Raw genomic sequence first — 56,409 nt, 5'->3', positions numbered from 1 at the left:
CCGAGCGCGAAGTACTCCTCCACCGCCAGCAGGTCGAGGTCGCGCCGCATGCCACCGTGCGCGAGCAGCGACTTCAGCTCGGAGCCGAACAGCAGCATGCCATCGTCGAGCAGCGCGTAGTGCATGGGCTTGACCGCGAGGCGGTCGCGCGCGAGGAAGAGCGTCTCGCGATTGCGGTCCGAGATCGCGAACGCGAACATGCCGCGCAGGCGCTTGACGCAGTCCTCGCCCCAGGCTTCCCAGGCGTGGACGATGACCTCGGTGTCGCTCTTGGTGCGGAACGTGTAGCCGAGGGCGATCAGCTCCGCCATCAACGCCTGGTAGTTGTAGATCTCGCCGTTGAAGACGATGGCGATGCTGCCGTCGCCGTTGAAGAGCGGCTGCTGACCGGTCGACAGGTCGATGATCGAGAGCCGCCGATGGCCGAGCCCGAGGCCGGGCTCGAGGTGCAGGCTCCCCTCGTCGGGGCCGCGATGGTGCTGCGACTCGTTCATGCGGTGCAGCACCGCACGGTCGATGGTGCGCTTGGCGCGAGTATCGAAGACGCCGGTGATGCCGCACATGGTCAGCTCCCCGCCGTGCGGACTGCGCGGCCGCGCGCGGCGAGCATGCGATCGTAGAGCGTGCGGTACGACGCCGTCATCGCCTCGAGCGCGAAGCGCGCTTCGGCGGCGGCACGCGCGGCACGCCCGAGAGTGGCCGTGCGCGCCGGGTCCACGGCGAGCGCGGTGATCGCGGCGGCGAGGGCGCCGGGGTCGGCCGCCGGCACGACGACACCCGTCACGCCGTCCTCGACCAGTTCGGGGTTCGCACCGACCGCGGTCGCGACGACCGGGATGCCGGTCGCGAGCGCTTCGAGAATGGTGTTCGAGATGCCCTCGGCGAGCGACGGCAGCGCGAACGCATGAAAGCCCCGCATCAGCGCGGCGACGTCGCTGCGCTCGCCCGGCAGCCAGGCGAGGTCTGACGCGTCGGCAGCGGCCAGCAGCGCCTCGACGTCGGCGCGCAGCGGACCGTCGCCGACCATCACGAGGCGCAGCCGCTCGCGCAGCTCCGGTGCGCGCTCGAGCGCGCGCACGAACGCCTTGGCGAGGTTGAGCGGATCCTTCACGGCCTGCATGCGGCCGACGCTGCCGACGATCCAGTGGCGCGCCGGGTCGAACGGGCAGCCGCCGATCGGGTCGGGGGTCGAGCCCGCCGGAGGATGGAAGCGCCCGGTGTCGACGCCGTTGCAGATGGCGGTGACGTGCCGCGGCGCCACGCCGATGCGCGCCAGCAGGTAGTCGCGCAGCTCGCTGCCGAGCGCGACGTAGTGGTGAACGAACGGCCGGTAGAGGCGGCGCACCCACTGGTACTTGCGGTTGTCGCCGCGCAGGTCGCCGACGTCGCGGCCGTGCTCGCCGTGGATGCGCACCGGAACGCCCGCGGCCCACGCCGGCACCACCGCCTCGAGCGCCGCGAGGTTGCGGGTGTGGACGACGGCGGGGCGCAGCGCGCGGAACAGTCGGAACAGCGCCGGGTACATCCAGAAGCCATGACCCGGCGGCTGGTGCAGCGCGATCACCGGCACGTCGGCGCGCGCGATGCGCGTCTTGAAGTCGGTCGCCTCGGTGAGCGCGAGCACCGCGTGACGGTACGCGCCCGCCGGCATGGTGTTGATCAGGTTCACGACGCCATTCTCGAGGCCGCCGACATCGAAGCGGTAGACCACGTGCAGGACGAGCGGGCGCGGGTCGGCGAGCCAGCCGCTGCGGTCGATCGGCACGGCGAGCGCACGATCGAGCGCCGCGACGACGTCGGGTCGCGGCGTGACCGGGGTCGCGCCGATGCGCTGGCTGTTCGACGTCGACGTCACAAGCGCCACAAGCGGTAGCCGGCGGCCTGCAGTGCGGCGCCGTCGAACGCCGACTTCACATCGATGAAGGCGCCGCCCGGCGCGAGCACCGGCGCGAAGTCGCTCGCCGCGAGGCCCGCGTACTCGACGTGTGCCACCGCCGCCACGATGGCATCGGCCTTCGGCAGCTCGTGCCACGCCTTGAGTTCGACGCCGTACTCGTGCTTGGCCTCGGCGGGGTCGGCCTGCGGGTCGCTCACGCAGACGTCGACGCCGTAGCTCTTGAGCTCGGCGATGATGTCGATCACCTTCGAGTTGCGCAGGTCGCCGCAGTTCTCCTTGAAGGTGAGGCCGAGCACGTTCACCTTGGCGCCCTTGATGGTGCTGCCGGCCGCGATCATCTGCTTGATCGTCTGCTCGGCGATGAACTTGCCCATGCTGTCGTTGATGTGGCGGCCCGCGAGGATGACCTGCGGGTGATAGCCGAGCATCTGCGCCTTGTGCGTCAGGTAGTACGGGTCGACGCCGATGCAGTGACCGCCCACCAGGCCCGGCTTGAACTTGAGAAAGTTCCACTTCGTCCCGGCCGCCGCGAGCACCTCGCTGGTGTCGATGTTCATGCGGTCGAAGATGATGGCGAGCTCGTTCATCAGCGCGACGTTGAGGTCGCGCTGCGTGTTCTCGATGACCTTGGCCGCTTCGGCGGTCTTGATCGACGAGGCGCGGTGCACGCCGGGGATCACGATCGACTCGTAGAGCTGGGCCACGCGTTCCAGCGTCTCGGGCGTGTCGCCGGAGACGATCTTGAGGATCTTGGTGAGCGTGTGCTCCTTGTCGCCCGGGTTGATGCGCTCGGGCGAGTAGCCGACGAAGAAGTCGGTCTTCCAGGTCATGCCCGACTCGCGCTCGAGCACCGGAATGCACACCTCTTCGGTCGCGCCCGGGTAGACGGTCGATTCGTAGACCACCGTGACGCCGCGCTTCATGTGACGTCCGGCGCTGATGCTGGCACCGATCAGCGGGCGGAAGTCGGGGATGTGCGCCTCGTCGACGGGCGTCGGGACCGCCACGACGATCATGTCGGCCTCGCCGAGCAGCTTGGGGTCGGCGGTGTACTCGGCCTGGGTCGCGGCGCGCACCTCGGCATCGTCGAGCTCGCGCGAGGGATCGACGCCACGCCGGCACGACTCGACCTTGGCGACGTCGATGTCGAAACCGATGGTGCGCGTCTTCTTGCCGAAAGCGACGACCAGCGGCAGGCCGACGTACCCGAGTCCGATGACTGCAACGGTGTTCATTCTTGGTCTTTGGTGCTGACGTTCAGGGACGGGTCGCCGCCAGGGCGGCGCCGTTGGGGTGACGGGTCTCGTGCAAGCGGGCGACGATCGCGGCGAGGTTCGCGCGGGTGAACGCGTCGAGCGTCGCGCGGCCGCTGCCGGGCCGGTCTTCAGGGCTGTGCAGCACGATCACCGCGGCGTCGTCGCCGCGGCCGCGCAGGCGGTCGAATGCCGCGTAGACCTTGGCCCACGAATCATGCGGCGTCAGGTGCTCGGCGACCCAATAGACCTGCCATACCCGAAGGCTTTCGTCGGGCGCGCCGAGGCCGCCCTTGCGGCGCAGGAGCGCGCTGCGGAATTCGACCGTGTTGCCGGCCGACTGGCTCCGCTCGATGATCCACGGGCCGACGCGTGCCCAGTTGGGGTCGTCGCTGTGCACGAGGGCGTTGCCCGAGGTCACGAGCTTGCGGTCGTAGGTCTGCTGGCGGTAGTAGCCGACGTAGACGCCGACTGCGCCGCCCGCGCCACGGTAGGCGCTCGTCGCCTCGGCGGCCGTGTTCTGGAACGACGGCTTCCATTCGCCGCTGCCCACGGCCGGCCAGCGCGGCGCGAGGTCCGGCAGCGCCGCCAGCTGGGGCGGCGTGGCGACGATGCCGTCGTCGATGACGGCGAGCGCGATGTGCGGGATGGCGGCGACCAGCAGCGCGGCGGCGGCCACCGGCCCCAGCGTGGCGAAGCGGCGCGCCCGCGGTGCGACGTCGGCGAGCGGCTTCGCGGCGGCAGCGCCCGCGGGCTCCTGCCACCACGCGCCGAACGCGAACATCAGGCCCATGACGATGCCGAAGAAGACCCAGCCGTAGATCAGGTGGTCGACGCCGACCGCGAGCTTGTTGTTCGACAGGTGCCCGATCATCACGATCATGTAGGCGCGCAGCCAGTTGGCGACGATCGGCACCAGGATCGAGATCGCGATGAAGCCGACGCGGCGCCGGTACGAGCGGTACTGCAGATACGCGAAAAGCGTGCCGACCATCATCGAGGCGATGAGGTAGCGCACCCCGCTGCACGCCTCGACCACCGACCAGGCGCCCGACGGGATGATGAACAGCATGCCTTCCCGGTAGACCGGAATGCCGCTGGCGCGCAGCGCGACCACCGTGAAATCGGCGGTCCACGTCATCAGCTGCGGCAGCAGGAAGTCGCCGATCGGCACCGCGAAGAAAAGGAAGAGCAGCGGGAAGAGGATGGTGTGGGCGACGCGCAGGCCGAGCACCGCCGGCACGGCGAGCACGAGGAGCCCCACGAGCGCGAGCTGGGTCACCGCGTTGGTGGTCGCCAGGTCGCCGAACAGCCAGGCCACGGCAATCACGAAGATCGGCACCAGCATCCACGGGTTCGGCGACGGGGTGAGGCGAAGCATCGCCTCGCGCTGGCGCCAGATCAGCCATAGCGAGATCGGCGGCACCAGGAAGGCATGCGCGAAGGTCGACGAGCGCGCCCAGATCGAGACCATCGACTCGGCGGTCTCGCGGTAGACGGCAAGGATGCCGATGACGACGAGCAGCAGCGCCGCGAGCGCGCGCCGCCAGTTCGGCGAAACGTTCGACCAGGATGGCGGGGTCATGCGGCCAGACCTTGTTGAAGGGCGTCGAGGCAGCGGTCGACGCCGGCGAGATTGGCGTCCCAGCTGTAGCGGCGAAGCACGAACTCGCGGCCGGCACGCCCGACGGCTGCGGCGTGACGCGGGTCGGCGAGCAGTGCCTGAATCTCGAGCACGAAGTCGTCGGGGCTGGTCGCGGCGAGCAGTTCGCGGCCGAGCGTCGCCCCGATGGGCGCCGCACAGGCATCGGACGCGACCACCGGACGCGCCATCGCCATCGCCTCGAGCACCTTGTTCTGGATGCCGCGCGCAATGCGCAGCGGCGCCACGACCACCGCAGCGTGCTGCAGGTAGGGCCGGATGTCGGGCACCGCTCCCGTCACGCGGACGCAGTCGGAAGCGAGCGCCTTCACCGTCGCCGTCGGATTGCGGCCGACGATGTGGAACTCGGCGCGAGGCTCATGGGCGCGCAGCGCCGCAAGCACGTCGCGCGCGAACCAGCTCACCGCGTCGACATTCGGCCAGTAATCCATCGCGCCGGTGAAGACGATCGGAAGCGCACTGTCGGAGGCATACGGCGACGCGCGCTCCGGATCGACCGAGAAGTAGTCGCTGTCGACGCCGTTGCAGAGCGCCTCGACCGTCGCCGCCGACTCCGGAGCGAGGCTGCGGAACAGGGCCGCCTCGTTCTCCGTGACGAAGAACGAGTGCTCGGCGCGCGCCGCGGCGGCACGCTCGTGCGCGAGCAGCAGACGCCCCTCGCGCGCGTAGAGCCAGCTCAGGGGCCAGCGGTGCTCGGCTGCGTACTGCGTCCACTTCGCCGAGTCGACGTCGACGAAATCGACCACCACCGGCATGCCGCCGTGGCCGTCGACGTACTGCAGCATCGCCGACGAGAACACGATGGTCGCGTCGATGCGCTCGCGTGCGCAGGTCTCGTCGACCCAGCGCTGCAGGCGCGGGTTGCGGTAGTAGCGCAGCGTCAGCGCCTCGTCGCGCAGCAGCGCCGGCAGGCTCGCCACCCTGGTAGCGCGCGGCTCGATGCGCTCGACGTGCAGACCGCTGCAGAGCGCACGCACGGTGTCGAGGTGCTGCTCGTCGTCGGCGTCGTCGATGAAGGTGCCGACGAACACCCGATGGCGCGCCACCAGGTGCTTGAGCAGGTGGTACGAGCGCACCTTGTCGCCCTTGTTGGGCGGGTACGGCAGCCGGTGCACCAGGTAGAGGAGGTTGGCCATCGTCAGCCGAGGTTGCGCACCACCAAGGGCCCGATCCGGTTCACCAGCGCGAGCGGCAGGCGCCGCCACGTCTCGATCAGCAACCGGTACTTCGGGTTGGACGGATTGTTCTGCGGCACGCTGTCGCGCTTGTAAAGGCAGTACTCGTAGTGGAGGGGCCGCGGCTCGAAGCCCCAGTTCTTCTTGAACGAGAACGAGCCGGTTCCCTGCTTGCTGCGGCCGAAGTCGAAGACGCGCACGCCGCGCGCCGCGGCGCGTCGCATCAGCTCCCAGTATTTGAAGTCGTTGGCGGCGAGCTCGCGCGCCGCCGGCGCATCGCCGGCGTAGTAGGGCAGCACTTCGTCACGGAAGTAGAAGCTGAGCACGCTGCTGACCGGCTCGCCGGTCGGGCTGGTGACCGTCTGGATCTCGAAGTCGGCGCCGAAGGTCTGCTGCAGCGCCGCGAAGTAGCCCCGCGGCAACGCCGGCGTGCCGTGCCGGTGCACGTTGCTCGCGTAGAGCGCGAAGAAGCGGTCGATGTCGACGTCGACGGTGCTCTGCAGGCCGTTGGCGATGCCCTTCCGCACCATCGCGCGCTGCTTGCGCGGGATCGCCTGCAGGTTGCTCGCGTCGTCGGCGGCGATCGTCTTGCGAAAGGTGGCGTAAAGGTCCTGACGCGGCCAGTCGGCGTGGCGCTGGTCGAGGTTGCGGAACTCGAGGTGCTCGACCTTCAGTCGCTGCGCGAGTGCCTGTGCGGCATCCTCGAGCGCGCGCGCTGCCGCCTCGCTGCTGGCGGCGATGCCGCCGTATACCGCGAACGGCAGGCTGACGAGCGAATTGCCGAACAGCAGGCTCTTGACCTGCGCGAGCGGCAGCACGCCTTCGATCCGGCCGTCGACCTCAGCGTAGAGGAAGTGCGTCGGGTGCCGGAAGACGCCGTGCAGCACCGACTGCCAGCCGGCGCGGTGAAAGAACGTCGCTTGAGGGCAGGCGAGCACGAAGGCGTCCCAGCGCGCTGCCGCGACAGGATCCGCTTCCGGCAGTCTGTGAACGGCCGGGATCACTGCGGTGCGGTCCATCGCTCAATGCCCGAGCGGGCCGGCCGCGGGTACGCGGTCGAGGAAGATGCGGTCCATGCGATCCCAGCGGAAGTCGCCGAGCAGCCGCTCGAGGCGTGCCTCCATGCGGCCGATGTTCAGGTAGTGGCGAAAGCGCGTCTTCGCCCCGATGCCCGGAATGCGCGGCTGGCCAACGTCGATCTCCCACGGGTGAAAGTAGAAGACGGCGGCCTCGCCGTCCTGCTCGTTCACGCGCTGCAGCATCCAGCGCGAGAGCGCGTACGGCAGCAGGCGGAAGTAGCCGCCGCCGCTCGACGGCAGGTTGCGGTTGAGCACCCGCAGCGTGGTGATCGGCACCTCGATCAGGTCGCCGTTCGTGCGATGCGCGAAGCGAGGCGCATCGGGCATGCCGTAGTGATCGTGACGGATCGGATAGATGCTCGAGCTGTAGCGGTAGCCGGCTTCGGCGATGCAGTCGAGCGCCCACAGGTTGCCGGTGCCGATCGAGAAGCTCGGCGCACGATAGCCGAGCACGGCCTGCCCCGACACGTCCTCGAGGATCGCCTTGGCACGCGCGATGTCGGCGCGGAACTCGGCCGCGCTGAGCTCGCTCGCGCGCTGGTGGCCGTAGCCGTGGCTCGCGAGCTCGTGGCCGGCAGCGACGATGTCGCGCACCAGCTGCGGGTAGCGCTCGGCAATCCAGCCGAGCGTGAAGAAGGTCGCCCGCGTGTCGTGGCGTTCCAGCATCGCCAGGATGCGCGCGACGTTGCGCTCGACGCGGCACTCGCGCGCGTCCCATTCGCTGCGCGCGATGTGCGGCGCGAACGCCGAGACCTGGAAGTAGTCCTCGACGTCGATCGTGAGCGCATTGGCGATCGGCATGGTGGCGTCAGGCGGCGGCTGCGAGCGCCGCGGGTTGCAGCCACTGCCAGAGGTCGTGCGCGATGCGCTCGGCCGCGCGGCCGTCCCAGAGCTCGGGTGCGCGGCCGGTCTTGCCGCGGCCGGCGAGGATCTCGTCGACACCGGCCAGCAGCGCCGCACCGTCGCGCCCGACCAGCGTGTTGGTGCCTTGCTCGACCGTGATCGGCCGCTCGGTGTTCTCGCGCAGGGTCAGGCAGGGTACGCCGAGCGCCGTGGTCTCCTCCTGCAGCCCGCCCGAGTCGGTGAGGACCGCGGTCGCGCCGGCCATCAGGCCGAGCATCTCGAGGTAGCCTTGCGGCGGCAGGATGCCGATGCGTCGAGGGTCGATCAGCCCGCCGAGCCCGAAGCGCTCGACGTTGGCACGCGTGCGCGGGTGCATCGCGAACACCAGCGGGAGGCGCGTCGCGACCTCGGCGAGCGCGCGCAAGATCGAGCGCAGCGTCGACGGCTCGTCGACGTTCGACGGGCGGTGCAGCGTGACGACGCCGTAGCCGCGCGGGTCGCCGACCAGCGCGGCATCGAGGCCGTGCGCGGCGAGGGTCGCCGCCGGTGCGCGCGCATGCGGGCGGCTCGCCAGCAGCGAGTCGATCATCACGTTGCCGACGAAGACGATGCGTTCCCGGTCGACGCCTTCGCGGGCGAGGTTGTCGGCCGCGCTGCGCTCGGTGGTGTAGAGCCGGTCGGCGACCTGGTCGGTCAGCACGCGGTTGATCTCTTCCGGCATGCGGCGGTCGAAGCTGCGCAGGCCCGCCTCGACGTGCACCACCGGAACGCCTCGCTTCACCGCGACGAGGGTGCACGCGAGGGTCGAATTGACGTCGCCGACGACCACCACGCACGCCGGCTGGTGGGCGTCGAGCGCGGGCTCGAAGCGCTTCATCACGTCGGCGGTCTGCACCGCGTGACTGCCCGATCCGACCTCGAGGTTGAGATCCGGCTCCGGCAACCCGAGGTCGGCGAACAGCTGGTCGCTCATGCTCGCGTCGTAGTGCTGACCGGTGTGCACCAGCAGCATCGGCAGCGACGGGCGGTGCGCCGCGAGGGCGCGCAGGATCGGCGCCATCTTCATGAAGTTGGGCCGAGCGCCGACCACGCAGAGGATGGGGCGCATCGGCGCCGCCGCGTGCGTGTCCGATGAATGTGCGGCGGCGCCGCTCAAGAGGCTGCCCGGCGCGCTCATCGTGTGGTCGCCTTGGCGTCGGCGATCGCCTGCACCAACTCCTGCAGCGTTGCGAGGGTGTGCAGGTTGACGCTTTCGAGGCGCAGCATGCACTGCTCGATGCGGTGCAGGCGGGCGTCGCGCTGGGCGTCGTCGTCCGGGTCGGTCGGGAGCTCGCCGAAGTCGCTGCCGCGGCCGTTCGTCGCGGTGCTGGAATGCCAGCTGTCGGTGCGCGTGACGTCCAGGTCGACCCGGGTGCCGTTGCGCGGGCGGGCCCGCACCGTCGTTTCCGGCAACTTCGCCTCGGCGGCGAAATCGCGCACCACCTCGGCGACGTCCTCGGCGGTCAGGTGCTTGCGGTCTTCCATGAAGCCGAGCAGCAGGACGCGGTCGCAGATCGAATTGATGCGACGCGGGATGCCGCCGCTGGCGGCGTGGAGCGCCTCGAACACCCCCGGGCCGAACGTCGGCTCGGTGGTCGAGCCGGCGCAGTGCAGGCGGTGCGTGACGTAGGCCTCCGTCTCGGCGACGTCGAGCGGCCCGATGTGGCAGGTGGCGGCGACGCGCTGACGGAGCTGCTCCATCTCGGGCCGCTGCAGGATTTCGCGAAATTCGGGCTGGCCGACCAGGAAGGTCTGCAGCAGCGACTGGTTGCCGAGCTGGAAGTTCGACAGCATGCGCAGCTCCTCGACCGCACGCGGCGTGAGGTTCTGCGCCTCGTCGACGATCAGCAGGCAGCGCTTGCCATGCGCCGTCTGCGCGACCAGAAAACCCTCGAGCCGCGACAGCAGGTCGGACTTGGACAGGCCCTGCACGGGCACCCCGAACGCGGTGCCGACCATGCGCAGCGTGTCCTCGGCGTCGAGCTGGGTGGTGACCACCTGGCCCACGACGATGTTGGTACCCGCGAGGCTCTCGAGCAGGCGACGCAGCATCGTCGTCTTGCCGGCGCCGATCTCGCCGGTGATGACGATGAAGCCGTCATTGCGCGAGACGCCATATTCCAGGTAGGCCTTGGCGCGACTGTGCTGCTTGCTCCCGAAATAGAAATGCGGATCGGGATTGAGCTGGAACGGCCGGCTGCTGAGCCCGTAGAAGGCTTCGTACATGTGTCAGAAGGACCGGGTCAGCGTTCCGTAGATGGCGGATTCGCGGTAGCCGGAGTTGTCGCCGTCGTACCAGACATGGCGTGCGCCAAGCGAGTAGGACGTCCGCCCGCCAAGCTGGCCGCTCCACGTGAGGCTGAGGGCGCGCAGGTCCGTCGAGCGCGACTGGCCGCCCGACTCCCGGCTCTGATCGATCGAGGCCCGGAAGTCGAGATTCGATTGCGGCGTGAGGCGGTGCGAGACGTTGGCGCTCAGCCCGCGCAGCCGGACCGGATTCGAGAAATCGGTGATCGGGTTGACCTGCGCGTTCCGATCGAGCTGCTGCACCTTGCTCTGCGAAGCGGTCAGCGTGTAGGTCTGGCGGACGGCCTGATAGGAGACGGCGAGTTCCTGCCGGCGCTGCAGCGTGAGGAACCCCGCCGGCACCCCGAGCTGCAGCAGATACTGCCGCACCAGAATGTCGCGGCGCACGGGATCGGGCTCGATGGCCGCGAACTGCTGGAACAGCACCTCGTAGGTCGCACCCGGCTGACCGGAACCTACGGGAGCCTGGTTGAATCCCGTGCTGACGTCCTTGGTGTCGCTGAAGCGCCACGTCGTGCGAGCTGTGCGGTACTGGAATACCAGCGAATGGGAGTCGCCGAAGACGCGCTTCTCGCGTTGCCCCGACAGGTTCGTGCGCTCGTTCGGCCGCCAGTCGAACCCGTAGCCGTAAGTGGTGGCCGCGTCGCGCGGCTGGTTCGGGTAGTCGATCGCCTCACGACCGCCGATCAGCGACAAGCGCAGCTGGTCGGTGGCATTGATGAACAGCGTGCCGCGCGCGCGGTCGTTGACGGTGCGGCCGCCCACCTCGTACTTGTACGCCTGCCGCGACGCGTCCGCCGACCAGTTGAAGAGGCCCGGCCCGCGGTCGCCGACGACGCTGAGCGAACCACTCGTCGTGCTGACATCGGCGTTCTTGGTCGACGTGTCGGTGAGGCTGTAGCCGAGCCGCGCCTCGTAGTTGGCGAGGTTCGCAAGCCGGCCGCGGACATAGGGCGACAGGTTGTAGTTGCGCACCTCGGTCTGGTCGCCGCCGTCGAGCGCGGGATCGACCGTGCGCGTGCCGAACGCCGAGCGCGACTGCTGGCTGATGTTCGCGCTCGCGTCGACGAACGCGAAGTTGTCGATCACCTCGGCGTTGCCGGCGGCGCTCAGCGATTGCTGGACGTTGTTGCTCGAGCCGTCGCGCGCGTAGAAGATGCCGCTCAGCCGGTAGTCGAGGTTGCCGCGGATCCGGCCGATGCCGCTCGAGACCGTGATGCCCGGTGAGATCTGCGTGATCGCGTCGGCGCGCCGGTTGCGCTCGGTCAGACGCACGTTGTCGGTCAGCGTCTCGGTGACGCTGATGCTGGGCGTGATCGTGAGCGCGCGCACGTTCGGCGTGGTGCCGCTCGACGCTGGGGCACTGACGCCGGCCACCGGCAGCGCGCTGGCCGGCGGCGCGCCCAGCGGCCCCGTCGGTGTCGCGACCGCCGACCCGCCGGACGGCGCCTGGTCCTGTGCGTGAGCGGCGAAGGCGGCGAAGCCGAAGACGCAGACGCCGCAGAAGCGTCGGTAGCGGGGCGCGGCCCGTCGATACGAAGCGAAGCGCACGGGGTCGCTCAGGCCCCGCTGCCTTCGACGCGGTACGAGTCGGCATACCCGTAGCCGTACCCGTAGCCGTACCCGTAGCCGACGCCGTAGCCGCCTTCGGACGCATCGGCGCGATGCTGATTGAGCAGCATCATCTTCACCGGGCACTGCTCGATGGTCGAGATCGCGCTCGACACGTCCGACTGCAGGGTGGTGCCGGCGCGAACGACGATGACGATCTGGCCCATGACCATCGCGAGCGCGCGCGCTTCGGTGGTCAGCAGCAGGGGCGGCGAGTCGAAGATGATGATGCGGTCGGGGTAGCGACGTGCCATGTCGTCGAGCAGCTGGCGCATCGCGTCGCTGGCGAGCATTTCGGTTGCGCGCCGGTGCGGCGTGCCGCTGCGCAGCAGGGTCAGCTTCTCGACGTTGGTGCGCAGCAGCACCTCGGACATCTCGACGGTGCCCTCGAGCACGTCGAGCAGGCCCGGGCCGTCGGGCACGCCGAGCATGCGGGGCAGCGACGGGCGCGCCAGGTCGGCGTCGACCAGCATCACGGTGTTGTCGAGTTCGGCCGCGATGCTCATCGCGAGGTTGACCGCCGAAAAGCTCTTGCCCTCGTTGGCGATCGCGCTCGTCACCATGATCAGGTTGGCGTGCGACGCCACCGGAACGCCGCGACCCGTCGCGTTGTTGATCAGCGGACGCTTGATCACGCGGTACTGGTCGGCGATTTGCGAGCGGCTGGCGAGCGGCGTGATCAGGTTCGCCTTCGAGAGCGCCTCGAAATCGAACTCGACGCGCGGCGAGCGGCGCGGCGTGCCGTCGAGCCCCATCATTCCGCTGTCGGGCGCGACCCGCGGCACTGCGTTGTCGGCCCGCACCGGGCGAGCCGGCGTGTCGACCGCGGCCGCCGGAGCGGTCGCGAAGTCGGCCCGCAGGGCGGCTCCGTTCGTGCCGGCCGCGACGCCGCTCGGCTCGTCGGGCCCGACCACGCCGGCTTCGCGCAACTGGCGCAGCCGCTCGGCCGCTTGTTCGATCAGACTGCTCATCAGGGACTTTCGAGCTACGACTTCGGCACGATGGTCGTCGCGACCAGTACCACCAGGAAGGCGCCGACCAGTGCGCCGGAGGCGACGCCGAAGCGCAGCTTGTCGGCGCGCTCGCGGCGCCGGTCGGCATCGCTGAGGATCATCGAGACGACACCGAGGATCGGCAGGTTGATCTTCTCGCGCAGCTCGCTCGCCTTGTGGAACGCCGGGCGCAGCTGGCTGGCGGCGAACGCGACGAAGAGGCCGGCGCCGAGCGCGGCCGCGAGCGCCATTCCGAGCAGGGCGCCCCGGTTCGGGTAGACCGGCTTGGGCGTGACGCGTGGCGGGTCGATCAGGCGGAAGTCCGCGAGGCCCGCAGCCGCGTCGAGGTCGCCCGACATCGTCGCCGACTGCCGGCGCGACACCAGATCTTCGTAGTTGCGCTTGTTGATCGCGTAGTCGCGGTTGAGCTGCGCGGCCTCGGCCTCGAGCTGCGGCGCCGTCTTCATCGACTCCTTGGCGCGCGCATACCGGGCCTGGTATTCGCCGACGCGCGCGCGCAGCGCCGCGACCTGCACCTCGGCGGCGGCCATCATGCGGGTCAGTTCCTGGGCCGCCGCACTGCCGCTGCCCTGGCCGCCGGTACCTGTGGCCGCGGCCTGCTTGCGCAGCTCGGCGACTTCCTTCTTCTTCTGCTCCTCGAGGTCGCGGATCAGCCGGCGCGTATTGATGACGTCCGGGTGCTGATCCGTGAAGCGTTGCAGCAGGGTGTCGAGCTGGCGACGCTGTCCGTCGATGCGGGCGTCGATCTCGGGGGTGGAGACGGTGAGCGCCGACTCCTGCAGCAGGCTCTGCATCGCCGTGCTAGCCGTTCCCTGGCGCTCGGCGGCGAGCTGCTGGCGCGCCGCGTCGCGCGCTTGCTCCGCCTCGCGCAGCTCGAGCTGCGCCTGTGCGAGCTGGGCGCCGATGTCGCCGATGCGCGCTGCCGAGTCCTGGCCCTCGGCGGTGAAGAGGTCGATGTTGCGCAGGCGGAACTCCTTCAGGCGCGCCTCGGCCGCCTCGAGCTTGGCCTCGTAGGCCTTGATCTGCTCGTTCAGGAACACCTTGGCCTGGTCCGCGTCGTTGCGGCTCGCGCTCAGGCGCGAGTCGATGAAGATCGACACCAGCGACTGCACGACTCGCTTGGCGCGCTCGGGCTCCTGGTCGCGGAACGCGAGCGTGTAGAGGTTGTCGCGGCCGTTGCCCCAGATCTGCAGGGTGCGCATCAGGCTCTCGACCTGCGCATCCTGGTCGGCCTTCGAGGTGCTTCTGAGGTCGAGGTCCGCCATGCGGACGAGCTTTTCGACGTTCGGACGGCTGATCAGCGTGCGGCTCAGCATCGCGATCTGCTGGTCGATGTTGGGCTGGATGGCGAGGCCTGACATCAGCGGCTTCAGGATCGACTGGGTGTCGACGTAGATTCGCGCGCTGGCCTCGAACTGGTTGGGCACGCGGAGCGCCATCGCCACGCCGACGATGCCGGCGATCCAGGCCGCGATCAGCCCGATCCAGCGGAACCTCCACATCCCCTTGAGGACGGTGGTCGCCTGGACGACGATCTCGCCCATCGCGTTCGGTGCGTTCGGTGTAGTCGCCATGTCTGTGTCCGGAAGAAGAGCGCTGCGCCGCTAGGCGCCTGCGCGCCTAGAAGAAGCTCTGCGGGATGATCAGGATGTCGCCGGGACGCATGTCGACGTTGGCCGACACGTCGCCGCGCTTGATGAGGTCGCGCAGGCGTACCGAGTACCGCCCGGCGCCGGGGCCCACGCGCAGGATGGTGGCGCTGTTCCCGGCCGCGAAATCCGTGAGGCCGCCGACCTGGATCATCACGTCCAGCAGCGTCATCTTCTGCTTGTAGGCCAGAAACTGCGGTCGGGCGGCTTCGCCGACCACGCGAATCTGCTCGCTGTACGGGCCGACGAAGCTCGTCACGATGACGGTGACCACGGGGTCGCGCACGTACTTGGAGAGCTGCTTCTCGATCTCGCGGGCGAGCTCGACCGAGTTCTTGCCCTGTGCGACGAGCTCGTCGATCAGCGGCGTGGTGACCTTGCCGTCGGGGCGCACGGGAACCGACATCGACAGCTCCGGGTTGCGCCAGACGATGATGTTCAGGCTGTCGCCGGCACCGACGATGTAGTTGTAGTCGTCCGTCGCGGCCGACACCGGCGCGGGCGGATACGAGGTGCTGGCGCATGCGGCCAGGAAGACGGCGACGAGGGCGAGTGCGGCCACACGCAGCGTGCGCCAGGCCGAGTAGCAGGAGGTGTTCACAGCGCGTCTTCTCCCTAACCGATCGAGAAATTTGTTGATGAATTTGGATCCGGCTCGACGTCCGCGCCGATTTCGGCGCTGCGCCGCAGCGAGCCGTCGAGCCTATGACGCCCGGTGACGGGTGTCGAGAGAGCGTTCCCTGCCGAGGTGCGCATTTTCCATGCGGCGTTGCCCGCGCGGCCGTTCAAGAATGCCCACTACTACCGCGTCCGTCGCCCGGCTCCGTCAGCACCCGCCACTCGGCGGAACGCCGCCAGCCGCTCGCCCGCGCTCTAACGGCGAGTCGTGGCCGATCGCTCCACTGCCAGCGATGGTGCCGGTCGGGAACCCGGAATCCTACCCGGCTTTTTGTGCCTTTCGACCGCTATGCCGACCGGCGGAGAGGGGTGCCCGGTGTCGCTCGTCGGCAAGGCGACGCCGGCCGTTCCTGCGCTCGGGCGTTCGCCGCCGCTAGCCGTGCGCGGCCGCGCCGCGCAGCTGCGGCCGGATGAAGCGCAGCAGCAGCTGCTGCAGGGGGTTCGCGTTGCCGAACGGGCGCCACGTGAACGAGAGCTGCTGGCGATAGGCGTCGAACTGCATCGCCCACGGCGCCGGCTTCAGCTTGCCCCGACCCAGCAGCACCTTCAGGACGGCGGTTCCCATCACGCCGGCGCAGAGCTCGCACGCCATCGCGGTCGAGGGGCCGCGCCGCGCGACGAAGTCGACCCTCTCTGGCACCGCCAGATAGTGCCGCTGCAGCATCGCCGGTGAGAGGCCGGCGATCAGTCGCGCGAACTGCTCGGTTTCCTCGTGCCCCTCGAGCTTGAAGTAGTCCTCGAAGCTCATCCCCGCCGGCGCGAAGTACAGCAGCGACACGCCCATGCCCAGCGGCGCCGCGGTGAGGGCCGGAATGCCGCGCTCACGGCACGCCGCGAAGAGCATGCGGCGCGCGGGCATGGCGAAGAAGTCGATGCCGTCGACGTAGACGTCGACGTCGCGCAGGAAGGCGTCGACGTTGGCAGGCGTCACGCCGTCAGGAAAGACGCGCACGTCCATGTCGGGGTTGATGTCGCGCGCCATCCCGGCGACGACGTCCGATTTCGGCTTGCCGAGGGTCGACGCGAAGGCTCCCGCCTGCCGGTTCATGTTGTGGATCTCGAACCGATCGAAGTCCGCGAGGTTCATGGCGCCCACGCCGAGCCGCGCGAGCGTGAGGACGTGCGAGCCGCCGACGCCGCCCAGCCCGGCAACGGCGATCCGCGCACCGCGCAGCCGCGCCTGCTCGGCCGGCGTCACCCATCCGATGTTGCGGGAAACGCTGGCCTCATAGTCGAACGGTTCGCTCATGGACCTATTGTCCATGCTCGTGAGCGGCGCCCACCGCGTCGGGCGCGGGCACCAGAGCGCAAGCGTGCGGTCGGTCGGCGTCTACGTGGAACCCCTAGCCAACGGTTCGAGAACGCCCCTCGTCGACACCCGTCCGGCTCGCTACGATCCCTCCCGTGCGCTCCGTGCCGACCCTCTCGACATCACCGGGTGTCGGCATTGTTTACAGCGAGCGGTCGCGTAACTTGCAACAGGAGGTTAAGTGCGCGGCGGACAACAGGTTTTTGAAGCTGGCACAGCCGGTGCTTTAGAGGAGCCAAGACCCGAACCCACGGGCGAGAACGATCAACCAGGAGTACAGATGAAAAAGTTCCTTCTCTCCGCCGCAGCCGCCGCACTGACGGCCGCGATCGCTCCGGCCGCCAGCGCGGCGGTGGTGCTGCCCGACTTCACCGTCAATGAAGGCAGCGTCCCAGGCGCCGCAGCCAACACGTTCACGGCCGACAAGCTGAACGGCGGCTACTTCGAAGTGCTGACGATCAACCCGGGCAACACCTTCGACACCTCGGGCTACGCGAACTTCGGCGCCTTCTTCCGCAATGACGGCACCACGAACGTTCCGCAGACCCAGCTGAACGGCTTCGGCGCCGGCGGCTATGGCCTGTACGCGACGTTCACGTCGTCGGGCTCGACGACCGGCTCGACGCCGGGCAGCGTGTTCACGGGCAACACGGGCCAGTTCTTCCTGTATATCGATCCGAACCAGGACACGACGCTGGCGACCGGTGCGACCGGTAGCGCGCCGGTGGCCCGCGGCAACATCGCTGACGATTACCTGATCGCGTCGTCGACCCAGCTGCTTTCCGGCGTCGGCATCCTGGGCAACCCGGGCGCCTTCGACCTGTTCTTCGGCAACTTCACGCTTACGGCGCAGGGCGGCAACTACTTCACCGCACCGCGTCCGTTCTACCTGGTGGTCAACGTGGACGGCGACTTCGACGCGCTTTCGCCGACCACTCCGGGTGGTTCGACGTTCACGTCGACCGGCGACTTGAGCGCGGTCTTCGTGGTGCCGGAGCCGGCCAGCCTGGCGCTCGTGGGCCTCGCGCTGACGGGTCTCGGCCTTACCAGCCGCCGTCGCAAGAGCTGATCTTGCGCTGCTAGGCAGCACGATCGAAGGGGGCCCCGTGTTCGCACGGGGCCCTTTTTTATGTCGGGTCACGATCCTGAGACGCGCTGGCGGCGGAGGAAGGGGTGCTGAACAGGCACGTCCACCGGTGGATCCACGCGCGCGAGCGCTTGACTGAGCAGCCCCAGTTCGCCCGACACACGCGCCCGGCTAAGCAAGAGGGCTTCGAGAGCTGCGTGCCCGCTGCACGTGCGAGAGGTACGAGAACACCGTTGGCGACGCTGCGTGTCGATCGCTCCGCATGTGTATGGGAGGGTAAGAGAGAGGCTTGAATGGACAGGCCATCAGTTAAAGTCGCTTCCCCATCGGGCGCAAGTCGCCGGAATGGTGAGCTTGTCCAGCCGATCCGTTGCGCGGCTGGCGTCGATGGCGGGCTTGCCGAGCAGACCTAAGACCGTGTTGAACGCAACTTTTGACTCTTCCAACGAACCGATGTCGCTGCGCTCGATGCTGCTCGAGGACGTGGCACAGCTGTCGACGTCCGACGCGGAGGTCGATGGGCGCCTGATCACGATCCGCGCGGCCGATACCGAGGGCCATCGAAGTTCGGCGCACATCCTGCTCAATCGCATGTACGCCGGGCGGGGCTACAGCAGCGTTGCGATGCCCGACGCCGAGGACGGCAACCGCCTCACGCTGATCGGGCAGGACCACGACGTCACGCTCGGCACCATCACGATCGGTTTCGACGGGTCGGGTGGTCTGCTTGCCGACGAGTGCTTCCACGACTGCGTCTCGACGCTGCGCAGCGAAGGCCTGGTGCTCTGCGAGTTCGTCAAGCTCGCGATCGACGACAACACCCACTCCAAGCGCGTGCTGGCGTCGCTGTTCCACACCGCCTTCATCTACGCGCACGAGATTCGCGGCTGCGATCGCATCGTGATCGAGGTGAACCCGCGTCACGTGCGCTTCTACCGAACCATGCTCGGGTTCTCGGTGCTCGCCGGTGAGCGCCTCAACTGCCGCGTCAACGCGCCGGCAGTGCTGCTCGCGCTGGATCTCGCGGACGCCGCCGCGCGCATCGGCCACGTCAACGCGACCAAGAACAGCCACGCGGCGGCGGAGCGTTCGATGTACCGCTATGCGTTTTCCTCGGACGAACTGTCGGGGATCGTCAGCCGTCTGAAGAGGCGTGACGAGCGCTGAGTGGTGCGCGCTCAGCCGGGTCTCTGAAACGCTTGGACACAGTCGCCGGGTTCAGCTCGGGCGCTGTTGTCCGATGAACCGCCATGAACCATTTTTCGGCGACCAGCGAGTGGCGGAGGAAGCGGCTTGCCCGTGAGCGATAACACGATCATCGGCGCGTCGTTCGAGGCGGCGCCGCTGCGTTCGATGCTGACCGTGCCGGCGGAACTGGCGCCGGCCGAGGACGAGATCGAGCAGCGCCTTTTCAAGATCCGCGCTGCCGACACGGCTGGCCGGCGCAGCTCGGCCAACATTCTGATCAATCGGCGTTACGCCTGGCGCGGCTACTCCACGAAGCCGCTGCCGGAAGAGCAGAGCCTCGATCGCATCACTCTCGTCGCGAGCGACCACGCCGCGACCATCGGCACGATGAGCATCGGCTTCGATGGTGCTTCCGGGCTGCTGGTCGAGCAGCTGTTCGGTGCCGAGGTCGATGCGCTGCGCCGGGCCGGCTGCCGTATCTGCGAGTTCACGCAGCTGGCGATGGACAACGTCCCCGGCTCCAAGCGGGTGCTGGCTTCGCTCTTCCATGTCGCGTACATCTACGCGTACCGAGTCAAGGGCTTCGACAGCCTGTTGATCGAGGTCAACCCGCGCCACGTCAAGTACTACGAGCGCATCCTCGGCTTCAAGGTGCTCGGCCCCGAGCGCATGAACCCGCGCGTCAATGCGCCGGCGGTCCTGCTCAGCCTCGACTTCCGCCACACCGAGAAGCAGATCGGACGCTTCGGGGGCAATCCGCAGCTGTCGTCGACCGAACGCTCGCTCTATCCGTACGCGTTCTCGATCGCCGAGGAAGCCGGCATCGTCGGCCGCCTGAAGTCGGCCGGCGACGCGCCCCGCGCGTCGAGCTAGCTCGCGGCACCTGGCACCGCGCCGGTGGTAGGCTGACGGCCCTTCGCCGGCAACCTTTTTCCTGAATGAAGATTCTTCTCACCGGCGCCGCCGGTTTCATCGGCATGACCACGTCGTTGCGCCTGCTCGAGCGCGGCGACCAGGTGGTCGGCATCGATGACCTCAACGACTACTACGACGTCCAGCTCAAGCGCGACCGCCTCGCGCGGCTGACGGCTTACCCCGAGTTCCGCTTCGTGCACGCCGATGTCGCCGATCGCGGCCTCATGGAGCAGGTGTTCCGCGAGGAGCGGCCCGAGCGCGTGATCCACCTGGCCGCACAGGCCGGCGTTCGCTACTCGCTGCAGAACCCGCACGCCTACATCGACAGCAACATCGTGGGCTTCATGAACGTGCTCGAAGGCTGCCGCCACCACGGCGTCGAGCACCTCGTCTACGCGTCGAGTTCGAGCGTGTACGGCGGCAACACGAAGATGCCGTTCTCCGAGCACGACAGTGTCGATCATCCGGTGAGCCTCTACGCCGCGACGAAGAAGGCCAACGAGCTGATGGCGCACACGTACAGCCACTTGTACCGCCTGCCGACGACGGGCCTGCGCTTCTTCACCGTCTACGGCCCGTGGGGGCGACCGGACATGGCGCTCTTCCTGTTCACGAAGGCGATCCTCGAAGGCCGGCCGATCGACGTCTTCAACGAAGGACGGATGCAGCGCGACTTCACCTATGTCGACGACATCGTGGCCGGAGTGGTGCGCGTGCTCGACCGCATCGCCGAGCCGGAGCCCGGCTACCGTGCAGAGACGCCGGACCCGGCAACGAGCGACGCGCCGTTCCGCATCTTCAACATCGGCAACCACCAGTCGGTGGCCCTCCTGGACTTCATCGGCTGCATCGAGCGCGCGCTCGGACGCAGCGCGGAGAAGCGGCTGCTGCCGATGCAGCCCGGCGACGTGCCGGCGACCTTCGCCGACGTGCAGGCCCTGCGCGACTGGGTCGATGCCGTGCCGGCCACCCCGGTCGAGGTCGGCGTGCAGCGTTTCGTCGACTGGTACCGGAGCTACTACAAGGTCTGACCCTTCGCCGCGGCGGGGCGGCGCTGCTGGCCGGGTAGCGGATTCAGAGGATGCGCTCGCGGAGGCGCAGATCACGATGGCGCTCACCGCCAGCGCGCCTCGCTGCTGCCGTGTGACAGCAGAAGCGGCAGCGTGGGCAGGTGCACTCGAGCCTCGTGCACCCGCCATGCCGCCGTTCTCACGCTTCCAGGCTCGTCCGCAAGCAAGCAAGCCGAGGCATCGCTGCCCCGGCCAGAGTCGCCCTGTCGGTCAGAGCGCCTTCGCGAGCTCGTTGACTTCCTGCTGCGCCGGGAAGCGGTCCCCGAGGCGCGCGAGATCGTCGAGGTGCGTCTTGGCCTGCGCCTTGTCCCCGACCTTCATGTAGAGCTTGGCAAGGTTCAGCTTGAACGACGAGTTCTGCGGGCTCCCCGCGAGCGCCTTCTTCTCGTATTCGAGCGCCTTCTTGTAGTCGCCGGCGTCGGCGAGGATGGTCGCGAGCGTGTCGTTGAACGACGGCTGGTCGGGTTGCAGGGCGAGCGCGCGTTCGGCGAGCGCGGCGGCGCCGGGCTTCTTCATCCGGTTGGTGATCCAGGCGAGGTTGTTCAACGCGATCGCGTTGTTGGGCTGCGCGTTGACGATCGCCGTGTAGTGGGCCTCGGCGATCGGGAATTCCGAACGCGTCAGGGCGCGCTCGGCGATCTGGCCGCGGAAGGCCCAGTCGGTCGGGTGCTCCTTGACCCAGCTGCTGGCGAAGCTCTCGGCTTCCGGGCGCTTCTGACCCGCGACCAGGCTGTCATAAAGCTTCGTCGCGCCTTCGGTCGTCGGCCCCTGCTTGAGCGCGGCGCGGTACGACGCCGCGGCCGCAGTCCAGTCGCGCTGCGAGGCCTGGATGTCGCCGGCGAGCAGGTAGCCCACCGGCTGGCCCTGACGCTCGTTCTGGATCGCGCGCGCACGTGCCATCGCCTGCTCGGGCTTCTTCTCGGCGAGATCGAGCAGGATCAGGCCACGCTGCGCAGGCAGGTGACGCGGCGCAACCTCGAGGGCGCGCGCGAGGCTCTCGCGCGCTGCCGCGTTGTCCTTGAGCAGCACATGGGTGTCGGCAAGCCGCATGTACGGCTCGGGTGAGCCTCGCTGCAGCGAGGTCAGTTTGTTGAAGGTGGTGACCGCCTGGCGCGCTTCGCCGGCGGCGACCTGCGCGCGGCCGAGCGCGTCGAGCATCTCGGGGCTGTCGGGCAGGGCGGCAACGCCTTCCTGAGCGACCGTCAACGCCTGCTTGTTGTCCTTGGCTCGCATGTGCAGCTGGACCAGCAGCGTGCGCGGGGTGACGCTTGTCGGGTGCGCCTTGATCGCGTCGGCGAGCAGCCCGGCGAGCTCCTCCTTGCTGGCACCACCCTGCGAGCGGATCTCCGCCAATGCGAGCAGGACGTTGACGTTCTTCGGGTCTCTCTTGCGAAGTTCCTCGAACCGCTTGCGGGCCTCGTCCGGCTTCTTGTCGCGCAGGTCGAGCGCGGCGAGGCTGGCGACCGCCGGGAAGAACGTCGGATCGGCGGCCAGCGCCTGCTCGAAACTCTTGCGCGCGGCCGGAATGTTGTTCTGGCTCACCTGCACCTGGCCGCGCAGGTGCGGCGGCAGCGGCTTGCCCGGCTGCTTGCGCTCCAACCCGTCGATCGCCTTCATGGCGCCCGCGTAGTCACGCTGGCGCAGCCGAGCGCTGATGATCGCCATGTCGGCGATGGTTCCCTTGTCGGCCGCGGCGATCTGCTCGAGCTGATCGAACCCGGCATCGGCGTTGCCCCTCGAGAACTGGGTCAGCGCGACCGCGGTGCGGCTCGCCGCGTCGTCGGGGTTCGCCTTGCTGGCGCGCGCGAAGTAGCTCTCGGCGCCCTTGATGTCGCCGCTCTGCAGCGCGGCTTGGCCGGCGAGCTGGAGCGCATCGCTGCCGACGCTCGGCTCTTCGAGCAGCGGCGCGAGCACCTGCTCGACGCGCGCGACTTGGCCCGAGCGCAGCAGGATGCGGGCGAGCAGCAGACGCGCCGGACCGGCGCTCGGCGAGCGCTGCATCGCGCCGGTGGCGTACGTCTCGGCCTGCGCGAGCGAGCCGGTCTGCATCTCGATGGCCGCGGCGAGCATCAGCACGTTGAAGTTGTTCGGCGCGGCCCCGACCAGCGGCTGCACCAGTTCCTTGGCGCGCTTGTAGTCCTCCTTCAGGAAAGCCACGCGAGCCTGGTAGTAGCGCGTCTGCGGATGATTCGGCAGCAGTTTCTGCAGCGCAGCCAGCTGCGCCTGTGCGCCCTCCATGTCGCGCCGCGCAAACATGATCTCGAGGATGCTGGCGTGCGCCGGGACCCAGTCCTCGCGTTCGGCGAGCGACTTGCGATGCAGCGCGAGCGCGCCGTCGGCGTCGTGCTTGAGCACGTAGAGCAGGTCGCCCTTGAACTGCAGCGCCTGGTAGTCCTTCGGGTTCTTCGCGATCGCGTGATCCACAAGCTGGAACGCGGCGTCGAAATCGCGCTGCGCCGCCTTGTTCCGTGCCCGCATGAGGAGCGCCGAGCTGAAGTCGGGGTTGTCCTTGAGCGCGGCATCGAGCGCGGCGGTCGCCTTCGTCGTGTCGCCCTTCATCTCGTAAGCGGTCGCGATGGCGGTGTTGAGCTCGGCCGAGGCGGCCGGCTCGCGCAGCTCGACCGACCCGAGCTCGTCGAGCACGCGCTGCCCCTTGTTCTGGAGCAGCAGCGAGCGCGCGAGCAGCGGCACCACCCTGTCGTCCGACACCTTGAGGTCGCGCGCCTTGCGCAGCTCGACCTCGGCGCCGACCGCATCACCGGTATCGAGCAGCGTCTGACCGAGCAGGAGACGTGCTTCGGCGAAGTCCGGTTGCTGCTGCAGCGCGGTCTTCAGCTGGATCACCGCGGCCTTGCTCTCCTTCTTCTCCAGGTAGGTCTTGGCCGATGCGAGCAGCGCATCGGGTTTCTCCTCGCCGCCGCACGCGGCCACGGCGGCAGCGACGATCACGGCCATGCTCAGGCCACGCAGGTTGTGTTTCACGGGTTCAGCTTTCAGGAAGGAAACGAAACGAGGGCCTCAGGGCTTGATCGCCAGACGATGCATCAGGTCGTAGAGCGTCGGTCGGCTGACGCCCAGCAATTCGGCGGCGCGCACGATGTTGCCGTCGGCGCGTGCCAGTGCCGCAATAACCACATCGCGCTCGGCCTTTTCGCGGGCGGCGCGCAGGTCGAGCGTGGTGTCGGGTGCGTCGTCGCTGGCCGGCGACGCGGGCAAATCGAGATCCTCGCGTTCGACCCGAGTGCCCTCGGCCATGATGGCGGCGCGCTTGACGGCATTGAGCAGCTCGCGCACGTTGCCGGGCCAGCTGTGCTGCTCGATCGCACGCAGGGCGTCCTCGCTGAAGCGCAGCGTGCCGCGCCGGTGCTCCTCGGCGAAGCGACGCAGAAAGGCGTGCGCGAGCAGCAGCGCGTCGCCCTTGCGTGCGGCGAGCGGCGGCACGTGGACGACGATCTCGGCGACCCGGTAGTAAAGGTCCTCGCGAAAGCGCTGCTCCTTGATGAGGCCCTTCAGGTCCTGGTGCGTCGCACACACCACGCGCACGTCGACGGGGATCTCCTGGCGCCCGCCGACGCGTTCGATCTTGCGCTCCTGCAGGAAGCGCAGCAGTTTCGACTGCAGCGGGTACGGCAGGTCGCCGATCTCGTCGAGCATCAGCGTGCCGCCGTGCGCCGTCTCGATCTTGCCCGGCGTCGTCTTGGCAGCGCCGGTGAACGCGCCCTTCTCGTAGCCGAACAACTCGCTCTCGAGCAGGTTCTCGGGGATCGCCGCGCAGTTGATCGCGACGAACTTGCCGCTGCGCCTGGACGCCTGGTGCAAACCCTGGGCGAGCACCTCCTTGCCGGTGCCGCTCTCGCCGAGCAGCAGCGCGGTCACCGAGCTCGACGCGATCTTCTCGATGGTGCGACAGATGCGCAGCATTTCGGGGTCGCGCGTCATCAGCCCGCCGAGCGCGTCGGGCTGATGCAGGGTCTGCAGGCGCCGGTTCTCGGCCTGCAGCTCCCACACGCGGTACGCGCGCGCAATGGTCAGACCGAGCAGCTCGGGGTCGAACGGCTTGGCGAAGAAGTCGTAGGCGCCGAGCGCGACCGCGCGCAGCGCGTTGGCCTGGTCGTTCTGCCCGGTCAGCACGATCACCTTGACGTCAGGGTCGAGCTCGAGCAGCTGCTCGAGCAGCTTGAAGCCTTCCGACACCGAATCGGGATCGGGCGGGAGCCCGAGATCCATCGTCACCACCACCGGCGCGTGGCGGCGGTACTGTGCGAGCGCGCTTTCGCGGTCGCTCGCGGTCACCGACTCGTAGCGGTCGAGCGACCACTTGATCTGCTTCTGCAGCGCCAGATCGTCCTCGACGATCAGCAGCGGTGGCGATTTCTCGGAATTCATTTGGCGCCCGCCATTTCAAGCGCCGAGGGCTGGCGCGATTCGAACAAGGGCAGCACGATCGTCATCACGGTGCCGCGCCCGAGCTCGCTGTCGACGCTGATGCTGCCGCCGAGCTCGCGCACATACTGGAAACTCTCGTACGCGCCGATCCCCATGCCCGTCGGCTTGGTGGTCTGGAACGGCTTGAAGAGCCGGGTCTGCACGTACTCCTGCGACATGCCCGCCCCGGTGTCGCCGACTTCGACGTGTGCCTGGCCGCTGCGCCGACTCAGCTTGACCCAGACGCGGTCGGCGGCCCCGGTCGCGTCTAGCGCATTCTGCACCACGTGCCCGAGCACCCGTTCGATGCGCTCCTCGTGGCCGCGCGTGATCACCGGATCGAGCACCTCGAGCTCGACCGTTCGGCCGCGTGCCGCGGCGACCGCACCGATGCGCGCGAGGATGCGCGCCAGGTCGACTCCGCTCTGACCGCCGGGTGGGGCCTCGCCCTCGCGCAGCTGAAGCATCAGCTGGCGCATCTTCTCGAGCGAGTTCTCGACGGTCGCCAGCATGTCCTGCTGGAACTCCGGGTTGTCGTGCAGGCGCTTGGCGTTGGCCATCATGAGGCTCAGCTGCGTCACGATGTTCTTGAGATCGTGGACGACGAACGCCGACATCCGGTTGAACGCGTCGAACTTGCGCGTCTCGAGCAGCGCCTCCGTGGTGCGCATCTGGGCCAGGAAGCCGGCTGCCTGGCGGCTGGCGGTCTTCAGGAGGTCGGTGACTTCCCAGTTCAGGTCGACGGGCGTCCGCGGCCGTGCGAGCGCGACGAAGCCGATGAGCTCGTCGGCGACGCTCAGCGGGATCACCAGCCAGAACGGCTGTGCCGGCGTGAGCCAGACCGGCGGCTCGAGCCCTGAGTAGCGCTCGGGGTGCCTCCGGCAGCCTTCAAGGTCGACGATCCACCCGGTGCTGCGCAGGAAGGTGGCGAACGGCGAGTCGGTCAGTTCGCGCTCCTTGAGAGCGGGCACGTTCCAGCGCGCCGTCTGCACGAACTCGGGCTGGTCGGGTGCCTGGGTCCAGAGCGCACCGCCGGGGCTCTCGACCATGTCGGCAAGGCCGCGGATCACGAGGCTGCCCATTTCTGCGGGCGTGCTCTTGGCGGACAGCATGGCGGTCAGGCGCAGCCACTCCTCGCGATAGTCGTAGCGATAGCTGAAGAAGTGCTTGCGCACGAAGACGCGCAGGCGCGAGCGCATCGTTCCCGAGAACGCCAGCACCAGCAGCAGCGCGAGCGCGACGAAGAGGGCGGCGAGCTGCAGAGCCGAGCCCCACTGGCCGCCGAAGAAGCGGATGTAGTAGCCCATAGCCGCGACCATCAGCAGGTAGATGCCGGCGATCACCAGCGCGGTCGAGTGGAACGCGGCGGCGCGCGAGATCTGCAGCCGCGCGATCCAGTCGGCGCGCCGCTTGGAGGCGACGAACAACAGCGGCACCGCGCACGCGTGGATCGCGCCGCGGATAGAGACGGCGTCGTCGTCGGCGCGCCCGAACAGCACTGCCTGCGAGTACACGTAGATGTCGAACGAGAAGACGATGCCGAGCGCGAGGCAGAGCGGCTTCGCGTTCCAGCGCGAGTCGTCGGCGGTGTTGCGGAACAACTGCTCGACCAGCAGGAGGCCGACCACCGGCAGAGCGAGCGTGGTGAACAGCGCGATGCGCGCCCACTGCGAGCCGTTCAGAGACCACTGCTCGGCGGCGAGCGCGGCGAGGCGCAGCGCGACGAGGCCGATCGCGACGGGCAGCAGCTTGGCGATGGGCTGCTGGCGGCGCTGCGCGATGACCGGCTTGAGCAGGCTCAGCAGGAACGCGAACCAGGCCGCGTAGCGCAGCGCGTCGGCGAGCGGCACCAGGAACCGCGAGCCGCCCGCGACGAGGCTTGCGCCGACGCTCAGCCAGGCCCAGAGGGCGGTCGCGAAAAGGGCGACGCCGAACAGCACCGAGGGCGTCGACTCGAGGCTGCGCCGGCCGTAGGTCCACAGCAGGCGCAGGCCGAACGCGGAGTACGCCAGAGCGGCGAGCAGCGCGCTCCAGGTGGCCACGTCGAGGGCGATGGGCTTCATGGTCCAGCCATTCGCGCGAACGATCCGCGCGCCGAGCGCGCCGCCGCCGGACGGGTCAACGAGCGCCTTTGCCGGACAGCACGACGCCCACGGTCTCGAACAGGATCACCATGTCGAGAAACAGCGTGTGGTTCTTGACGTAGTAGAGGTCGTACTGGAGCTTTTCGAGCGAATCGGCGACGGTCGAGCCGTACTGATAACGCACCTGTGCCCAGCCGGTGACGCCGGGCTTGACGCTGTGGCGCAGCGCGTAATACGGAATCTGCTCGGTGAGCTGCTCGACGAAGAAGGGCCGTTCCGGGCGTGGCCCGACCATGCTCATGTCGCCTTCGAAGACGTTGAGCAGCTGCGGGATCTCGTCGATGCGGAAGCGCCGGATGATCGCCCCGACGCGGGTGACGCGGGAGTCCTGCGCGGCGGCCCACCGCGGCTTGCCGTCGGTCTCGGCGTCGACGCGCATGCTGCGGAACTTGAGCACGCGGAACGTGCTGCCGTTGAGCCCGACGCGCTCCTGGCGATAGAACACCGGGCCGCGGCTCTCGAGCTTGATCGCGACCGCGGTGAGCACCATCATCGGCAGCGAAACGATGAGCAGGATGCCGGCGCACAGCACGTCGAAGGCGCGCTTGACCATGCTCCGGTAGGTGCCCTGCTGGAAGCCGTCGCCGAAGATCAGCCAGCCGGCGCGCACGTGGTCGATGCGGATCTGGCAGAGCATCTTCTCGAAATAGCCCGCCAGATCGGTCACGCGGATGCCGCCGACCTTGCAGTCGAGCAGTTCGCGCAGCGGCATGCTGCCGCCGCGCCGTTCGGCGAGCGCGACCACGATCTCGTCGACGCCGAGCTCGACCGCACACTCGCGCAGCGAACCGCGCCCTCGCAGCAACTCGGCTTCGGGGATCACGCTGCCGGTTTCGTTGGGGCCGGGGAAGTAGCCGACGACGCGCGCCTGCGGATCGCACTCGCGCAGCGTCTGGCCGACCATCTGCGCGGCTTCGCCCGAGCCGAAGATCAGCACGCGTGCCGGCGGTCGCGACGGCACATCGGCGTGCGCGGCATAGACGCGATGCGCGACGATGCCGGCGACGCACAGCATCGCGACCCATTCGGCGCTGCTCAGCGCATCGAAGTTCCCCTGCGCGAGCCCGAAGATCAGGTAGGTCGCCGCGAGCATGAGGATGAGCGTCAACGACGCGCGGGCAACCGAGTGGTTGAGCGAGCGACGACGCGTCGGCTGGTAGAGGCCCGAGGCCGTGTTGACGACGAGCAGGCACGCCGAGAGCAGCAGACCATGCGCGGCCGCGGAGGGCACCAGCAGCGTGGGGTCTTGCGGATGCAGCAGGTGGATGCCGATGACCGACAGCGCGATGAGCCCCAGGTCGAGCAGGACCTGCAGCAGCGTCTGTCGTCTCAGGTAATGATTGAAGACACGGATCATTGACATGTCGCGTCCCCGCAGGAGCAGACCGTTGCGGGCCTCCACACAGCCGGGCCGGCCGAACGTGGCGCCACACGGCGGGGACCGCAAATGTATCGGCTCCAGATGACGCCGTAGAACACCGCTGGGCGGGCCGACGCGCGTTCGTGAAGCAGTAACGGTATGTTCGGATCCATGGCAGGAGGACGGGCGCCCAGCCACGCGCACGGCGGACCGCCTTTGTCGCGCCATTTGCCGCTGACGTCAACCCTGCTCTATGAGGCTGGCGCACGGGCACAATCGCCGCGCCGGCGCCAACGCCGCCGGTCGGGGAGGCAGCGCTTGAAGCGGGTCTGGCTGGGCGTAGGGGTCGTGCTGGCGGGTCTCGTGCTCGCCGCGTGGGCGTCGGATTTCCTGACCATGCAGGACGAGCGCACCATCTTTACCGTGCGCTGCATCGGCGGCGAATGGGCTGGCGAGCGCTGCACCGGCAAGCTCGCCGCCGCACCGCGCTACCGCTTCCGGGCGCTCAAGCCGCACGGCGAAGTCGTGTTCTGGATCGTCGGCGGCAGCGAACCCTCGGGCAAGCTCTCGAATTGCGTGATCCAGGACGGACGCAACTGGCGCTGCGAACCGAGCGCCGACGCGAGCCGCTCCATCACGCTCGAGATGGCGCAGGGAACCCCGGTCGCGGGGATGCCCGGCACGCTCGGGTTCCATCGCATCCCGAAGTGGCGCTGGTACCTGCTGCGGCAGGGTTTCTAGGCGGGCCGATAGCGCGCCAGGCGTCGGGCGGCTGGTGCCAGCGACGCCTCGCCTCGGCGAGCACTCAAGCGCGGAGGACGGTCCCCGGCCCACACCGACGTGCTGCGGCGTCCGCACCGCGCTCACCCGGGCAGCCCTTGGGTGCGGTGCCCGGCAGGGTCACGACGCGCGCCCGCCGTCCTCTCCAAACCGCTGCCGCTCGAGCGCGAGCAGCGCGGTCTTGCGGTCGATGCCGCCGGCGTAGCCGGTGAGCGCGCCGTCGCTTCCGACCACTCGATGACAGGGCACGATGATCGAGAGCGGGTTGCGGCCGATCGCGGCAGCGACCGCGCGCACCGCGGAAGGACGGCCGACGCGGCGCGCGACCTCGGCGTAACTGCACGTCCGCCCTGGCTCGACGTCGGCGAGCACCGCCCAGACCGCGCGCTGGAACGGAGTGCCGGCGGCATCGAGCGCGACGTCGAACCTCGAGCGCGAGCCGGCAAAGTACTCGGCCAGTTGCTGGATCGCCGTACGCAGCAACGGGTCGTCGGGGTTCGTCGGCGCGTCGAACGTCGGCGGGTGGTGCTTCTGGCCTTCGAACCAGGCGCCGGCAAGCCCTCGCGGCGTGCGGGCGAGCAGGATGCTGCCGAGCGGCGACGCATGGCGGGCCTGCGCGCTGCAGCCGCCACGGACGAAATCGATCGCGAAGCTCATCGGGTCTCCTCCCCAGGGTTCCAGAGGCGCATCAGCGCGTAGGCGCGCCATGGGCGCCACACATCGGCGTGTGCTTCGAGCACGCGCGGCGGCGCATCGCCGAAGCGCGCGCGCAGCGCCTTCAGCGCGGCGACGTCGCCCGGTGGGAATGCGTCGGTCCAGCCGAGCCCGCGCATCGCGATGTAGTTCGCGGTCCAGGCGCCGACGCCGGACGTCTCGCGCAAGGCGGTGAGCAGCGGCTCGGGTCGCGCCGAGGGCGCGAACAGTGGCTCGATCTCGGCCCAGCGGCGCGCCAGGTCCACGATGGTCGCTGCGCGCGTTCCGATCACGCCGAGCGATGCGACGCCGTCGCGGCCAGCCGCGGCGACGCTGGCCGGCGCCGGAAATGCGCGGACGACGCCGGGCCACGGCGTCGCCAGATCGCTGCCGAAGCGCTCGACGAGCCGCCGCGCCAGCGTGCGCGCGGCAGCGACCCTGACCTGCTGGCCGAGCACGGCGCGCACGGCGAGCTCGAATGGATCGGGGCAGCCCGGCAGGCGCGTCCCAGACGCGCCGCCCAGCCCGTCGAGCGCGGCGTCGATGATCGCCGGTGCGGCGTCGAGGTCGAGCCAGCGGCGCACCATCGCGGCGACGCGCGCCGGACGCAGGGTCGGCGCGAACGTCACGCGCAGCGCGCCGGCATCGGCGGCGAACGCGACCTCGATCCAGCCGGGCGCCGCATCGACCGCGCCGGCGCGCAGCGTGCGCCGGATCGTGCGGCCGGTCACCGTCTCGACGCCGGCAATGGCGCGCGCGGCGACGAAGCCGAGCACGCCGGCGACGTCATAGGGGGGCCGGTACGCGAGGCGGATCGTCACGCCGGCCGTCGGCGCCTCGGACGGTGCGGCGGCGCTGTGCCGCAGTCGCGTGGGTTGCATGCGATAGCGCTCGGCGAACGCGGCGTTGAAGCGACGCAGGCTGTTGAAGCCGCTGGCCAGTGCCACGTCGGCAACCGGCAGGGCCGTGTCGGTGAGCAGCTGCTTGGCGAGCAGCAGGCGCCGCGTCTGCAGGTACTGCAGCGGTGTCACGCCATGCTCGGCCGCGAAGATCCGGCGCAGGTGGCGGTCGCTCACGCCAAGGCGCGCGGCGAGCGCCGCCATCGACGGCGCACCGTCGTCCGGATCGGCGGCGTCGAGCGTGTCGGCGGCCTGCCGCGCCAGCGTCTGCGAGGCGTCCATCACGCTCCAGGCCGGTCGATGCCCCGGGGCGAGTTCCGGGCGGCATTTCAGGCACGGCCGGAACGCCGCCGCCTCGGCCTGCGCCGCGCTGTCGAAGAAGCGGCAGTTGCGCCGCAGCGGCGTGCGCACCCGGCAGATCGGCCGGCAGTAGACGCCGGTCGAGGTGACGCCGACGAACCAGTGCCCGTCGAAACGCGCGTCGCGCGCCAGCAGCGCGCGGTAGGCCGAGTCGTCGTCGAGCGTCATGGCCCGAATTATCGGCAGTGTCCCGTGCGCGACTCGCCGGATCCGGACATGTCGCCGAGGGCTGCGGCGACCGTGTGCGCAGGCGGTCAGCCGCTCGCGCCGAGCAGACGTCGGAAGTCGAATCGCTGTACCGGGTCCAGCAAGGGCGCCCACAGGTCGCCGACCGCGGCGATGCGCGCGGGCATGTTCGCGATGTCGAAGTCGTCGATCTGCGCGCCGGCGTCGAGCTCGGCCCAGGTGATCGGCGCCGACACGGTCGCGCGCGGCCGCGGGCGCGGCGAGTAAGCCGACGCGAGCGTGCGGCCCCACGCGTTCTGGTTGTAGTCGACGAGCACCCGGCCGGCCGGGCGCTTGGCGATGCGGTACTCGGCGGTCACGACGTCGGGGCGAAGCGCCGCCATGCCGACCGCGAACTGCTTGGCGAAGCGCCAGACGTCCTTCTGCGTCGGCCCGTGCACGATCGGCACGTAGACGTGCAGGCCGCGCGAGCCGGTGGTCTTGACGATCGGCTGCATGCCGAGCCCGACCAAGGCGGTGCGCACGAGCTGCGCCGTCTCGACCACCGCCGCGTACGTCGCCTCCGGCACCGGGTCGAGATCGAAGTGCAGGTAGTCGGGCCGGTCGACGTCGTCGCAGCGCGCGTACCAGGGATTGAGATCGATACAGCCGAGGTTGACCACCCAGAGCAGTGACGCGAGGTCCTGCACCATCGGGAAGTCGATCACGTTGCCCGAAGCGTGCGCGATCGAGCAGGTTTCGATCCACTCGGGGCGCGGCGAGGGTGCCCGCTTCATGAAGAACGGTTCGCCGGCGGCGCCGTCCGGGTAGCGCTTCATGACCATCGCGCGGTCGGCCAGGTGCGGCAGCAGCGCCGGAGCGACGTCGGCGTAGTACTGCAGCAGGTCCCGCTTGGTGACGCCGAGCTCGGGCCAGAACGGCTTGTCGAGGTTGGTCAGACGGAGAGTGCGGCCCTGGACGTCGATGCGGACGTCCTTGCCGGCGGGGATCTGCAGCGTCGGCCCGGCGCTGGCTGGCTTCTTCTTCGCCGGCGCACGCGGCGCGCCCGATGCCTTCGAAGGATGCTGGTTCCGGGTGGCGGGCCCGCGCGCGCGCTCGCTCATCGCGCCGGCTCGCCGATGCCGCCGCGCGCCATTCCGCCAAATCGTTGGCGTTCGCGTCGGAGCTCAGCCGCTACCATCGGCAAGCCCTGGCGCCCGGGGCGGCACGGGCCGACCCGCGTCGCGCGGCCGGCGCCCGAGCGAGGAGACCGCCCATGCTGTTCGTCGCCGTCGGAGTCCTGCTGATCGTCCTCAACCTGGCGGGCGTCGGTCCGTTCGGGGCGTGGACGTGGAATCTCACCGGCGACCTCTGGAAGTTCTGCGTCCCGTTCGCGCTCGCGGTGCTCTGGTGGTGGTTCTCCGACGCGTCGGGCCTCAACAAGCGCCGCGAGATGAAGCGCGACGAGGAGCGCAAGGCCAAGCGGCGGCGCGAGAACCTGGCATCGCTCGGCCTCGACACGCGCTCGACCCGCGATTCGAAGAAGGCGCGTCCCTGAGGGCGTCGTCATCGCGCCGGCAGGCTTGAGCCGCCGGCGCAACGTCGATCAGCGGTCCGCGTCGAGCACCGCGCCGGTGCTCGCGCTCGACGCGTTGCGGGCGAACTTGGCCAGCACGCCGCGCGTGTAGCGCGGCGGCGGCGGCGTCCAGGTGGCACGTCGGCGCTCGATCTCGGCGTCGTCTACGTTGAGCTGCAGCGTGAGGGTGTTGGCGTCGATGGTGATCGAGTCGCCTTCCTGCACCAGTGCGATCGTCCCGCCGGCATACGCCTCCGGCGCGACGTGGCCGACCACCATGCCCCAGGTGCCGCCCGAGAAGCGGCCGTCGGTGATGAGGCCGACCGATTCGCCGAGCCCCTGGCCGATCAGCGCGCCGGTCGGCGCGAGCATCTCCGGCATGCCGGGTGCGCCCTTGGGGCCGAGGTAGCGCAGCACCATCACGTCGCCGGCGACGATCTTGCGATCCATGATCGCGGCGAGCGCCGACTGCTCGTCATCGAACACGCGCGCCGGACCGGTGATCGCCGGGTTCTTGAGGCCGGTGATCTTGGCGACCGCGCCTTCGGTCGAGAGGTTGCCCTTGAGGATCGCGAGGTGCCCGTGCTCGTACATCGGCTGGTCGATCGAGCGGATCACCTGCTGGTCCGCGCGCGGCTGGTCGGGCACGTCGGCGAGGTTCTCGGCGACCGTCTTGCCGGTGATCGTGAGGCAGTCGCCGTCGATGAGGCCCGCATTCAGCAGGATCTTTATCACCTGCGGGATGCCGCCGGCGGCGTGCAGGTCGACCGCGAGGAAGCGCCCCGAGGGCTTGAGGTCGCAGAGCACCGGGACGCGCTGGCGGACGCGCTCGAAGTCGTCGATCGTCCACTCGACCCCGGCGGCGTGCGCGATCGCGAGGAAGTGCAGCACGGCGTTGGTCGAACCGCCGGTCGCCATGATCACGGCGACCGCGTTCCCGATCGAGCGCCGCGTCACGATGTCGCGCGGCTTGAGGTCGCGCTTGACGGCCTCGACCAGCACCCGCGCCGCGTTCTTGGCGTTCTGCACGATCTCGTCGTGCACGTTGGCCATGGTCGACGAGTAGGGCAGGCTCATGCCGAGCGCCTCGAACGCCGAGCTCATGGTGTTGGCGGTGTACATGCCGCCGCACGAGCCGCTGCCGGGGATCGCGCGCCGCTCGATCTCGTCGAAGTCGGTTTTCGTCATGTTGCCGGCGGTGAACTGGCCGACCGCCTCGAACACGCTGACGATGTTGAGGTCCTGGCCCTGATAGCGCCCCGGCAGGATGGTGCCGCCGTAGACATAGATCGCCGGCACGTTGGCGCGCAGCATCCCCATCATGCCGCCCGGCATGTTCTTGTCGCAGCCGCCGACGACGAGCACGCCGTCCATCCACTGGCCGCCGACGCAGGTCTCGATGCAGTCGGCGATGACCTCGCGCGACACCAGGCTGTACTTCATGCCTTCGGTGCCCATCGCCATGCCGTCGCTGATGGTCGGCACGCCGAAGATCTGCGCGTTGCCGCCGGCTTCCTCGATCCCCTGCACGGCGGCGTCGGCCAGCTTCTGCAGCCCCGAGTTGCACGGCGTGATCGTCGAGTGGCCGTTCGCGACGCCGATCATGGGTTTGCCGAAGTCGCCTTCCTCGTAGCCGAGGGCGTAGTACATCGAGCGGTTGGGGGCGCGGGCGACACCTTCGGTGATGTGGCGGGAGCGGCGATTGGCGGTCATGGTGGGGCTGGGTTCACACGAAAACGCGCACCTTATCATCCGGCGATGCTGGTCCATCCGCAGTTCAACCCGGTCGCGCTCGACCTTTCGCCGATCGGCGTGCCGCTCGCGATCCACTGGTACGGCATCACGTACCTCGTCGGTTTCGGCCTGTTTCTCTATCTCGCGAACCGCCGCATCCGGCAGCCGCAGTTCGCCGCCACCGGCTGGACCCGGCGCGACGTCGAGGACCTGCTGTTCTACGGCGTGGTGGGGACGGTAATTGGCGGGCGCCTCGGCTACGTGCTGTTCTACAAGGCCGGCTACTACCTGCAGCACCCGCTCGAAGTGTTCGCGGTGTGGAAGGGCGGCATGGCGTTCCATGGCGGCCTCCTGGGGGTGCTGGTCGCAATGGCGCTCTTCGCGCGCTCGCGCAAGCGCCACTTCCTCGAGGTGTCGGACCTCGTCGCGCCGTGCGTGCCGACCGGCTTCGCCGCCGGCCGCATCGGCAACTTCATCAACGGCGAGCTGTGGGGCCGCCCGGCCGACCCGTCGCTGCCCTGGGCGATGGTGTTCCCGCAGGCTGGCGAGCCGTCGGTGCCGCGCCACCCGTCGCAGCTCTACCAGTTTGCGCTCGAGGGCATGCTGCTCTTCGTGCTGCTCTGGCTCTACGCGCGAAAGCCGCGCGCGATGGGGCAGGTATCGGGCGCGTTCCTGTTCGGCTATGGCGTGCTGCGCTTCGTCGCCGAGTACTTCCGCCAGCCGGACAGCTTCCTCGAGCCGCAGCCGCTCGGCCTCAGCCGCGGGCAGTGGCTGTGCGTGCCGATGATCCTCGCCGGGATCGCGCTCTGGCTGTGGGCGCGGCGCCGCGCCGCGGCGGCGCCGACCGCCCAGCCGGCCTGAGGTCATGCGCCAGATCTTCCTCGACACCGAGACCACCGGCCTCAGCCCCGAGTCGGGCGACCGCATCATCGAGATCGGCTGCGTCGAGCTCGTGAACCGCCGCCTCACCGGCAACAACCTGCACCTCTACGTCAACCCGCAGCGTCGCAACACCGAGGACGCGCTGAAGATCCACGGTCTCACGGACGAGTTCCTGGCGACCAAGCCGGTGTTCCGGGCGATCGTCGACGAGTTGCTCGACTACGTGCGTGGCGCCGAGATCATCATCCACAACGCGGCGTTCGACGTCGGCTTCCTCAACGAGGAGTTGAAGCGCATCGGGCGCCCGCTCTTCACCGACGTGGTCGCGCAGGTCACCGACAGCCTGCTGCTGGCGCGCGACATGTTCCCCGGCAAGTCGAACTCGCTCGACGCGCTCTGCAAGCGCTTCGAGGTCAACAACGCCAATCGCACCCTGCACGGCGCGCTGCTCGACGCGGGGCTGCTGGCCGAGGTGTACATCCGAATGACGCGCGGCCAGGAGGCGCTCGTCATCGACACCGAGGAGGGCGTCGACGGCGAGCTCGCGGTGCCGCTGATCGACCTGCGCAGCTTCGAGATCGTCGTGATCGAAGCCGACGCCGACGAGGCGCTCGCGCATGCCGCCTGGCTCGCCGACCTCGACAAGGCGAGCGGCGGGCGCACGGTCTGGCCGCGCATGGCGGCCTGACGCGCCCGCGCGGTTCAGGCGTCGCGGCGCCGGCGCCCGAGTGCCATGCCGACGAGGCCAGTGCCGAGCAGGAGCCCGGTCGCAGGTTCCGGCACCGGCGACGGCACGGGAGTGATCGAGCCGGTGCCGAGCACCACGTTGTCGAGCAGCAGTCCCATCGAATCGGCCGGCCCGGTGCTGAGAAAGCCGAGGCGCGCGCTGACCGGCCCCGCCACGTTGACGGTGCGCATGAACGTCGTGAAGTCGGCGTCGGCACCGAGGCTGAACGATTCGCTGAACAGCACCGCGCCGAAGATGCTGGTGAGGCTGACCAGCACGCTGTTGTTGCCGCGCCCGCGCTGGTCGCCGGCGAGGTCGAACTGGATCGTCACGCTGCCCGGACCGAGGTCGTACGCCGCCTTGGTGGTGAGCGACCCGTTGCCGCTGCCTTCCATGTCGAGGCACAGGCTGTTGTTGCCGGCGGCCTGGCACAGAGTGCCGAAGTAGCCGGGCCCGAGCAGGTCGATGTTGGCCGCGCTCCAGTTCGCGAAGCCGCTGTATTCGGCGCGGGCGAGGCCGCCGTTCTCGTTGTCGAACGTGTCGCTCAGCAGCACCGCGGCGTGTGCGGACGAGGCGGCGCCGGCGACGAGGGCGGCGGCGGTGGCAAGGCTGAGCAGCGAGCACTGAAGCATGGTTCCTCCGCTCGAAGCGCCGGGAGCGGCGCAGGTTTTTCTTGAGGTGAACGGCCGGCAGGCGACGCCGCGGCCGTCGCGGCGTGCAGCCGTGTTGCCGGCTGCAGCGGAAAAAATTCTCCGGTCACGACGCTCGGCGCCGCGCGCATCCTCGGGTTTGTCCGAAGCGGTTTCTGGCTGAACGGCAGCCGGCGCGCAGGGCCGGCGCGCAGCGGCGCATTGAGCCGGTGGCGAATCAGGGGAGGCTGTGCGTCGGCGCCGAGTAAAGCGCGGCCAGGGCCGCACGCACGCGCGCCGACCCGAGCGTCAGCTCGCCAAGGTCAGGCGAGGAACGCCGAGCAGCGACTTGAGCAGATCGGCGAGCCGCTCGATGTCGACCGGCTTGGTCATGTGGGCATGGAACACCGACTCGAGCGGCGTTTCGAAGCCGCTTTGTTCGGCGTAGCCCGAAACCGCGATGAACGTCGGCGCGTGCGCCATCTCGACGCGCACGCGGCGCACGACCTCGATGCCGCTGAAGCCGGGCAGGCCGATATCGAGGATCACGACCCCCAGCCGGTTTGTCTTGATCGCCTCGACCGCGCTCGGACCGTCGTGGACCGTGAGCGTCGGATAGCCGAGCACCTCGACGAGGGCCGACATCGACGCGGCCGCGTCGAGGTTGTCGTCGACGACCAGCACGCGCTGGGCGTCGTCGGGCTCGTCCGTGCGTGCGGTGTCGGGTAGCGGTGCCTGGATGGTCGGCAAGCGCACCACGAACTCGGCGCCTTCGCCCGGGATTCCGCGGCTGAACAGGCTCACCTCGCCGCCGTGCAGCACGACGATGCGGCGCACCAGCGAAAGGCCGAGGCCCAGGCCGCCGTGCGGGCGGGCGATGTCCTGGTCGCCCTGGCCGAACAATTCGAAGACCTTGGCGAGATGGCTCTCGGCGATGCCGGGACCGTTGTCGCGCACGCTGAGCTCGGCGCGGTCGCCGTGCTGCGCGAGGCGGATCTGGATGCGTCCGCCGGACGGCGTGAACTTGGCGGCGTTGTGGAGCAGGTTGCTGAGCACCTGCACGAGACGTGCGCGATCGCCGAGGACCCACGGGTCGGCGCTGCCGACATCGACCTCGATCGCGTGCTGCCTGGCCGCGACGAGCGGCTGCACCGACTCGAGCCCCTGCACGACCACTTCGCGCAGCTGAACCGGCTCGCTTTCGAGGTGGATCTTGCCGCTCGTGATGCGGCCGACGTCGAGCAGATCGTCCACGAGGCGCGTCAGCTGGGTGAGCTGGCGACCCATCATCTGGAGCGTCGGACGCAGGGCGTCGCTGGTCGCACGGTTGCGTTCGAGCAGCGCCAGGCCGTTCGAGATCGGTGCCAGCGGGTTGCGCAGCTCGTGGCCGAGCATCGCGAGAAAGGTCGTGATGCGCCGGCCTTCGTCCTCGAGCGCGGCGACGCGGCGCCGCTCGGTGAGGTCGCGCGTCACCTTGCCGAAGCCGCGGTGGCGTCCGTTGGCGTCGACCAGCTTGGTGATGACGACGCTGGCCCAGAAGCGGCTGCCATCCTTGCGCACGCGCCAGCCTTCATCCTCCATGCGGCCCTCGCGCACCGCGATCTCGAGCTCCTCCTGCGGCCAGCCGCGTGCCGCGACCTCGGGCGGATAGAACACCGAGAAGTGCTGACCGATGATCTCGGACGCCTCGTAGCCCTTGGTCTGCTGCGCACCGGTGTTCCAGCTGACGATGTAGCCGGCCGGGTCGAGCATGAAGATCGCGTAGTCCTTGACGCCTTCGACGAGGAGCCGGAAGCGCTCCTCGCTCAGGCGCAGCAGCTCGTCCTGACGCCGCCGCTCGCTGATGTCGCGCGTGATCTTCGAGAAGCCTCGCAGCTGGCCGTTCGGCAGCAGCAGCCGCGTGATGACGACGTTGGCCCAGAAGCGCGAGCCGTCCTTGCGAACGCGCCAGCCCTCGTCGGCGAAGCGCCCTTCGCGTGCCGCGGTGGCGAGCTCGATCGCCGGCGCGTCACGCTCGAGCAGTTCGGACGGATAGAACATTGACACGTGCTGCCCGATCACCTCCTCGAGCTCGAACCCCTTCATCCGGCGCGCGCCGTCGTTCCAGCTCAGCACGACCCCGCTCGGGTCGAGCAGCATGATGGCGTAGTCGCTGGCGGACTCGACCATCAGCTGATAGTCGCCGTCGGCGAGGCTGTCCAGGCGTGACGGCAGGCGCGCCGGCGGCGGCACCGGAGAGGCGGGGGTCTTCTTGCGGAAGCGCTCGAACATCCGGGGATTTTCGCCGCTCGTCGCTGTGCTCCCCGACCGACTGCCGAAAGTCCTGACCAGCGGCACCCGGGCCGGCGCGATCGACGACACATCGCCCGGCCGTTGAGTTCGCGGGGCCCCGGCCCGGCGGACCCGCCGGATCGCTGTGGCACAATCCGCCTCCTTCCGGCGCTGCTCGGGGGCGGTTAGCTCAGGGGTAGAGCACGACATTCACACTGTCGGGGTCGGGGGTTCGAAACCCTCACCGCCCACCACATCACGCACGCTGGAGCCGATGGATCGTGTCGATGCCCTGGTTGCCGGGGCTGGAGTCGTCGGCCTTGCGATCGCCCGGGCGCTTGCCGAGCGCGGCCTCGAAACCATCGTCGTCGAGCGTGAAGCGCTCATCGGCAGCGGTGTCAGTTCCCGCAACAGCGAGGTCATCCACGCCGGCCTCTACAACCCTCCCGACTGGCTGAAGACGCGTCTTTGCGTCGCCGGCCGTGAGCAGCTCTACGCCTACTGCGAGGCGGGCGGCGTGGGTCACGCGCGCTGCGGCAAGCTCGTCGTCGCCACGCTGCCGGAGCAGGTCGGCGCGTTACGCGAGATCGCCGCGCGTGCGGCCGCCAACGGCGTCGAAGGGCTCGCGTGGGTCGATGCCGCCGGCCTCGCGCGCCTCGAACCGGCGCTGCACGCCGTGGCTGCGCTGCACTCGCCCGTCACGGGCATCGTCGACTCGCACGCGCTGATGCTGGCGCTGCTCGGTGACCTCGAGCGCGCCGGCGGTTCGCTTGCGCTGCAGACGCCGGTCGAGGCCGTCGCGCGCAGCGCCGACGGCTTCGTCGTGCGGACCGGCGGCGCACAGGGTTTCGAACTCGCCACGCGCGTCTTCGTGAACGCGGCGGGGCTCGGCGCGACCGAACTGGCGACGCGCATCGAGCCGCGCTCGGCGTCGATCCCGCGCCTCTTCCTTGCCAAGGGCAACTACTTCGGGCTCGCCGGGCGCGCGCCGTTCGGTCGCCTGGTCTACCCGATCCCGGAGCCTGGCGGGCTCGGCGTGCACCTGACGCTCGATCTCGCCGGCCAAGCCCGTTTCGGGCCCGACGTCGAGTGGCTGACCGGCGACCCCGCGGCGCTCGACTATGCGGTCGATCCGGCGCGAGCCGCCCCGTTCTACCGCGCGATCCGCGCGTTCTGGCCCGATTTGCCCGACGGCGCGCTGCAGCCGTCGTACAGCGGCGTGCGGCCCAAGCTCAGCGGGCCAGGGCAGCCGGCGCGCGACTTCATGCTGCAGGGACCGGGCGAGCACGGCGTCGCCGGGCTCGTGAACCTGTTCGGGATCGAGTCGCCGGGGCTCACGGCGTGTCTTGCGATCGCCGACGCGGTGGTCGAGCGCCTGGGGATCTGAAGAGGAAGCTCCGAAGCGCCACCAGGCGGCGCTCAACCGGCGCAGACCGTCACCGTTCGCGCTGGCGAGTGCGGCTCACGCCGCTTCGCTGGCGCCGAGCGGCCTCACGCCGCGCCGCGTCGCTCGACGGCGCAGCCGGCCAGCGCCGGCTCGACCGGGCCTTCCTGCCACTCGCCGTTGACCAGCACCTCGTGCGGTGCGAACTGCGCCTTGTAGGCCATCTTCTCGCTGCCGGCGATCCAGTAGCCGAGGTAGACGTGCGGCAGGCCGAGCAGGCGGGTCTGCTCGATCTGCCACATCACGTTGTAGGTGCCGTAGCTGGTGCGCGGTTCGGGCTCGAAGAACGTGTAGACCGCCGACAGGCCATCGTTCAGGATGTCGAGGATCGAGACCATCTTGAGCGTTCCGTTGCCGTCGGGTGCGGGCTCGCGGAACTCCACGAGGCGCGAGTTGACCCGGCTCTGCAGCAGGAACTGCGTGTACTGGTCGATCGAGTCGTGGTCCATGCCGCCGCCGATGTGGCGGCCCGCCTGGTAACGGAGGTAGAGCTGGTAGTGCTCGGGCACGAAGCACAGGCGCAGCACGCGCGCCTGCAGCGACTCGTGCCGGGCCTTGGCGCGGCGCTGGCTGCGCGTGGGCTTGAAGCGGTCGACGGGGACGCGCAAGGGCAGGCACGCGCGGCAGCCGTCGCAGTACGGGCGATAGGTGAACATGCCGCTGCGCCGGAACCCGTTCGCGACCAGCCCCGAGTAGGCGTCGGCGTGGATCAGGTGGCTGGGCGTCGCAACCTGGGAGCGCGCCATGCGGCCCTCGATGTAGCTGCAGGGGTACGGCGCGGTGGCGTAGAACTGCAGCGAGGCGAGCGGTAGTTCTTTCGGGTGCGTCACTTAGCCAGCATCCAACGTCTCGGCGCTGCTGTCGATCCCGACATGGCGCCACAGCGACAAATCATAGGACCAATCCTCGATGCGCGGCAGCGCCGTCGCGCGTTGCAGACGTTCTTCGAAGGTCGTTCGCGACAGCTCGCGGGCGCCGAGCGAAGCGAGATGGCGCGTGTGCTGCTGGCAATCGATGGTGTCGACGCCGTGCTCGCGGCAAAAGCACACCAGCGCCGCGAGCGCGATCTTCGAGGCGTCGGCACGCAGCGCGAACATCGATTCGCCGAAGAACATGCGGCCGAGCGAAACGCCGTAGAGCCCGCCGGCAAGTTCGCCGTCGATCCAGGTCTCGACGCTGTGGACACGGCCGAGCCGGTGCCAGGCACGGTAGGCGGCGAGCATCTCGGGGACGATCCAGGTACCGCGCACGCCGTCGCGCGGCACGCTCGCGCACGCATCGATCACGCGGTCGAACGCGTGGTCGATGCGGACCTCGCAGGCCGGATTCGCAGCGAAGCGGCGCAGCGTCTTGCGCAACGAGCGCGAGATCTTGAACTCGGCTGTCAGCAGCACCATCCGAGGGTCGGGCGACCACCAGAGGATCGGCTGACCCGGGCTGTACCACGGGAAGATGCCGTGCGAGTAGGCCTCGGTCAGGCGCTCGGGTGTGAGCTCGCCGCCGGCGGCGAGCAGGCCGGGCGCGTCCGAATCCGAGGGGAGGGCGCGGCGCGTCGCCGGCAACGGGTCGCGCGCGTCGCGCAGCCAGTGGATCACGCGCCGCCGTTCCGCCGCGCGGGCAGATCGCGGCGCCTGCACCGGCGCTGCCTCACGGCAGCGACGCCGCGGCCGCGAGCGTGGGCTTCTTCTGCCTGAGCGCGACGCCGTTCCTCACCGCGACCACCTCGGCCAGGATCGACACTGCGATCTCGCCCGGCGTGCGGCTGCCGATGTCGAGGCCGATCGGGCCGTGCAGGCGATCGATCTCGGCCGCGCTGAGGTCGAACAGCGCCAGGCGTTCCTTGCGCTTGACGGTGTTGCCGCGCGAGCCGAGCGCGCCGACGTAGAACGCCGGCGACTTCAGCGCCTCGAGCAGCACCAGGTCGTCGAGCTTGGGATCGTGGGTGAGCGCCACCACCGCACTGTGCGGGTCGAGCTGCAGGGCGAGCGCCAGGTCGTCGGGCATCTCGGTGCTGAAGGTCGTGCCGGGGACGTTCCAGGTGAGGTGGTATTCCTCGCGCGGGTCGCAGCAGATCACGTCGAAGTCGAGCATCAGCGCCATCTGGGCGAGCGCGCGCGAGAGCTGCCCTGCGCCGACGATCAGCATGCGCCAGCGCGGCCCGAACAGGGCGCGCAGTTCGCGACCGTCGAAACTGAACGCATCGCCGCGGTGCGCCGGCTCGATCCGGACGGTGCCGGAGGCAAGGTCGAGCACCCGGGCGACGAGCTCATGGCGGGCGGTGCGCGCGAGGATCTCGTCCAGCCAGTCGGTGGCGTCGAGCGGTTCCTGGAGCAGACGCAGGTTGCCGCCGCAGGGCAGGCCGAAACGCGCCGCCTCCTCCTTGGTGACGCCGTACACGACGAGGCTCGGCCGCGCGACGCGCTCGCCGCCGCGCACCCGCTCGATGAGGTCGTCCTCGACGCAGCCGCCCGACACCGAGCCGGCGACCAGGCCGTCGTCGCGCATCGCGAGCAAGGCGCCCGGCGGGCGCGGCGCGGAGCCCCAGGTCTCGATGACGGTGACCAGCCAGACGGCGTGGCCGTCCTCGCGCCAACGCCGGGCCTGCGTCAGTACCTGAAGGTCGAGGCTGTCCATCGTGGATGCATGCGCCGCGGCGCGGGCCGGCATCGTAGCGCGGCGCGTGCTGTCGAGTGCAGGGAGATCGGGTCAGCCACTGTGCGCGGCGGGGCCATGGCGCGCGGGCTCAGATGATCCCCAGCACCAGCAGCACCACCACCACGACGAGCGCGACGCCTAGGGTGCTGCTCGGCACGAAGCCCCAGCTGCGGCTGTGACGCCAGGTCGGCAGCGTTGCGACGAGCAGCACCACGAGCACGACGAGCAGCAGGATGCCCATGAAGAAGCAGAGAGGCGCGCCACGGCGGCGCGGCGACCACAGGCGGCGCCACCCGCGACGTTACGCGCGGACGTCCGCGGCGACCGCCGAGCAACGGCGCTACGCGTTGTCGGCTGCGGAGCCGACCTCGCGTAGGCGAACCTGCTACTGCATGTACCAGCCGTGGCTCACCACCAGCGACTGGCCGGTGAGCGCGTTCGACGGGAAGGTGGCGAACAGCAGCGCGACCTCGGCGACGTCGGCGGTGGTCGTGAACTCGCCGTCGACGGTGTCCTTGAGCATCACCTTCTTGATGACGTCGTCCTCGCTGATGCCGAGCTTCTCGGCCTGCTCGGGGATCTGCTTGTCGACCAGGGGCGTGCGCACGAAGCCCGGGCAGATCACGTTGGCGCGCACGCCGTGCGCCGCGCCCTCCTTGGCGATCACCTTGGCCAGGCCGATCAGGCCGTGCTTGGCGGTCACGTACGGCGCCTTCAGCACCGAGGCGAGCTTGGAGTGCACCGACCCCATGTAGATCACGCTGCCGCCGCCGGCGCGGTACATGTGGGGCAGGCACGCCTTGGTGGTCAGGAACGCGCCGTCGAGGTGGATCGCGAGCATCTTCTTCCACTCGGCGTACGGGAATTCCTCGAGCGGATGGACGATCTGCACGCCGGCATTGCTGACGAGCACGTCGACGCCGCCCCAGGCGGCGACGACATCGGCGACGCCGCGCTCGACCGCCGCCTCGTCGGTGACGTCCATCGCCACCGCCATCGCCTGCAGGCCCTCGCGCCGCAGGTCGTCGGCGGTGGCCTGGGCGGCCGCGAGGTTGAGATCGGCGATGGCGACGCGGCCGCCTTCACGCGCGTAGCGAGCCGCGATCTCGCGGCCGATCCCGCTGGCAGCGCCGGTGACGATGCAGATCTTGTTGTCGAGCTTCATGGGTGAGGACTTTGGAGGAAGGTGAACGGTGCGCGTCGCGGACCGCGCCGATGGCGCTCGCCGGGCGCTCAGGCGCTCGACGGCGAGCGCCAGCCCTGGCTCAGCGGCGGAAGCCGGGATCGACCCGGTCGAGGCGGCGCAGTAGCCCGGGCCAGATCAGCTGGCCGAGGCCGCCCTTGGACACCTGGCGCGCCTGCTCGCCGGCGGTCGCGATGATGGAGCCGGAGACCTCCGTGAGGCGCCCGTCGGCGAGGCTGCCGCCCGCCTGCGCGCGAACCTGGATCGCGCACGTCGCCTCGAACGTGTACATCGCCTGGAACGCGTCGGCGACCGTGCGGCCGACGGTCAGCAGGCCGTGGTTACGCAGCATCAGGAAGGTCCTGCTGCCGAGGCTCGCGACGAGGCGCGGCTTCTCGTCGTCGCGCAGCGCGACGCCTTCGTAGTCGTGGTAGCCGAGGCTCGCGAGCACGAAGATCGACTGCTGCGAGATCGGCAGCACACCCGCTTTCTGCGCCGACACCGCCACGCCGTTCAGCGTATGGGTGTGCATCACGCACTGGACGTCGTGGCGCGCCGCGTGGACCGCGCTGTGGATCGTGAAGCCCGCCGGGTTGATCGGAAAACGCGTCTCCTGCAACACGTTGCCGGCGAGGTCGATCTTGACCAGGCTCGAGGCCGTGATTTCCTCGAACATCAGCCCGTACGGATTGATCAGGTAATGCTCGGTGCCCGGCACCCGGGCGGTGATGTGCGTGAAGACGAGGTCGTCCCAGTGGAAGAGCGCGACCAGCCGGTAGGCGGCGGCGAGGTCGACGCGCGTCTGCCACTCCTCGGCCGACACCTTGCCCTCGAGGCTCGGCATGTCGAGCGGACCGTCCCAGATCGTGCCCATTGCAATCACCTCCGCGCCGGAACGCCCCGGCTCGGCGACGAGTATTCCATGGGCGCGCGGGTCTTCGCGCGGCGACTCGGCATCGCGACGCGCTCGGGTGCCCATGCGGCTCGTGCCGGGGTGCTACTGACGCGCGCGCCTCCAGACGTGCAACGGCCGCCCGTATTCGTCGAGCGGCCGTGGCGCGCGCCGCACCGGCGCGTCGCCGGTGCGAACGTCGGTGCTCAATAGAGCATGTCGTCGTCGGCGTCGCGGTTCATCAGCGCGATGACACCGGCGATCGCGGCCCCGAGGGCGGCGACGGCGAGCGCCGACTTGGCGGGCTCGTTCCTGGCGTAGGAGGTCACCGCGTCGATCTGCGGCTTGATTTTGTCGACCAGCGGTGCGGCCTGGTCGCGCCAGTCCTTGACGGTCTCGCTCAGCGTGTCGAGCGCGTCGTCGGCGGCGTTGCGCGTCGTCTTCGCCGCAGAAGTCGCGCGTTCGGCCGCGGAGCTCGCCACGGCGGCGGCGCGCTCGTAGGCCTCGCTCGCGAACTGCGCCGCCTTGTCGGCCGCGCTCTGGGCGACGCGGCGCACTTCCTCGCGGCTGAAGCCGCGGCGCGACGCCTCGGTTTCCATGCTGTCGCGGATGTCGTCGAGGTCGATGCTGTCGCGCAGGTCACGCAGATCGTCGGCGTCGATGCCGCGCCGGCTCGGTCGTGCCGCGAGCGTCACCACCCCCATCAGCGCGGCGCCGCACGCGGCGGCCATCAGCATCGTCTTCACCGGCTGGGCTCGTACGTACTCGGCGGCCATGTCGAGCTGCGGGCGCAGCTTGTCGAACACTTCGGTGGTCTGCGCCTGCAGTTGCTTGGCGGCGTCCGCCAGACGTTCGGTGGCGGCAGCGCCGCCGTTCGAGTCGTCGGCGTCGTCGGAGGGTCCGGTCGAGTTGTTGTCCTGGTTCATGGCGCTCCCGCGGTTGGTTGAGAGATCACCCCGAGATTGCCCGTCCTTCGCGCCCCTCACGAGCGGAAGGCCTCGCGAGCGTGTGTCGGAAAGCGGGGTACCCGAGGGTCGGACGATTCTGCGGCGCAACCCTCGACCTTCCCAACGGGTAACCGCAAACGCACGTCTCCAACCGGTGCGGCGAGCCGATCCGCATCGCCACCGCCGCCGGCGTGACGGAAGGCGCAGCGTTGGATCGGACGAACCCGCGCGGGAGCGGAACAATCGCGGTTTCGCCCCTGGAAGAGGTCGGGTGTACCTGGATGTAGGCAGTTTGCTGACGCTGATGCTCGTCAGCGTGCTCGCGACCGCTGCGGCGGTCGCGGCGGTGATGGGCTTCGCGGCCGGCACGGCGGCGCGATGGGTGGTCGCCGCCGGACTCGTCCACGCCGCTGCATGGGGCTCGTTCCTGCTCGCCGCGCCCATTCACGACCGCGGGTTCTCGACCCTGTGGATCGGCCTGCTGGGCGTCAGCTTCGCGTGCATGTGGCGCGCGGTCTGCTGCTGGACCGGCCGCCAGCCGTGCAAGCGAGTCCTCGCCGCGACGCTGGTCCTCACGCCGCTGGGATACGGCCTCGGGTTCGAGAACTACCCCTTTCGTGTCGGCTGGAGCAATGCCGGGCTCTGCATCGCGATGGCGCTTGTCTGCGTCGCTGCCCTGCAGCGCGCGCCGCACGTCGGCAGGCGCTGGCGCGGCGTTCTGGTCGCAGGCCTCGGGCCGCTCGCCGCGATCACGCTGGCGCGCGGCATCCTCGGCGCCTTCTTCACCGCGTCCTACCCCGAGCTGCGCACGCCGCACCCGGTGAACGTGGCCGGGGCGTTGCTCGGCCACGTCGCGCTTGCGCTCACCACGCTCGCGTTCTGCCTCGGCTGGCGCGAGGAGACCGAGAACGCGCTGCGCGCGCGTGCCGACACCGATCCTCTGACCGGGCTGCTGAACCGGCGCGCCTGGCTCGAGCGCGCCGAGCAGATGCTGTCGGCGGCGCGCCGCTACGGCGAGTCGGTGGCGCTGCTGCTGCTCGACGTCGACCACTTCAAGCGGCTCAACGACACCCTCGGGCACCAGGCCGGCGACGAGGCGTTGACCGCCATCGGCCGCACGCTCGCGCGCGAGATCCGCGCCGGCGACCTGGCATGCCGCTGGGGTGGCGAGGAGTTCTGCGTGCTGGTGCGCCATGCCGCGGCGGCCGAAGGGCGACTCGCCGATGCACGCCTGCGGCGCTCGATGGCGCGCGAGTTCGCCGGCACGCCCGACCGCGCGGTGACGTTCAGCAGCGGGCTCGCGGTGTTCGGGCCCGAACTCGGGACGATCGCCGAGCTGATCCGCAGCGCCGACGCGGCGCTCTACCGTGCCAAGGCGCTCGGCCGAGGGCGGCTGATCGCAGCGGACACCCCGGCCGCTGGCATCGCCGAGCCGGAGCTGGCCGCCGCCTGAGTCGCGTGCGGGTGGGCGCGGTCACCGGCGGCGCGAGCCCCTCCGGTGCCGGGTCGATCGATCCTGGAAGAGCGCTGCGCCGACCTCGGTGCGCCGCGGCTCGAGCGGTCAGACCAGTTCCAGAATGCTCCGCAGCTGAGCCGCGATCTCGCGCAGGTGGGGATCGGGGTTGGCTTCCTGCATTCCCTCGTCGTCGACGCTGTTCGCGGCCGCCTTGAGCTCGGCACGGGTCGATTCGGGCAGCAGCCGCGCGATCGCCTGCAGCACGATGCCGTGTGCGATCAACCGGGCCTCAAGGTGTTGGATCTTGTCCATGAATACCGTTCAGGGTAAGGGCGACGACGTCCAGCTTCATCAACGAGCGCGCCGGCAGGCCGTTGACCCGCGTTGCGCCGTCGTGATTGTCACCGGCACTCCGCTTGCCCGCTCGGCCGCTCACTGCACGGGAGTCGAAATGCGCAAGTGGATCTTCCTGTTGATCGGCCGCTTCCTGTGGAAGCAGTTCCGGCGCCGAGGACGGCGCGTGCGCTGAGAGCGCGGCAACGCACCTTTTGGTGACCGGCGCGAGCCGGCGATGCGCAGGCCAAGGTCATCGATGTGCTGCAATCGACGTCATGGCCACGATCGAACGATCCCTGTGCACGAACGATTGCCCCGGCACACCCGGCGCCAGCCCCTGCACCCGCGATCGGCGGTGCCGGCTCGCCGGCGCGCTGCTCGCTGCCGCCGTGCTGGCGGCACTTGGCGCCACGCCCGCGGCGCGGGCGATGCAGGCCACGCGCATTCTCGGGGGTCCGGGCGGCGAGCCGTTCGCCGACCGACCGCCGCCCGACGTTCAGCTGGTGGCGGTCGTGATCCGGGCCGGCGCCAGCGTCGACGCGGTCGCCCCGGTCCTGCGACGGGGCGACGGCACGCCGTTCACGGTGTCGCTGCACGGTGGACTGGGCGGCGACGTCAACACGTTCCGCCTGGACAAGGGCGAGCGTCTCACGGCGATGAGCGTGTGGGCGAGCCGTTCGACGATCGAGGCGATCCAGTTCGAGACCAGCGTCAAGCGCTCGCGCATCTACGGCACGCCCAAGAGCGAGTCGTTCCGGGTGACGGTGCCGACGGGTCATAGCGCGGTCGGGTTCGTCGGCCGCTCGGGCGCGCAGCTGAACGCGATCGGCTTCGCGCTGCAGCCCGACTGGGCGTTGCCGCGCGCCAACCCCATCACCGGGTTCGGACCGGGCGGCACGCTGCGGCCGCTGCCGACGCGCTGAGCGGCGGAGCACGGTCCATCCGGCGCTGAACGCGCCGCGCTGGGTCAGGCTCCGGAGCCTGTCGCCGGCGCCGGCGCTGCGTCCAGCGGGCGCGCGAGAACCTCCGCGAGCGCCGCGTCGAACGCCTCGGCGGCCTCGAACTGCACCCAGTGCCCGGCGCCCGCGATCAGCGTCAGCGATTCGAAGCGCGGCGCCCTCGCGAGCGCGGGCTCGAGGATCTCCATGCGGCCGCGATAGAGGACGTCGTGCGCGCCCCAGATGCCGGCGACCGGGCAGCGCACATGGGGCAGCGTGCGCAGCAGCACATCGGTCTGCGAGAGCCGACGCCGCTTCATGCGATCGCGCGCCAGGTTGCTCGCGTGGACGTCGAGCGCAAGACGGTCGAGCGACGCCTCGTCGTGCAGCATCAGCACGCGCAGGTTGTGGCGATGAATGGCGTCGAGCTCGGGCCCCGGCGGCAGGCCGCCCCACGAGCGCAGGCCGGGTGGCCGCGTGCGCTGGGTGCTGAGCGCAGGGGCGCCGACCAGCACCAGCCGGCGCACCCGCTCCGGGCGTTGCTCGGCCACGAAAGTGCCCACCATCGCGCCGAACGAGAAGCCGACGAGATCGCAGGGCGTGTCGCCCAGCAGCTCATCGAGCCCTTGCGCGACCCACGGCGGCAGCGCGTCGGCGTCGCCGCCCGCGGGCGGTCGCGCCGAGTCGCCGAAGCCGGGCAGGTCGGGGATCCACACCCGGCGACCGGCGTCGACCAGTGCCGTGATGTTGCGCACCCAGTGCGTCCAGCTTCCCGAGCCGCCGTGCAGCAGCACGACCGGCGGTCCGTCGCCGCCCCACACGTGCCAGACCATCGCGCCATCGCCGCACGGTGTTTTGCGTCGACCTGCGGCGGCGTCGAGCGCGCGCACGTCGTCGAAGCTGCGGATCGAGCGCGGGAGCGAAGGCTGGTCCATGCAGGAAGTAAAGCGCTTGCCGAAGGCGCGCTGCGCGCCGGGTGAAGCAGACCGGCGTGAGCACGGGCGCGCCAGTCGGCCGGCGACGGGTCCGGTTCACCAAAGGAAAAGGGGTCGCGCCTCGCAACGCGACCCCTTCATGTCTTGGCTCCCCGACCTGGGCTCGAACCAGGGACCTACGGATTAACAGTCCGGCGCTCTACCGACTGAGCTATCGAGGAACAGCCTCGCAGTATAGCAGCGTTCCAGAGCCCTGCGGCCGCGTGTGAGCCTGCGTCACGCGTCCGAGGCCCGCGGATCACCCGGGTCAGGCCGGCGGGTCTCGGGGTCGCTCGCCGTCGGCGCCGTCGACGCCGAGCAGGCGGTGCAGCCGCGGGCTCGTCGTCGTGTACTGCAGCGGCAGCGCGCGGTCGGGGTGGACGATCGCGGCGGCGGCGAACGCGGCGAGCGTCGCCTCGTGAAAGCCCGACACGATGAGCTTGCGCTTGCCGGGGTAGGTGTTGATGTCGCCGACCGCGAAGATGCCCGGCGTCGTCGATTGGAAGCGCTCGGTGTCGACCGTGACCTGCTTGCGCTGGATGCCGAGGCCCCAGTCGGCGATCGGCCCGAGCTTGGGGCTCACGCCGAGCGCGATCACCAGCGTGTCGAACGCGATCCAGGCGTCGCCGCCGTCGGGCAGCAGCGCCTCGAGCGCGACCAGGCGGTCGCCCGCCTCGACGAGGCCGTTGGGCTGGCCGACGACGACGCGAATGCGGCGCGCCTGGCGCAGTTCGGCGAGGCGGGCGAGCGGCTCGGGCCCGGCGCTGAAGTCGTCGCGTCGATGCATCAGCACGATTTCGGCGGGGCGGTTCCCCGAATCGCTCGCGAGCGACGTCGCCAGCTCGACGGCATCGACGCCGCCGCCGGCGATCAGCACGCGCTGGCCGGCGAGGTGCGCGGCGTCGGGCCGACGGTAAAAGACCTGGCTGCCGCGATGCCGGTCCAGCCCTTCGAGCTTGAGCGTGCGCGGCTGGAACGAACCGGCGCCGCCGGCGACGATCACGGCCGTGGCGACGAAGCGCGTGCCGGCGGAGGTCTCGACGTCGAAGCGCCCGTCGCCGCGCACCGCGACGCGATCGACCTGCTGGCCCAGGTGCAGCGGCGCCGTGAACGGCGCGATCTGCGTGACGAGCCGCTCGATCAGCTCGCGCCCGGTCGCGACCGGCAGCCCGGGAACGTCGTAGATGGGCTTGTCGGCGTAGAGCTCGATGCACTGGCCGCCGACGAACGGCAGCGTGTCCACGACGTGCGCGCGCACCTCGAGGAGCCCGAGCTGGAACACCTGGAACAGGCCGACCGGGCCGGCGCCGACGATCAACGCGTCGGTCTCGATCGGCGCGTGCGGCTCGCTCATGATCGGGTGAGCGGCGTCGGTTCGCCGGCGGCGATGGTTCGCAGGGTGCCGCGCGCGATGACGAAATGCGGCGCCGGGAACGCGCTCAGCGGATCAGCTCGTCGAGCTTGCCGGTGCGGTCCTTCCACTCCTCGGCGTCCGGCAGCGGCTCCTTGCGGCGCGTGATGCTCTTCCAGTTCTTCGCGAGGTCGGCGTTGAGCTTGATCATGTGCTGCTGGTCGCCGGGAACGTCTTCCTCCGAGACGATCGCGTTGACCGGGCACTCCGGGATGCAGACCGCGCAGTCGATGCACTCGTCCGGGTCGATCGTCAGGAAGTTCGGGCCTTCGCGGAAGCAGTCGACCGGGCACACATCGACGCAGTCGGTGTACTTGCAGCGAATGCACGATTCGAGAACGACGTGGGTCATGGCAGGCGAAAGTGGCGCGGGCGCGCGGGCGGGATGCGCGCGGCGAAGCCCGCGATTTTAGGGCTTCGGCTGAATCGGCGGCGGCGCCACGTCGGCAAGGCCGGTGCAAGCGCAGTCGGGCGCCGCCGGGTCGGTCGACTCGCCGGGGGCGCCGTCGGTGCCGGCGCTCGCCTGCGCGGGCGCTGCCGTGTCGGCGCGACACCCGGTCGAAAGCGCGCGCGCTTCGTCTTCAGGCTCCGAGGCCGTCGAGCCGGGGCTCGCGCTCACGAGCGCCGCGCCGGCGCCGACGGTCACCACGGTCGGCCGGCCGGCATGCAGCACGGTCGCCTGGCCGAGCGACTCGACCGTGTGGTCGCTCTGCAACTGGTCGGGCCAGCCTGCGCGGGAGACCACGCAGGCGGGTGTGTCGGCCGGCCAGCCCGCCGCCGTCAGGCGACGCGAGAGCGCGGCGAGCTGACGCCCCGCCATGTAGAAGACCTGGGTGTCGGCGCCGCGCGAGGCGACGAGGCCGCGGTCGTGCGTCATCGCGGTCGCGAGGCTGACGCTGCGGCCGACGCCGCGACGCGTCAGCGGGCGCCGCGTCGCGGCGGCGGCGGCCAGCGCGGCGGTCACGCCCGGCACCACCTCGCATTCGATGCCGACGCTCGTCACCGCAGCGAGCTCTTCCTCGAGCCGACCGAAGATGCTCGGGTCGCCGCCCTTAAGGCGCACGACGACGCCGGCGCTCTGCGCGTGCTTGACGAGGAGGGCGTTGATCGTGTCCTGGCCCGTGTCGACCGCGCCGGCGCCGGGCGGTGCGCAGTGGCGACCGGTGAGCCCGCGCTTGCCGACGTCGATCCAGCGCGCCTGCGGTGCGAGTGCGCGCAGCGCCTGGTCGGTGAGGGCGTCGTGCAGCACGACGTCGGCCTCGGCGAGGCGGCGCGCGCCGCGCAGCGTGATCAGGTCGGCCTCGCCGGGGCCCGCGCCGATGAAGATCACGCGTCCCATGGCCCGGCGGCTCTCAGGCAGCTTCGACCAGCAAGGCGCCGCTGGTCCGGTTCTGCGTCGGGTCGACGACGATCAGCGCGCCGCCGACGCGGTTGTCGCGGTACGGCTCGAGCGGCAGCGGCTGCTGCGTCTCGATCGTGACGCGGCCGATCTCGTTGACGCCGAGCTCGTGCGCGTCGGTCGCCGCGAGCGAGTGGATGTCGAGGCGGCTGTCGATCGACGCGATGCGCGCCTGCACCCATCGGTTGCCGTGACGCACCTGGTACTTGCGGCCGACCACCGCCGGCTCGGTGTCGAGCCAGGCGAGGGTCGCCGAGAAGCGCTGCGTGCCGCGCTCGGCCGCCGGGCTCGCCAGCCAGTCGCCGCGCGAGACGTCGAGCTCGCGGTCGAGCACGATGCCCGCGGAGCGGCCGGCACTCGCCACGTCGACCGGCTCGCCGGCGCACAGCACCTCGGCGACCAGCGCCCGTTCACCGCTCGGGAACACCTGCACCGCGTCGCCGGCGCGCACGCTGCCGTGGGCGATGCGGCCCCAGAACGTTCGGCGACCATCCGCCGCCCCGGCCGGTGCCGCGCCCTGGCTGCGCTGCACGTACTGCACCGGCAGCGAGAACGCGCCGTGGGTGCGCTCCTGCGACGCCGGCAGCGCCTCGAGCACCTGCAGGAGGCTGGGACCGGCGCTGCCGTCGGCGGCGCGGTACCACGGCGCGTCCAGGCGCCGCGTCACGTTGTCGCCGCGCAGCGCGGATACCGGGACGATCGCCGCGATGGCGATGCCGGCGGCGCGCGCGAACGCGTCGACCGCGTCGCGCACCGCCTCGAACGCTGCACCGGCGTCGTCGACCGCGTCGATCTTGTTGACCGCGAACACGATGCTCGGCACCCGCAGCAGGTGGGCGAGCAGGGCGTGGCGGCGCGTCTGCGGCAGCAGCGTCAGCGGGCGCGGCGCGTCGAGGTCGAGCTTGGTGATGTCGATCAGCACCACGGCGGCGTCGCTGCCGGCGGCGGCCGTGACCATGTTGCGCGTGTACTGCTCGTGGCCGGGCGCATCGGCGATGATGAACTTGCGGCGCCGCGTCGCGAAGTAGCGGTACGCGACGTCGATGGTGATGCCCTGTTCGCGCTCGGCCTCGAGGCCGTCGGTGAGCAGCGACAGGTCGATCGGCGCTCCGGCGGCGCGGCGCTCGAGCGCGTCGAGCTGGTCGGCGAGGATCGCCTGGCTGTCGACCAGCAGGCGCCCGATCAGCGTGCTCTTGCCGTCGTCGACCGAGCCGGCGGTGAGGAAGCGCAGCGCGCGGTGGTCGGCCGGCGCGTCGACGACGTGCGCGGCGCGCGGCGGGCTCGCGTGCCCGGCGTCATCGGCGGTGCGCTCGAGAGGCGCGGAGGTCGTTGCGTCGAACATCAGAAATAGCCTTCCTTCTTGCGCCGTTCCATCGACGCGTCGGATGTGCGGTCGTCCATGCGGGTCGCGCCACGCTCGCTCACGGTGACATGCAAGGTTTCTGCCACCACCTCGGCCGCGTTCGCGGCGTCGCTCTCGACCGGGCAGGTGCAGGTCATGTCGCCGACGGTGCGAAAGCGCACCTCGACCGTCTCGACGGTCTCGCTCGCGTCGGGCGGGGTCACGTCGGTCACCGGCACCAGCAGGCCCTTGCGGCGGATCACGGGACGCGGGTGCGCGTAGTAGAGGCTCGGCAGCGGGATGTTCTCGCGCGCGATGTAGAGCCAGACGTCGAGCTCGGTCCAGTTGCTGATCGGGAACGCGCGCATGTGCTCGCCCGGCTTGATGCGCGTGTTGAACAGCGTCCAGAGCTCGGGGCGCTGCTCCTTCGGCTGCCACTGCCCGAAGCTGTCGCGGTGCGAGAAGATGCGCTCCTTCGCACGCGCCTTCTCCTCGTCGCGGCGCGCGCCGCCGAGCAGCGCGTCGAAGCGGTGCTCCTCGATCGCCTCGAGCAGCGCCACCGTCTGGTGGCCGTTGCGCGACTCGAGCGGGTGCGCCAGGCGCACGGTGCCGCGCCGGATCGAATCTTCCACGTGGCCGACCACGAGACGCTCGCCCATCTCGGCGACGCGGCGGTCGCGAAACTCGATCACCTCGGGGAAGTTGTGGCCCGTGTCGACGTGCAGCAGCGGGAACGGGAGCTTGCCGGCATAGCTGTCGGTGCCCGGGATGCGGCGCTTGAACGCCTTCTCGGCGAGCCTGAGCACCACGCACGAGTCCTTGCCGCCGGAGAACAGCAGCGCCGGGCGCTCGAACGCCGCGGCCGTTTCCCGCAGGATGAATATCGCCTCCTCCTCGAGCCAGTCGAGGTGGGTGTGGTCGAGCTCGGGCAGCAGCTGGCGGGTGGTCAGGGGGGCGTTCATGCCGGGGCTCCGGGGGGGAATACGACGGGGTCTTCGTGGCTGGCGTGGAGACCACACTCCTTCGCCTTCTCGTCCTCCCACCACCACCGGCCGGCGCGGAAGTCCTCGCCGACGGCGATCGCGCGGGTGCACGGCGCGCATCCGATGCTGGGAAAGAACTGGTCGTGGAGCGGGTTGTAGGGCACGTCGTTCCGGGCGATGTAGTGCCAGACGTCGTTCCAGGTCCACTCGGCGAGCGGGTTGACCTTGGCGCGGCCGTTGTCGTCGCGCTCGACGAACTCGACGCTGCCGCGGTTCGTCGACTGCTCGCGGCGCAGGCCCGTGATCCACGCATCGCGGCCGTTCAGCATGCGGGCGAGCGGCTCGAGCTTGCGGATGCCGCAGCACGCCTTGCGCAGCGCGATGCTGTCGCGCATGGCGAGCTCGCCGTTGCGGCGCACGAACTCGATCGCGACCTCGGCGACCGGCCGGTACACCTCGACTCGGACGCCGTAACGCGCTTCGATGCGCCCGATCAGCGCCAACGTCTCGGCGTGCAGCATGCCGGTCTCGAGCGTCGCCAGCGCGATTTCGAGGCCGTGCCGCACGATGAGGTCGGTCAGCACCATGTCCTCGGCGCCGAGGCTGGTCGCCTGGACGATGCGCCCGGCGTGCTCGCGCGCGGCGTCGCGCAGCACCTCGAGCGTGCGCGCGACCTTCTCGTCGAAGCCGGCGCTCGGCCGGCCGTAAAGCGCCATGGCCGAGCTGGCCGTTTCTGCGACACCCGCGCCGAAGCGCAGCGGCTGCGCCGCGCCGACCGCCGCCACGTCGACCTCGCCGAACGCCGTCACGCTCACGCGGCGGCCCGGGCGAACAGCGGACGCGGCTCGATGACGTCGCCCTGGTAGTGGCCGCTGAAGTGGGTGAGCACGCGCTCGGCGGCGGCCTGCGACTGGCCGGCGCGCATCTGCAGCGCGTCGAAGCCGGTGCGCTTGAGGAGCGGCACCATGTCGACCAGCACGTCGCCGGTCGCGCGCACCTGGCCGGTGAAGCGCAGGCGCACACGCAGC

General features: G+C 70.1%; 52 protein-coding genes and 2 tRNA genes (2 of these 54 running past the window's edge). 13 read left to right on the top strand and 41 right to left on the bottom strand.

Translation table 11 applies throughout. The annotated features are described in order from the left end of the window. From HQN59_RS05140 to HQN59_RS05075, 14 genes are all read right to left on the bottom strand, one after another. A protein-coding gene (locus HQN59_RS05140; RefSeq protein ID WP_176066766.1) for an XrtA/PEP-CTERM system amidotransferase crosses the window boundary here: on the bottom strand, positions 1-563 show its 5' portion. It extends 1,378 nt beyond the left edge of the window; only the first 563 of its 1,941 coding nucleotides appear in the window; its start codon is at positions 561-563; its stop codon lies beyond the left edge, outside the window. 2 nt (positions 564-565) lie between these two features. Beyond that, complete coding sequence (locus tag HQN59_RS05135) at positions 566-1,855, bottom strand: TIGR03088 family PEP-CTERM/XrtA system glycosyltransferase (protein ID WP_342451125.1); 1,290 nt, start codon at positions 1,853-1,855, stop codon at positions 566-568. Beyond that, entirely contained in the window at positions 1,852-3,132 is a 1,281-nt protein-coding gene (locus tag HQN59_RS05130) for a nucleotide sugar dehydrogenase (RefSeq protein WP_176066764.1), read from the bottom strand. Before HQN59_RS05130 ends, HQN59_RS05135 begins: the two co-directional genes overlap by 4 nt. Positions 3,133-3,154: 22 nt before the next feature. Next, positions 3,155-4,735 carry an exosortase A gene (xrtA, locus tag HQN59_RS05125; RefSeq protein WP_176066762.1) on the bottom strand — a complete coding sequence of 527 codons (1,581 nt, stop codon included), beginning with the start codon at positions 4,733-4,735 and terminating at the stop codon, positions 3,155-3,157. Then, a complete protein-coding gene (locus HQN59_RS05120) occupies positions 4,732-5,949 on the bottom strand; it encodes a TIGR03087 family PEP-CTERM/XrtA system glycosyltransferase (protein ID WP_176066760.1) in 1,218 nt (405 codons plus the stop codon). The genes xrtA and HQN59_RS05120 overlap by 4 nt, the downstream gene beginning before the upstream one ends. Before the next feature lie 2 nt (positions 5,950-5,951). Further along, positions 5,952-7,007 carry a FemAB family XrtA/PEP-CTERM system-associated protein gene (locus HQN59_RS05115; protein ID WP_176066758.1) on the bottom strand — a complete coding sequence of 352 codons (1,056 nt, stop codon included), beginning with the start codon at positions 7,005-7,007 and terminating at the stop codon, positions 5,952-5,954. A gap of 3 nt (positions 7,008-7,010) precedes the next feature. Further along, positions 7,011-7,868, bottom strand: coding sequence for an XrtA system polysaccharide deacetylase (locus HQN59_RS05110; RefSeq protein WP_176066756.1), 858 nt, complete (start codon positions 7,866-7,868; stop codon positions 7,011-7,013). 7 nt (positions 7,869-7,875) lie between these two features. Continuing rightward, positions 7,876-9,018: a non-hydrolyzing UDP-N-acetylglucosamine 2-epimerase gene (gene wecB, locus HQN59_RS05105; protein ID WP_176066754.1), complete on the bottom strand. Its 1,143-nt coding sequence runs from the start codon at positions 9,016-9,018 to the stop codon at positions 7,876-7,878. Between the two features lie 65 nt (positions 9,019-9,083). Next, positions 9,084-10,175, bottom strand: coding sequence for an XrtA/PEP-CTERM system-associated ATPase (locus tag HQN59_RS05100; RefSeq protein ID WP_176066752.1), 1,092 nt, complete (start codon positions 10,173-10,175; stop codon positions 9,084-9,086). A gap of 3 nt (positions 10,176-10,178) precedes the next feature. Next, complete coding sequence (locus tag HQN59_RS05095) at positions 10,179-11,807, bottom strand: TIGR03016 family PEP-CTERM system-associated outer membrane protein (protein WP_176066751.1); 1,629 nt, start codon at positions 11,805-11,807, stop codon at positions 10,179-10,181. Between the two features lie 8 nt (positions 11,808-11,815). Beyond that, a complete protein-coding gene (locus tag HQN59_RS05090) occupies positions 11,816-12,838 on the bottom strand; it encodes an XrtA-associated tyrosine autokinase (RefSeq protein ID WP_176066749.1) in 1,023 nt (340 codons plus the stop codon). Between the two features lie 14 nt (positions 12,839-12,852). Continuing rightward, positions 12,853-14,454, bottom strand: a complete 1,602-nt coding sequence (locus tag HQN59_RS05085) for an XrtA system polysaccharide chain length determinant (protein ID WP_246294702.1) — start codon at positions 14,452-14,454, stop codon at positions 12,853-12,855. A 46-nt stretch (positions 14,455-14,500) separates the two neighbouring features. Then, positions 14,501-15,130, bottom strand: a complete 630-nt coding sequence (locus HQN59_RS05080; RefSeq protein ID WP_176066747.1) for an XrtA/PEP-CTERM system exopolysaccharide export protein — start codon at positions 15,128-15,130, stop codon at positions 14,501-14,503. Positions 15,131-15,580: 450 nt separating this feature from the next. Continuing rightward, positions 15,581-16,456, bottom strand: coding sequence for a ThiF family adenylyltransferase (locus HQN59_RS05075; RefSeq protein ID WP_176066745.1), 876 nt, complete (start codon positions 16,454-16,456; stop codon positions 15,581-15,583). 241 nt (positions 16,457-16,697) lie between these two features. Here HQN59_RS05075 and pepA point away from each other — a divergent pair, with 241 nt between their 5' ends. From pepA to HQN59_RS05055, 4 genes are all read left to right on the top strand, one after another. Further along, complete coding sequence (gene pepA / locus HQN59_RS05070) at positions 16,698-17,585, top strand: flocculation-associated PEP-CTERM protein PepA (protein ID WP_176066743.1); 888 nt, start codon at positions 16,698-16,700, stop codon at positions 17,583-17,585. A 471-nt stretch (positions 17,586-18,056) separates the two neighbouring features. Beyond that, complete coding sequence (locus HQN59_RS05065) at positions 18,057-18,770, top strand: N-acyl amino acid synthase FeeM domain-containing protein (protein WP_176066741.1); 714 nt, start codon at positions 18,057-18,059, stop codon at positions 18,768-18,770. 132 nt (positions 18,771-18,902) lie between these two features. After that, complete coding sequence (locus HQN59_RS05060) at positions 18,903-19,664, top strand: N-acyl amino acid synthase FeeM domain-containing protein (protein WP_176066739.1); 762 nt, start codon at positions 18,903-18,905, stop codon at positions 19,662-19,664. Positions 19,665-19,729: 65 nt separating this feature from the next. Continuing rightward, positions 19,730-20,737: an NAD-dependent epimerase gene (locus HQN59_RS05055; RefSeq protein ID WP_176066738.1), complete on the top strand. Its 1,008-nt coding sequence runs from the start codon at positions 19,730-19,732 to the stop codon at positions 20,735-20,737. Between the two features lie 249 nt (positions 20,738-20,986). Here HQN59_RS05055 and prsT read toward each other — a convergent pair whose 3' ends face one another. From prsT to HQN59_RS05035, 4 genes are read right to left on the bottom strand one after another with little or no spacing between them, the layout of a single operon-like run. Further along, positions 20,987-23,758 (bottom strand): XrtA/PEP-CTERM system TPR-repeat protein PrsT, encoded by a 2,772-nt coding sequence (gene prsT, locus HQN59_RS05050; protein ID WP_176066736.1) that lies wholly within the window; start codon positions 23,756-23,758, stop codon positions 20,987-20,989. 36 nt (positions 23,759-23,794) lie between these two features. Next, positions 23,795-25,162 (bottom strand): PEP-CTERM-box response regulator transcription factor, encoded by a 1,368-nt coding sequence (prsR, locus tag HQN59_RS05045; protein ID WP_176066734.1) that lies wholly within the window; start codon positions 25,160-25,162, stop codon positions 23,795-23,797. Beyond that, positions 25,159-27,264 (bottom strand): XrtA/PEP-CTERM system histidine kinase PrsK, encoded by a 2,106-nt coding sequence (gene prsK, locus HQN59_RS05040; RefSeq protein ID WP_176066732.1) that lies wholly within the window; start codon positions 27,262-27,264, stop codon positions 25,159-25,161. The genes prsR and prsK overlap by 4 nt, the downstream gene beginning before the upstream one ends. Before the next feature lie 55 nt (positions 27,265-27,319). After that, positions 27,320-28,708 (bottom strand): TIGR03013 family XrtA/PEP-CTERM system glycosyltransferase, encoded by a 1,389-nt coding sequence (locus HQN59_RS05035; RefSeq protein WP_246294701.1) that lies wholly within the window; start codon positions 28,706-28,708, stop codon positions 27,320-27,322. A 315-nt stretch (positions 28,709-29,023) separates the two neighbouring features. Here HQN59_RS05035 and HQN59_RS05030 point away from each other — a divergent pair, with 315 nt between their 5' ends. Beyond that, a complete protein-coding gene (locus HQN59_RS05030; protein WP_176066730.1) occupies positions 29,024-29,446 on the top strand; it encodes a hypothetical protein in 423 nt (140 codons plus the stop codon). Positions 29,447-29,605: 159 nt separating this feature from the next. Here HQN59_RS05030 and HQN59_RS05025 read toward each other — a convergent pair whose 3' ends face one another. From HQN59_RS05025 to ligD, 3 genes are all read right to left on the bottom strand, one after another. Then, the gene (locus tag HQN59_RS05025; RefSeq protein ID WP_176066728.1) at positions 29,606-30,142 is read right to left on the bottom strand and encodes a methylated-DNA--[protein]-cysteine S-methyltransferase; all 537 of its coding nucleotides are present in this window, start codon (positions 30,140-30,142) and stop codon (positions 29,606-29,608) included. Beyond that, positions 30,139-31,605, bottom strand: coding sequence for an Ada metal-binding domain-containing protein (locus tag HQN59_RS05020; protein ID WP_176066726.1), 1,467 nt, complete (start codon positions 31,603-31,605; stop codon positions 30,139-30,141). The genes HQN59_RS05025 and HQN59_RS05020 overlap by 4 nt, the downstream gene beginning before the upstream one ends. Positions 31,606-31,691: 86 nt before the next feature. Further along, on the bottom strand, positions 31,692-32,726 hold the full coding sequence (ligD, locus tag HQN59_RS05015; protein ID WP_176066724.1) for a non-homologous end-joining DNA ligase: 1,035 nt from the start codon (positions 32,724-32,726) through the stop codon (positions 31,692-31,694). 152 nt (positions 32,727-32,878) lie between these two features. Here ligD and HQN59_RS05010 point away from each other — a divergent pair, with 152 nt between their 5' ends. Beyond that, entirely contained in the window at positions 32,879-33,160 is a 282-nt protein-coding gene (locus HQN59_RS05010; protein ID WP_176066722.1) for a TIGR04438 family Trp-rich protein, read from the top strand. A 48-nt stretch (positions 33,161-33,208) separates the two neighbouring features. Here the strand turns inward: HQN59_RS05010 and ilvD are convergent, their stop codons facing one another. Continuing rightward, complete coding sequence (gene ilvD / locus HQN59_RS05005) at positions 33,209-34,891, bottom strand: dihydroxy-acid dehydratase (RefSeq protein WP_176066720.1); 1,683 nt, start codon at positions 34,889-34,891, stop codon at positions 33,209-33,211. Positions 34,892-34,936: 45 nt separating this feature from the next. Between ilvD and lgt the strand changes: the two genes are divergently transcribed. Beyond that, entirely contained in the window at positions 34,937-35,773 is an 837-nt protein-coding gene (lgt, locus tag HQN59_RS05000; RefSeq protein WP_176066718.1) for a prolipoprotein diacylglyceryl transferase, read from the top strand. Positions 35,774-35,777: 4 nt separating this feature from the next. Continuing rightward, positions 35,778-36,482 carry a DNA polymerase III subunit epsilon gene (dnaQ, locus tag HQN59_RS04995; RefSeq protein WP_176066716.1) on the top strand — a complete coding sequence of 235 codons (705 nt, stop codon included), beginning with the start codon at positions 35,778-35,780 and terminating at the stop codon, positions 36,480-36,482. Between the two features lie 14 nt (positions 36,483-36,496). Here the strand turns inward: dnaQ and HQN59_RS04990 are convergent, their stop codons facing one another. Then, the gene (locus HQN59_RS04990) at positions 36,497-37,153 is read right to left on the bottom strand and encodes a PEP-CTERM sorting domain-containing protein (RefSeq protein ID WP_176066714.1); all 657 of its coding nucleotides are present in this window, start codon (positions 37,151-37,153) and stop codon (positions 36,497-36,499) included. A gap of 306 nt (positions 37,154-37,459) precedes the next feature. Then, positions 37,460-39,421, bottom strand: a complete 1,962-nt coding sequence (locus HQN59_RS04985) for a PAS domain-containing hybrid sensor histidine kinase/response regulator (RefSeq protein ID WP_217703848.1) — start codon at positions 39,419-39,421, stop codon at positions 37,460-37,462. A 179-nt stretch (positions 39,422-39,600) separates the two neighbouring features. Here HQN59_RS04985 and HQN59_RS04980 point away from each other — a divergent pair. Together HQN59_RS04980 and HQN59_RS04975 are read left to right on the top strand one after the other, a co-directional pair. After that, positions 39,601-39,675, top strand: a tRNA-Val gene (locus HQN59_RS04980). Positions 39,676-39,695: 20 nt separating this feature from the next. Continuing rightward, entirely contained in the window at positions 39,696-40,808 is a 1,113-nt protein-coding gene (locus HQN59_RS04975; RefSeq protein ID WP_176066712.1) for an NAD(P)/FAD-dependent oxidoreductase, read from the top strand. A gap of 104 nt (positions 40,809-40,912) precedes the next feature. On the opposite strand, the gene HQN59_RS04970 is transcribed toward HQN59_RS04975, so the two are convergent. The 7 genes from HQN59_RS04970 to HQN59_RS04940 all read right to left on the bottom strand — a co-directional run bounded on the left by HQN59_RS04970 (position 40,913) and on the right by HQN59_RS04940 (position 46,521). Then, complete coding sequence (locus HQN59_RS04970; RefSeq protein ID WP_176066710.1) at positions 40,913-41,695, bottom strand: arginyltransferase; 783 nt, start codon at positions 41,693-41,695, stop codon at positions 40,913-40,915. Then, on the bottom strand, positions 41,696-42,460 hold the full coding sequence (gene aat, locus HQN59_RS04965) for a leucyl/phenylalanyl-tRNA--protein transferase (protein ID WP_176066708.1): 765 nt from the start codon (positions 42,458-42,460) through the stop codon (positions 41,696-41,698). 52 nt (positions 42,461-42,512) lie between these two features. After that, on the bottom strand, positions 42,513-43,499 hold the full coding sequence (locus HQN59_RS04960; RefSeq protein ID WP_176066706.1) for an XdhC family protein: 987 nt from the start codon (positions 43,497-43,499) through the stop codon (positions 42,513-42,515). Positions 43,500-43,608: 109 nt separating this feature from the next. Further along, the gene (locus HQN59_RS04955) at positions 43,609-43,761 is read right to left on the bottom strand and encodes a DUF3309 family protein (RefSeq protein ID WP_176066704.1); all 153 of its coding nucleotides are present in this window, start codon (positions 43,759-43,761) and stop codon (positions 43,609-43,611) included. 144 nt (positions 43,762-43,905) lie between these two features. Beyond that, a complete protein-coding gene (locus tag HQN59_RS04950; RefSeq protein ID WP_176066702.1) occupies positions 43,906-44,685 on the bottom strand; it encodes a 3-hydroxybutyrate dehydrogenase in 780 nt (259 codons plus the stop codon). Between the two features lie 100 nt (positions 44,686-44,785). Then, positions 44,786-45,547, bottom strand: coding sequence for a class II aldolase/adducin family protein (locus HQN59_RS04945; protein ID WP_217703901.1), 762 nt, complete (start codon positions 45,545-45,547; stop codon positions 44,786-44,788). A gap of 254 nt (positions 45,548-45,801) precedes the next feature. Then, on the bottom strand, positions 45,802-46,521 hold the full coding sequence (locus HQN59_RS04940; protein ID WP_176066700.1) for a hypothetical protein: 720 nt from the start codon (positions 46,519-46,521) through the stop codon (positions 45,802-45,804). Positions 46,522-46,813: 292 nt separating this feature from the next. Here HQN59_RS04940 and HQN59_RS04935 point away from each other — a divergent pair, with 292 nt between their 5' ends. After that, positions 46,814-47,995 (top strand): diguanylate cyclase, encoded by a 1,182-nt coding sequence (locus tag HQN59_RS04935; RefSeq protein ID WP_176066698.1) that lies wholly within the window; start codon positions 46,814-46,816, stop codon positions 47,993-47,995. A gap of 108 nt (positions 47,996-48,103) precedes the next feature. On the opposite strand, the gene HQN59_RS04930 is transcribed toward HQN59_RS04935, so the two are convergent. After that, complete coding sequence (locus HQN59_RS04930; RefSeq protein WP_176066696.1) at positions 48,104-48,310, bottom strand: hypothetical protein; 207 nt, start codon at positions 48,308-48,310, stop codon at positions 48,104-48,106. Here HQN59_RS04930 and HQN59_RS04925 point away from each other — a divergent pair. Beyond that, positions 48,309-48,527 carry a hypothetical protein gene (locus HQN59_RS04925; RefSeq protein WP_176066694.1) on the top strand — a complete coding sequence of 73 codons (219 nt, stop codon included), beginning with the start codon at positions 48,309-48,311 and terminating at the stop codon, positions 48,525-48,527. The two genes, HQN59_RS04930 and HQN59_RS04925, sit on opposite strands and share 2 nt — an antisense overlap. A gap of 82 nt (positions 48,528-48,609) precedes the next feature. Next, positions 48,610-49,257, top strand: a complete 648-nt coding sequence (locus HQN59_RS04920; protein ID WP_176066692.1) for a jacalin-like lectin — start codon at positions 48,610-48,612, stop codon at positions 49,255-49,257. Positions 49,258-49,301: 44 nt separating this feature from the next. Here HQN59_RS04920 and HQN59_RS04915 read toward each other — a convergent pair whose 3' ends face one another. From HQN59_RS04915 to HQN59_RS04875, 9 genes are all read right to left on the bottom strand, one after another. Continuing rightward, on the bottom strand, positions 49,302-50,207 hold the full coding sequence (locus HQN59_RS04915; protein WP_246294700.1) for an alpha/beta fold hydrolase: 906 nt from the start codon (positions 50,205-50,207) through the stop codon (positions 49,302-49,304). A 145-nt stretch (positions 50,208-50,352) separates the two neighbouring features. Then, positions 50,353-50,428: transfer RNA gene (locus tag HQN59_RS04910), tRNA-Asn, on the bottom strand. Between the two features lie 86 nt (positions 50,429-50,514). After that, positions 50,515-51,600, bottom strand: a complete 1,086-nt coding sequence (locus HQN59_RS04905; RefSeq protein WP_176066690.1) for an NAD(P)/FAD-dependent oxidoreductase — start codon at positions 51,598-51,600, stop codon at positions 50,515-50,517. An 85-nt stretch (positions 51,601-51,685) separates the two neighbouring features. Then, positions 51,686-52,009, bottom strand: coding sequence for a ferredoxin FdxA (gene fdxA / locus HQN59_RS04900; RefSeq protein ID WP_176066688.1), 324 nt, complete (start codon positions 52,007-52,009; stop codon positions 51,686-51,688). Positions 52,010-52,066: 57 nt separating this feature from the next. After that, on the bottom strand, positions 52,067-52,996 hold the full coding sequence (gene cobA / locus HQN59_RS04895) for a uroporphyrinogen-III C-methyltransferase (protein WP_176066686.1): 930 nt from the start codon (positions 52,994-52,996) through the stop codon (positions 52,067-52,069). Positions 52,997-53,009: 13 nt separating this feature from the next. Then, positions 53,010-54,398 (bottom strand): sulfate adenylyltransferase subunit 1, encoded by a 1,389-nt coding sequence (locus HQN59_RS04890; RefSeq protein ID WP_176066685.1) that lies wholly within the window; start codon positions 54,396-54,398, stop codon positions 53,010-53,012. Continuing rightward, positions 54,398-55,360 carry a sulfate adenylyltransferase subunit CysD gene (cysD, locus tag HQN59_RS04885; protein WP_176066683.1) on the bottom strand — a complete coding sequence of 321 codons (963 nt, stop codon included), beginning with the start codon at positions 55,358-55,360 and terminating at the stop codon, positions 54,398-54,400. The genes HQN59_RS04890 and cysD overlap by 1 nt, the downstream gene beginning before the upstream one ends. Next, a complete protein-coding gene (locus HQN59_RS04880; protein ID WP_176067450.1) occupies positions 55,357-56,097 on the bottom strand; it encodes a phosphoadenylyl-sulfate reductase in 741 nt (246 codons plus the stop codon). The genes cysD and HQN59_RS04880 overlap by 4 nt, the downstream gene beginning before the upstream one ends. A 95-nt stretch (positions 56,098-56,192) precedes the next feature. Beyond that, positions 56,193-56,409: the final stretch of a DUF934 domain-containing protein gene (locus HQN59_RS04875; RefSeq protein ID WP_176066681.1), read on the bottom strand. The gene runs 260 nt beyond the window's last position; the window shows 217 of its 477 coding nt (coding positions 261-477); its start codon lies beyond the right edge, outside the window; the stop codon is at positions 56,193-56,195.

The organism is Rhizobacter koreensis, assembly GCF_013366375.1.
Lineage (GTDB): Bacteria > Pseudomonadota > Gammaproteobacteria > Burkholderiales > Burkholderiaceae_C > Schlegelella_A > Schlegelella_A koreensis.
This window is presented reverse-complemented; position numbering and strand designations above follow the sequence as displayed.

Bases quoted from the DNA above. Each gene is read 5' to 3' on its own strand.
- HQN59_RS04975 (WP_176066712.1), top strand. From the start codon at position 39,696: ATGGATCGTGTCGATGCCCTGGTTGCCGGGGCTGGAGTCGTCGGCCTT.
- cysD (WP_176066683.1), bottom strand. From the start codon at position 55,360: ATGAACGCCCCCCTGACCACCCGCCAGCTGCTGCCCGAGCTCGACCAC.
- HQN59_RS05110 (WP_176066756.1), bottom strand. From the start codon at position 7,868: ATGCCGATCGCCAATGCGCTCACGATCGACGTCGAGGACTACTTCCAG.
- HQN59_RS04990 (WP_176066714.1), bottom strand. From the start codon at position 37,153: ATGCTTCAGTGCTCGCTGCTCAGCCTTGCCACCGCCGCCGCCCTCGTC.
- HQN59_RS04930 (WP_176066696.1), bottom strand. From the start codon at position 48,310: ATGGACAAGATCCAACACCTTGAGGCCCGGTTGATCGCACACGGCATC.
- fdxA (WP_176066688.1), bottom strand. From the start codon at position 52,009: ATGACCCACGTCGTTCTCGAATCGTGCATTCGCTGCAAGTACACCGAC.
- HQN59_RS04890 (WP_176066685.1), bottom strand. From the start codon at position 54,398: ATGTTCGACGCAACGACCTCCGCGCCTCTCGAGCGCACCGCCGATGAC.
- HQN59_RS04960 (WP_176066706.1), bottom strand. From the start codon at position 43,499: ATGGACAGCCTCGACCTTCAGGTACTGACGCAGGCCCGGCGTTGGCGC.
- HQN59_RS05010 (WP_176066722.1), top strand. From the start codon at position 32,879: ATGCTGTTCGTCGCCGTCGGAGTCCTGCTGATCGTCCTCAACCTGGCG.
- HQN59_RS04955 (WP_176066704.1), bottom strand. From the start codon at position 43,761: ATGGGCATCCTGCTGCTCGTCGTGCTCGTGGTGCTGCTCGTCGCAACG.
- prsK (WP_176066732.1), bottom strand. From the start codon at position 27,264: ATGAAGCCCATCGCCCTCGACGTGGCCACCTGGAGCGCGCTGCTCGCC.
- HQN59_RS04940 (WP_176066700.1), bottom strand. From the start codon at position 46,521: ATGAACCAGGACAACAACTCGACCGGACCCTCCGACGACGCCGACGAC.
- ligD (WP_176066724.1), bottom strand. From the start codon at position 32,726: ATGAGCGAGCGCGCGCGCGGGCCCGCCACCCGGAACCAGCATCCTTCG.
- HQN59_RS04915 (WP_246294700.1), bottom strand. From the start codon at position 50,207: ATGGACCAGCCTTCGCTCCCGCGCTCGATCCGCAGCTTCGACGACGTG.
- HQN59_RS05090 (WP_176066749.1), bottom strand. From the start codon at position 12,838: ATGAGCAGTCTGATCGAACAAGCGGCCGAGCGGCTGCGCCAGTTGCGC.
- lgt (WP_176066718.1), top strand. From the start codon at position 34,937: ATGCTGGTCCATCCGCAGTTCAACCCGGTCGCGCTCGACCTTTCGCCG.
- HQN59_RS05100 (WP_176066752.1), bottom strand. From the start codon at position 10,175: ATGTACGAAGCCTTCTACGGGCTCAGCAGCCGGCCGTTCCAGCTCAAT.
- HQN59_RS05055 (WP_176066738.1), top strand. From the start codon at position 19,730: ATGAAGATTCTTCTCACCGGCGCCGCCGGTTTCATCGGCATGACCACG.
- HQN59_RS04905 (WP_176066690.1), bottom strand. From the start codon at position 51,600: ATGAGCGAGCCGCACGCGCCGATCGAGACCGACGCGTTGATCGTCGGC.
- HQN59_RS05115 (WP_176066758.1), bottom strand. From the start codon at position 7,007: ATGGACCGCACCGCAGTGATCCCGGCCGTTCACAGACTGCCGGAAGCG.
- HQN59_RS04945 (WP_217703901.1), bottom strand. From the start codon at position 45,547: ATGCCGAGCCTCGAGGGCAAGGTGTCGGCCGAGGAGTGGCAGACGCGC.
- HQN59_RS05035 (WP_246294701.1), bottom strand. From the start codon at position 28,708: ATGTCAATGATCCGTGTCTTCAATCATTACCTGAGACGACAGACGCTG.
- wecB (WP_176066754.1), bottom strand. From the start codon at position 9,018: ATGCGCCCCATCCTCTGCGTGGTCGGCGCTCGGCCCAACTTCATGAAG.
- HQN59_RS05120 (WP_176066760.1), bottom strand. From the start codon at position 5,949: ATGGCCAACCTCCTCTACCTGGTGCACCGGCTGCCGTACCCGCCCAAC.
- xrtA (WP_176066762.1), bottom strand. From the start codon at position 4,735: ATGACCCCGCCATCCTGGTCGAACGTTTCGCCGAACTGGCGGCGCGCG.
- HQN59_RS04925 (WP_176066694.1), top strand. From the start codon at position 48,309: ATGAATACCGTTCAGGGTAAGGGCGACGACGTCCAGCTTCATCAACGA.
- HQN59_RS05065 (WP_176066741.1), top strand. From the start codon at position 18,057: ATGTCGCTGCGCTCGATGCTGCTCGAGGACGTGGCACAGCTGTCGACG.
- HQN59_RS04985 (WP_217703848.1), bottom strand. From the start codon at position 39,421: ATGTTCGAGCGCTTCCGCAAGAAGACCCCCGCCTCTCCGGTGCCGCCG.
- HQN59_RS04920 (WP_176066692.1), top strand. From the start codon at position 48,610: ATGGCCACGATCGAACGATCCCTGTGCACGAACGATTGCCCCGGCACA.
- HQN59_RS05020 (WP_176066726.1), bottom strand. From the start codon at position 31,605: ATGACGCTCGACGACGACTCGGCCTACCGCGCGCTGCTGGCGCGCGAC.
- cobA (WP_176066686.1), bottom strand. From the start codon at position 52,996: ATGGGACGCGTGATCTTCATCGGCGCGGGCCCCGGCGAGGCCGACCTG.
- prsR (WP_176066734.1), bottom strand. From the start codon at position 25,162: ATGAATTCCGAGAAATCGCCACCGCTGCTGATCGTCGAGGACGATCTG.
- ilvD (WP_176066720.1), bottom strand. From the start codon at position 34,891: ATGACCGCCAATCGCCGCTCCCGCCACATCACCGAAGGTGTCGCCCGC.
- HQN59_RS05130 (WP_176066764.1), bottom strand. From the start codon at position 3,132: ATGAACACCGTTGCAGTCATCGGACTCGGGTACGTCGGCCTGCCGCTG.
- HQN59_RS05075 (WP_176066745.1), bottom strand. From the start codon at position 16,456: ATGAGCGAACCGTTCGACTATGAGGCCAGCGTTTCCCGCAACATCGGA.
- HQN59_RS05025 (WP_176066728.1), bottom strand. From the start codon at position 30,142: ATGAGCTTCGCGATCGATTTCGTCCGTGGCGGCTGCAGCGCGCAGGCC.
- dnaQ (WP_176066716.1), top strand. From the start codon at position 35,778: ATGCGCCAGATCTTCCTCGACACCGAGACCACCGGCCTCAGCCCCGAG.
- HQN59_RS04880 (WP_176067450.1), bottom strand. From the start codon at position 56,097: ATGGCGCTTTACGGCCGGCCGAGCGCCGGCTTCGACGAGAAGGTCGCG.
- HQN59_RS04950 (WP_176066702.1), bottom strand. From the start codon at position 44,685: ATGAAGCTCGACAACAAGATCTGCATCGTCACCGGCGCTGCCAGCGGG.
- HQN59_RS05085 (WP_246294702.1), bottom strand. From the start codon at position 14,454: ATGGCGACTACACCGAACGCACCGAACGCGATGGGCGAGATCGTCGTC.